The 54985-nt window shown below is 66.8% G+C and carries 56 protein-coding genes, 2 tRNA genes and 1 pseudogene (1 of these 59 cut by a window edge); 21 read left to right on the forward strand and 38 right to left on the reverse strand.

Features of this window, described 5'->3' with window-relative positions; genetic code table 11:
• Positions 1–99: 99 nt before the first annotated feature.
• The 4 genes and pseudogenes from BMZ69_RS24485 to BMZ69_RS24500 form a co-directional block, all read right to left on the reverse strand.
• Positions 100–483, reverse strand: a pseudogene (locus BMZ69_RS24485) (Arm DNA-binding domain-containing protein); the annotation flags it as partial.
• 292 nt (positions 484–775) lie between these two features.
• Entirely contained in the window at positions 776–2353 is a 1578-nt protein-coding gene (guaA, locus tag BMZ69_RS24490; RefSeq protein ID WP_092161788.1) for a glutamine-hydrolyzing GMP synthase, read from the reverse strand.
• A 74-nt stretch (positions 2354–2427) separates the two neighbouring features.
• Positions 2428–2739, reverse strand: a complete 312-nt coding sequence (locus BMZ69_RS24495) for a putative quinol monooxygenase (protein WP_092161790.1) — start codon at positions 2737–2739, stop codon at positions 2428–2430.
• Between the two features lie 116 nt (positions 2740–2855).
• Entirely contained in the window at positions 2856–4154 is a 1299-nt protein-coding gene (locus BMZ69_RS24500; RefSeq protein WP_092161792.1) for an RsmB/NOP family class I SAM-dependent RNA methyltransferase, read from the reverse strand.
• A gap of 153 nt (positions 4155–4307) precedes the next feature.
• Here BMZ69_RS24500 and BMZ69_RS31735 point away from each other — a divergent pair, with 153 nt between their 5' ends.
• Complete coding sequence (locus tag BMZ69_RS31735; RefSeq protein WP_175506956.1) at positions 4308–4445, forward strand: hypothetical protein; 138 nt, start codon at positions 4308–4310, stop codon at positions 4443–4445.
• A 181-nt stretch (positions 4446–4626) separates the two neighbouring features.
• Complete coding sequence (locus tag BMZ69_RS24505; RefSeq protein WP_092161794.1) at positions 4627–5790, forward strand: glycerophosphodiester phosphodiesterase; 1164 nt, start codon at positions 4627–4629, stop codon at positions 5788–5790.
• A gap of 79 nt (positions 5791–5869) precedes the next feature.
• On the opposite strand, the gene BMZ69_RS24510 is transcribed toward BMZ69_RS24505, so the two are convergent.
• The 7 genes from BMZ69_RS24510 to BMZ69_RS24540 form a co-directional block, all read right to left on the reverse strand.
• Positions 5870–6151: a hypothetical protein gene (locus BMZ69_RS24510; protein ID WP_175506957.1), complete on the reverse strand. Its 282-nt coding sequence runs from the start codon at positions 6149–6151 to the stop codon at positions 5870–5872.
• A 138-nt stretch (positions 6152–6289) separates the two neighbouring features.
• Positions 6290–7006 (reverse strand): amino acid ABC transporter ATP-binding protein, encoded by a 717-nt coding sequence (locus BMZ69_RS24515; protein WP_092161952.1) that lies wholly within the window; start codon positions 7004–7006, stop codon positions 6290–6292.
• 90 nt (positions 7007–7096) lie between these two features.
• Positions 7097–8476 (reverse strand): amino acid ABC transporter permease, encoded by a 1380-nt coding sequence (locus BMZ69_RS24520; RefSeq protein WP_092161796.1) that lies wholly within the window; start codon positions 8474–8476, stop codon positions 7097–7099.
• A gap of 10 nt (positions 8477–8486) precedes the next feature.
• Entirely contained in the window at positions 8487–9677 is a 1191-nt protein-coding gene (locus tag BMZ69_RS24525) for an amino acid ABC transporter permease (RefSeq protein WP_244543521.1), read from the reverse strand.
• A gap of 145 nt (positions 9678–9822) precedes the next feature.
• The gene (locus tag BMZ69_RS24530) at positions 9823–10848 is read right to left on the reverse strand and encodes an amino acid ABC transporter substrate-binding protein (RefSeq protein WP_092161798.1); all 1026 of its coding nucleotides are present in this window, start codon (positions 10846–10848) and stop codon (positions 9823–9825) included.
• A gap of 141 nt (positions 10849–10989) precedes the next feature.
• The gene (locus tag BMZ69_RS24535; RefSeq protein ID WP_092161800.1) at positions 10990–12009 is read right to left on the reverse strand and encodes an amino acid ABC transporter substrate-binding protein; all 1020 of its coding nucleotides are present in this window, start codon (positions 12007–12009) and stop codon (positions 10990–10992) included.
• Between the two features lie 145 nt (positions 12010–12154).
• Positions 12155–13180, reverse strand: a complete 1026-nt coding sequence (locus BMZ69_RS24540) for an amino acid ABC transporter substrate-binding protein (protein WP_092161802.1) — start codon at positions 13178–13180, stop codon at positions 12155–12157.
• Positions 13181–13444: 264 nt separating this feature from the next.
• On the opposite strand from BMZ69_RS24540, the gene metC reads away from it, so the two are divergent.
• Positions 13445–14635 carry a cystathionine beta-lyase gene (gene metC, locus BMZ69_RS24545; RefSeq protein WP_092161804.1) on the forward strand — a complete coding sequence of 397 codons (1191 nt, stop codon included), beginning with the start codon at positions 13445–13447 and terminating at the stop codon, positions 14633–14635.
• A gap of 11 nt (positions 14636–14646) precedes the next feature.
• On the forward strand, positions 14647–15354 hold the full coding sequence (locus BMZ69_RS24550) for a transporter substrate-binding domain-containing protein (protein WP_092161806.1): 708 nt from the start codon (positions 14647–14649) through the stop codon (positions 15352–15354).
• Positions 15355–15359: 5 nt separating this feature from the next.
• Here BMZ69_RS24550 and BMZ69_RS24555 read toward each other — a convergent pair whose 3' ends face one another.
• The 3 genes from BMZ69_RS24555 to BMZ69_RS24565 form a co-directional block, all read right to left on the reverse strand.
• Positions 15360–15704, reverse strand: coding sequence for a lipid-A-disaccharide synthase N-terminal domain-containing protein (locus tag BMZ69_RS24555; protein WP_092161808.1), 345 nt, complete (start codon positions 15702–15704; stop codon positions 15360–15362).
• Entirely contained in the window at positions 15704–16456 is a 753-nt protein-coding gene (locus BMZ69_RS24560) for a glycosyltransferase family 2 protein (protein WP_092161965.1), read from the reverse strand. Before BMZ69_RS24560 ends, BMZ69_RS24555 begins: the two co-directional genes overlap by 1 nt.
• A gap of 67 nt (positions 16457–16523) precedes the next feature.
• Positions 16524–18212, reverse strand: coding sequence for an ArnT family glycosyltransferase (locus BMZ69_RS24565; protein WP_092161811.1), 1689 nt, complete (start codon positions 18210–18212; stop codon positions 16524–16526).
• A gap of 302 nt (positions 18213–18514) precedes the next feature.
• Here BMZ69_RS24565 and BMZ69_RS31740 point away from each other — a divergent pair, with 302 nt between their 5' ends.
• Positions 18515–18682: a hypothetical protein gene (locus BMZ69_RS31740; RefSeq protein ID WP_175506959.1), complete on the forward strand. Its 168-nt coding sequence runs from the start codon at positions 18515–18517 to the stop codon at positions 18680–18682.
• A gap of 284 nt (positions 18683–18966) precedes the next feature.
• Positions 18967–20748 carry a caspase family protein gene (locus BMZ69_RS24570; protein ID WP_244543522.1) on the forward strand — a complete coding sequence of 594 codons (1782 nt, stop codon included), beginning with the start codon at positions 18967–18969 and terminating at the stop codon, positions 20746–20748.
• 99 nt (positions 20749–20847) lie between these two features.
• On the opposite strand, the gene BMZ69_RS24575 is transcribed toward BMZ69_RS24570, so the two are convergent.
• The 5 genes from BMZ69_RS24575 to BMZ69_RS24595 form a co-directional block, all read right to left on the reverse strand.
• Positions 20848–20924, reverse strand: a tRNA-Arg gene (locus BMZ69_RS24575).
• A 42-nt stretch (positions 20925–20966) separates the two neighbouring features.
• Complete coding sequence (locus BMZ69_RS24580; RefSeq protein WP_092161815.1) at positions 20967–21272, reverse strand: ETC complex I subunit; 306 nt, start codon at positions 21270–21272, stop codon at positions 20967–20969.
• Between the two features lie 31 nt (positions 21273–21303).
• Positions 21304–21380, reverse strand: a tRNA-Pro gene (locus BMZ69_RS24585).
• Positions 21381–21502: 122 nt separating this feature from the next.
• Entirely contained in the window at positions 21503–22654 is a 1152-nt protein-coding gene (locus BMZ69_RS24590; RefSeq protein ID WP_092161817.1) for a M24 family metallopeptidase, read from the reverse strand.
• Between the two features lie 13 nt (positions 22655–22667).
• Positions 22668–23462, reverse strand: coding sequence for a transporter substrate-binding domain-containing protein (locus BMZ69_RS24595; protein ID WP_092161820.1), 795 nt, complete (start codon positions 23460–23462; stop codon positions 22668–22670).
• Positions 23463–23620: 158 nt separating this feature from the next.
• Here BMZ69_RS24595 and BMZ69_RS24600 point away from each other — a divergent pair, with 158 nt between their 5' ends.
• Complete coding sequence (locus BMZ69_RS24600; RefSeq protein ID WP_175506960.1) at positions 23621–24337, forward strand: IclR family transcriptional regulator; 717 nt, start codon at positions 23621–23623, stop codon at positions 24335–24337.
• 212 nt (positions 24338–24549) lie between these two features.
• Here the strand turns inward: BMZ69_RS24600 and BMZ69_RS24605 are convergent, their stop codons facing one another.
• Positions 24550–24972, reverse strand: a complete 423-nt coding sequence (locus BMZ69_RS24605) for a DUF192 domain-containing protein (protein WP_244543530.1) — start codon at positions 24970–24972, stop codon at positions 24550–24552.
• Positions 24973–25319: 347 nt separating this feature from the next.
• Between BMZ69_RS24605 and BMZ69_RS24610 the strand changes: the two genes are divergently transcribed.
• Complete coding sequence (locus tag BMZ69_RS24610; protein ID WP_139219182.1) at positions 25320–27224, forward strand: hypothetical protein; 1905 nt, start codon at positions 25320–25322, stop codon at positions 27222–27224.
• Positions 27224–27928 carry a CatB-related O-acetyltransferase gene (locus tag BMZ69_RS24615; RefSeq protein ID WP_092161834.1) on the forward strand — a complete coding sequence of 235 codons (705 nt, stop codon included), beginning with the start codon at positions 27224–27226 and terminating at the stop codon, positions 27926–27928. Before BMZ69_RS24610 ends, BMZ69_RS24615 begins: the two co-directional genes overlap by 1 nt.
• On the opposite strand, the gene BMZ69_RS24620 is transcribed toward BMZ69_RS24615, so the two are convergent.
• From BMZ69_RS24620 to aspS, 7 genes are all read right to left on the reverse strand, one after another.
• On the reverse strand, positions 27900–28958 hold the full coding sequence (locus BMZ69_RS24620; protein ID WP_092161835.1) for an acyltransferase family protein: 1059 nt from the start codon (positions 28956–28958) through the stop codon (positions 27900–27902). The two genes, BMZ69_RS24615 and BMZ69_RS24620, sit on opposite strands and share 29 nt — an antisense overlap.
• Entirely contained in the window at positions 28955–29839 is an 885-nt protein-coding gene (locus BMZ69_RS24625; RefSeq protein WP_092161972.1) for a glycosyltransferase, read from the reverse strand. Before BMZ69_RS24625 ends, BMZ69_RS24620 begins: the two co-directional genes overlap by 4 nt.
• Complete coding sequence (locus BMZ69_RS24630) at positions 29839–30690, reverse strand: Fic family protein (protein WP_092161836.1); 852 nt, start codon at positions 30688–30690, stop codon at positions 29839–29841. The genes BMZ69_RS24625 and BMZ69_RS24630 overlap by 1 nt, the downstream gene beginning before the upstream one ends.
• The gene (locus BMZ69_RS31310) at positions 30683–30871 is read right to left on the reverse strand and encodes a hypothetical protein (protein ID WP_139219184.1); all 189 of its coding nucleotides are present in this window, start codon (positions 30869–30871) and stop codon (positions 30683–30685) included. Before BMZ69_RS31310 ends, BMZ69_RS24630 begins: the two co-directional genes overlap by 8 nt.
• Before the next feature lie 107 nt (positions 30872–30978).
• The gene (locus BMZ69_RS24640) at positions 30979–31284 is read right to left on the reverse strand and encodes a hypothetical protein (protein WP_092161838.1); all 306 of its coding nucleotides are present in this window, start codon (positions 31282–31284) and stop codon (positions 30979–30981) included.
• Between the two features lie 6 nt (positions 31285–31290).
• The gene (locus BMZ69_RS24645; RefSeq protein ID WP_092161839.1) at positions 31291–31662 is read right to left on the reverse strand and encodes a hypothetical protein; all 372 of its coding nucleotides are present in this window, start codon (positions 31660–31662) and stop codon (positions 31291–31293) included.
• A gap of 7 nt (positions 31663–31669) precedes the next feature.
• Complete coding sequence (gene aspS / locus BMZ69_RS24650; protein WP_092161973.1) at positions 31670–33448, reverse strand: aspartate--tRNA ligase; 1779 nt, start codon at positions 33446–33448, stop codon at positions 31670–31672.
• A 141-nt stretch (positions 33449–33589) separates the two neighbouring features.
• Between aspS and rnd the strand changes: the two genes are divergently transcribed.
• Positions 33590–34729 carry a ribonuclease D gene (gene rnd / locus BMZ69_RS24655; RefSeq protein ID WP_092161841.1) on the forward strand — a complete coding sequence of 380 codons (1140 nt, stop codon included), beginning with the start codon at positions 33590–33592 and terminating at the stop codon, positions 34727–34729.
• 47 nt (positions 34730–34776) lie between these two features.
• Here the strand turns inward: rnd and BMZ69_RS24660 are convergent, their stop codons facing one another.
• Both BMZ69_RS24660 and BMZ69_RS24665 read right to left on the reverse strand, forming a co-directional pair.
• Positions 34777–35490, reverse strand: a complete 714-nt coding sequence (locus BMZ69_RS24660; RefSeq protein ID WP_092161842.1) for a DNA helicase — start codon at positions 35488–35490, stop codon at positions 34777–34779.
• Positions 35491–35628: 138 nt separating this feature from the next.
• Positions 35629–36561, reverse strand: a complete 933-nt coding sequence (locus BMZ69_RS24665) for a LysR family transcriptional regulator (RefSeq protein ID WP_092161843.1) — start codon at positions 36559–36561, stop codon at positions 35629–35631.
• A 119-nt stretch (positions 36562–36680) separates the two neighbouring features.
• Between BMZ69_RS24665 and BMZ69_RS24670 the strand changes: the two genes are divergently transcribed.
• The 4 genes from BMZ69_RS24670 to BMZ69_RS24685 all read left to right on the forward strand — a co-directional run bounded on the left by BMZ69_RS24670 (position 36681) and on the right by BMZ69_RS24685 (position 39909).
• Positions 36681–37406, forward strand: coding sequence for an SDR family oxidoreductase (locus tag BMZ69_RS24670; RefSeq protein WP_092161844.1), 726 nt, complete (start codon positions 36681–36683; stop codon positions 37404–37406).
• 10 nt (positions 37407–37416) lie between these two features.
• Positions 37417–37875: a carboxymuconolactone decarboxylase family protein gene (locus tag BMZ69_RS24675; protein ID WP_092161845.1), complete on the forward strand. Its 459-nt coding sequence runs from the start codon at positions 37417–37419 to the stop codon at positions 37873–37875.
• Between the two features lie 11 nt (positions 37876–37886).
• On the forward strand, positions 37887–38255 hold the full coding sequence (locus tag BMZ69_RS24680) for an Atu4866 domain-containing protein (RefSeq protein ID WP_092161848.1): 369 nt from the start codon (positions 37887–37889) through the stop codon (positions 38253–38255).
• Between the two features lie 145 nt (positions 38256–38400).
• Positions 38401–39909, forward strand: a complete 1509-nt coding sequence (locus tag BMZ69_RS24685; RefSeq protein WP_092161850.1) for a helicase HerA domain-containing protein — start codon at positions 38401–38403, stop codon at positions 39907–39909.
• Between the two features lie 177 nt (positions 39910–40086).
• Here the strand turns inward: BMZ69_RS24685 and dctP are convergent, their stop codons facing one another.
• The 3 genes from dctP to argS form a co-directional block, all read right to left on the reverse strand.
• Positions 40087–41178, reverse strand: coding sequence for a TRAP transporter substrate-binding protein (gene dctP, locus BMZ69_RS24690; protein ID WP_092161853.1), 1092 nt, complete (start codon positions 41176–41178; stop codon positions 40087–40089).
• A gap of 182 nt (positions 41179–41360) precedes the next feature.
• A complete protein-coding gene (locus BMZ69_RS24695; RefSeq protein ID WP_139219186.1) occupies positions 41361–42989 on the reverse strand; it encodes an SPOR domain-containing protein in 1629 nt (542 codons plus the stop codon).
• A gap of 187 nt (positions 42990–43176) precedes the next feature.
• A complete protein-coding gene (argS, locus tag BMZ69_RS24700) occupies positions 43177–44943 on the reverse strand; it encodes an arginine--tRNA ligase (protein ID WP_092161857.1) in 1767 nt (588 codons plus the stop codon).
• 217 nt (positions 44944–45160) lie between these two features.
• Between argS and BMZ69_RS24705 the strand changes: the two genes are divergently transcribed.
• Positions 45161–45451, forward strand: a complete 291-nt coding sequence (locus BMZ69_RS24705; protein ID WP_092161859.1) for a type II toxin-antitoxin system RelE/ParE family toxin — start codon at positions 45161–45163, stop codon at positions 45449–45451.
• Between the two features lies 1 nt (position 45452).
• Positions 45453–45737 carry an addiction module antidote protein gene (locus tag BMZ69_RS24710; protein WP_092161861.1) on the forward strand — a complete coding sequence of 95 codons (285 nt, stop codon included), beginning with the start codon at positions 45453–45455 and terminating at the stop codon, positions 45735–45737.
• 15 nt (positions 45738–45752) lie between these two features.
• Here the strand turns inward: BMZ69_RS24710 and BMZ69_RS24715 are convergent, their stop codons facing one another.
• Positions 45753–46994, reverse strand: coding sequence for a deoxyguanosinetriphosphate triphosphohydrolase (locus BMZ69_RS24715; protein ID WP_092161865.1), 1242 nt, complete (start codon positions 46992–46994; stop codon positions 45753–45755).
• A 209-nt stretch (positions 46995–47203) separates the two neighbouring features.
• Here BMZ69_RS24715 and erpA point away from each other — a divergent pair, with 209 nt between their 5' ends.
• Positions 47204–47554, forward strand: coding sequence for an iron-sulfur cluster insertion protein ErpA (gene erpA / locus BMZ69_RS24720; RefSeq protein ID WP_244543523.1), 351 nt, complete (start codon positions 47204–47206; stop codon positions 47552–47554).
• Between the two features lie 9 nt (positions 47555–47563).
• Here the strand turns inward: erpA and BMZ69_RS24725 are convergent, their stop codons facing one another.
• The 3 genes from BMZ69_RS24725 to BMZ69_RS24735 form a co-directional block, all read right to left on the reverse strand.
• Positions 47564–48598 carry an HD-GYP domain-containing protein gene (locus BMZ69_RS24725; RefSeq protein WP_175506961.1) on the reverse strand — a complete coding sequence of 345 codons (1035 nt, stop codon included), beginning with the start codon at positions 48596–48598 and terminating at the stop codon, positions 47564–47566.
• A gap of 107 nt (positions 48599–48705) precedes the next feature.
• Positions 48706–49302: an HPP family protein gene (locus BMZ69_RS24730; protein WP_244543524.1), complete on the reverse strand. Its 597-nt coding sequence runs from the start codon at positions 49300–49302 to the stop codon at positions 48706–48708.
• Between the two features lie 218 nt (positions 49303–49520).
• Positions 49521–50132 carry a cold-shock protein gene (locus BMZ69_RS24735; protein WP_092161875.1) on the reverse strand — a complete coding sequence of 204 codons (612 nt, stop codon included), beginning with the start codon at positions 50130–50132 and terminating at the stop codon, positions 49521–49523.
• 208 nt (positions 50133–50340) lie between these two features.
• Here BMZ69_RS24735 and BMZ69_RS24740 point away from each other — a divergent pair, with 208 nt between their 5' ends.
• On the forward strand, positions 50341–51459 hold the full coding sequence (locus tag BMZ69_RS24740; RefSeq protein ID WP_092161877.1) for a mandelate racemase/muconate lactonizing enzyme family protein: 1119 nt from the start codon (positions 50341–50343) through the stop codon (positions 51457–51459).
• Positions 51460–51470: 11 nt separating this feature from the next.
• A complete protein-coding gene (locus BMZ69_RS24745) occupies positions 51471–52103 on the forward strand; it encodes a LysE family translocator (RefSeq protein ID WP_092161879.1) in 633 nt (210 codons plus the stop codon).
• 208 nt (positions 52104–52311) lie between these two features.
• Here BMZ69_RS24745 and BMZ69_RS24750 read toward each other — a convergent pair whose 3' ends face one another.
• Positions 52312–53067, reverse strand: coding sequence for an SIR2 family NAD-dependent protein deacylase (locus BMZ69_RS24750; protein ID WP_244543525.1), 756 nt, complete (start codon positions 53065–53067; stop codon positions 52312–52314).
• Positions 53068–53177: 110 nt separating this feature from the next.
• Between BMZ69_RS24750 and BMZ69_RS24755 the strand changes: the two genes are divergently transcribed.
• A complete protein-coding gene (locus BMZ69_RS24755; RefSeq protein ID WP_092161881.1) occupies positions 53178–54362 on the forward strand; it encodes an aminotransferase in 1185 nt (394 codons plus the stop codon).
• A gap of 7 nt (positions 54363–54369) precedes the next feature.
• Here the strand turns inward: BMZ69_RS24755 and BMZ69_RS24760 are convergent, their stop codons facing one another.
• The gene (locus BMZ69_RS24760) at positions 54370–54762 is read right to left on the reverse strand and encodes a hypothetical protein (protein WP_092161882.1); all 393 of its coding nucleotides are present in this window, start codon (positions 54760–54762) and stop codon (positions 54370–54372) included.
• Positions 54763–54924: 162 nt separating this feature from the next.
• Between BMZ69_RS24760 and BMZ69_RS24765 the strand changes: the two genes are divergently transcribed.
• Positions 54925–54985, forward strand: the beginning of a protein-coding gene (locus tag BMZ69_RS24765) for a VOC family protein (RefSeq protein WP_092161977.1). Its footprint extends 917 nt past the window's final position; 61 of the gene's 978 nt are visible here — the first part of the coding sequence; its start codon is at positions 54925–54927; its stop codon lies beyond the right edge, outside the window.

The raw sequence follows: 54985 nt of genomic DNA on the forward strand, positions 1-54985 counted from the left end.
TGCGACCATTGCTCGTCATTCAACCAAAACAAGCGGCTCATGGAACTTACCTCTCCCATGACCTGCTTGAATCACAAACTGGCCGTTGAGTTTAGACCCTAGCTCGCGCTCGAAGATCGAGCGGCGCATGGCCCTAGTGCTGTCCGCCATCGGTGCCCCGGTCAGCCACTTCTCGCCGAACTCGCCGAAGCTCTTCGCCTCTTTGAGCCGACGCTTTTCTCGCTGCTTCTCGATAGCGGGAGAACGCCCCTCTCGGATCTCGCGCTTGGCGTCCAGGCACATCTCGCGTGCTCTCGCGAGCGATATGCCATTTCGCCCGTACCTGCCGAAATAGACCGTCTCGCGGCGGCCATTGAGCCGGTAATCCAGACGAAATGAGATCGCGCCGCTCGGCATAATGCGCACATACATGCCGTCGCGGTCTGTCACCTTGTACACTTTATTCTTTGGTTTCAACGCCTTAAGGGCAGCATCCGTCAACATTCCAGTACACCTCCAGAAAAGTACCGTCAGGGTATTTTCCGAGGATCGCAGCGATAAAATCGGCTTTATATCAATGTGTTACATCAAAAAAAGTACCGCCACGAGCCTCATTTCTCACGACGGTACTTTCAAAAATTGAGCGGGACAACACGGGGCGGCCCGTCAGAGCGCACGAAAGACCCGATCGCTGCGCTGCGATAGGCCTCGAAAGCTTCTGATAAGTTTTATTTTTTATTTCAGCCACTTACAGCGAAGCGTGGCGCATTTTTGGATGCCCACGGATGGGCCTGAATCATTCCCACTCGATTGTGCCGGGCGGCTTGCTCGTCACGTCGTAGACCACCCGGTTGATGCCCTTGACCTCATTGATGATGCGGGTCGCCGTGCGGCCGAGGAAGGCCATGTCGTAGGGGTAGAAGTCGGCCGTCATGCCGTCGACCGAGGTCACGGCGCGCAAGGCGCAGACATGGTCGTAGGTGCGATAATCGCCCATCACGCCGACGGTGCGCACCGGCAGCAGCACGGCGAAGGCCTGCCAGATCACGTCGTACAGCCCGGCCTTGCGGATCTCCTCGAGATAGATCGCATCGGCCTTGCGCAGGATGTCGAGCTTCTCCCTGGTTATCTCGCCAGGGCAGCGTATGGCGAGGCCCGGCCCCGGGAAGGGGTGGCGGCCGACGAAGGCTTCGGGCAGGCCGAGCTCGCGGCCGAGCACGCGGACCTCGTCCTTGAACAGTTCGCGCAGCGGCTCGACGAGCTTCATCTTCATGCGCTCGGGCAGGCCGCCGACATTGTGATGGCTCTTGATCGTCACCGAGGGGCCGCCCGAGAACGAGACGCTCTCGATCACGTCGGGATAGAGCGTGCCCTGGGCAAGGAAATCGGCGCCGCCCAGCTTGGCCGCCTCGGCGTCGAAGACATCGATGAAGAGCCGGCCAATGGTCTTGCGCTTGGCCTCGGGATCAGAGCCGCATTTGGCGAGCTCGGAGAGGAAAAGCTCTTCCGCGTCAACATGGACCAGCGGAATATTGTAGTGATCGCGGAACAGCGTCACCACCTGCTCGGCCTCGCCGAGGCGCATCAGGCCATGGTCGACGAAGACGCAGGTCAGCTGGTCGCCGATCGCCTCGTGGATCAGCACCGCTGCGACCGCCGAGTCGACGCCGCCGGAGAGCCCGCAGATCACCCGGCCCGTGCCGACCTGCTCGCGGATCTTCTTCTGCATCTCGGCCCGATAGGCCGCCATGCTCCAGTCCGGCTTGCAGCCGCAGATATCGACGACGAAGTTGCGCAGCAGCTTGCCGCCATCCGGAGTGTGCACCACCTCCGGGTGAAACATGGTCGAGTAGAAGCGCCTCTCCTCGTCGCTCGCGACCGCATAGGGCGCGTTCTCCGAGGTCGCCTTGACCGTGAAGCCGGCGGGGAGCTGCGTGACCCGGTCGCCATGGCTCATCCAGACCGGATAGCGCCCGCCCTGCTCCCAGACGCCGGCGAACAGTGCCGATGGGGTGACGATCTCGACATCGGCGCGGCCGAACTCGGCGGCATGGCCGCCCTCGACCTTGCCGCCGAGCTGATGCGCCATGGTCTGCTGGCCATAGCAGATGCCGAGCAGCGGCAGGCCGGAGGAGAACACCTCCTGCGGCGCGCGCGGCGAGTTCGCGTCCGGCACCGAGGCCGGGCCGCCGGAGAAGATCACGCCCTTGGGCTTCAGGCGCTGGAAAGCGTCGGAGGCCAACTGGAACGGGGCGATCTCGCAATAGACCCCGATCTCGCGCACGCGGCGCGCAATCAGCTGCGTCACCTGACTGCCGAAGTCGATGATCAGGATGGAGTCGTGATGGGCGGGGTGCTGGGGCTGGGCGCTCATCGCGCCCGGTTACGCCATCGCGCGCGAGCGCGCAACGGCGCTGAGAGCGGATCAGGCCGGCATTAAGAGAAGCCTCAGGATGAGACGCGGTCGAGGAAGACCAGCCGCAGCGGCTCAGCCAGCAGGTTACCGGCCTTGGCGGCGAAGGCCTGGAAGTGCGGCGTCGCCTTGTGGAGGTCGAGGGCGGCAGAACTCGTGAATGCCTCGCGCATGTAGAAGGTGCCGGGCTCGTCACGCAGTTCGAACAGCACATAGTCGAGGCAGCCCGGCTCGGCCCGCGTCGGCTCGATCAGTGCGAGCAGGCTGTCGCGCAACGCCTCTCGCTGGCCGGGCTTTGCCTTCAGGACTGCGATGGACACCAGAGTCTGGTCGATGGTCGGCGTCATGGTCGGCACCTTGGCTGGGAAATATCCGGAGATGCAGCCCCAGTCTGCCCGGCGCAAGACGCACAAATCGCTCCCTTAGGAACAGGGCTGATACCGTCGCCGCGTTGGGGCAAGGCTCAGCCCGATGCCGAAAGGCAGCTCAGATAGAATCCGTCCGTCCCGGTCCGGCGCGGCGAGAGCTGCAGGCCGAAGCGGGTGGCGAAGCGGGCGAGCAGGCCGAAATCGACCTCGCCGGTATCGAGCAGCGAGCGCGTCGCGACCGGGGCGAAGCCGGGATGGCGCGCCAGGAAGGCCTCGATCGCGCCGTCGTTCTCCTCCGGCAGCATCGAGCAGGTGATGTAGGCGATGCGCCCGCCCGGCTTCACCAGCCCGGCGGCGCGCGCGAGCACCTGAGCCTGCTCCTTCACGCGCTCGGCCAAGGCCCCCGGCCTCACCCGCAATTTGGCATCCGGATTGCGCCGCCAGGTGCCGGAGCCGGTGCAGGGCGCATCGACGAGCACCAGGTCGATCGTGCCGGCGAGATCGGCGAGCGCATCATGCCCTCGGCTCTTGGGCACGCGGACCTCGACATTGGCGGCGCCCGAGCGGGTGAGCCGGTCATGCAGCGGCGCCAGCCGGCGGCTGTCGAGATCGGTGGCGAAGAGGCGTCCTTTGCCCCCAAGCACCGCGGCGAGCGCCAGCGTCTTGCCGCCGGCGCCGGCGCAGAGGTCGACGACGCTCATGCCCGGCTGCGCCCCGGCGAGCAGGGTCACAAGCTGCGAGCCCTCGTCCTGGATCTCGAACTCGCCGTTGAAGAAGCTCGGTTCGCTCTGCAGCGATGGGCCGCGGCCGTCGGGTCCGGGCAGGAAGCGCAGGGCGTCGGGCGACCAGGCGCCCGGCTCGGGCTGAAGATGAGCCAGCGCGGCACGCAACCTGTCGCGATCGGTCTTCAGCCGATTGGCGCGGATATCGGCCGGCGCCCTGCCCGCCAGGGCCTGGCCTTCGGCGACCGCGTCATCGCCGAAGCCGGCCATGAAGGAAGGCCAGAGCCAGTCAGGCACATCCGCCCGCGCCCAACCCGGTGAGGCGTTGAGGTCGAAGGCGGCGAGCCCCGCGACCTCGAACTCGGTCAGCGGCGCCGGCGCGTGAGTCTGTCCGCTGAAGAGGTCGGAGATCTCCTCGACGCCCATCCCGCGCTGGCTGACCAGCATGCCGAGCACGAGCGCCCGCGGCGTCTCCTCGCCAAGCGCATGGGCCGAAGAGGCACGCCGGCGCAAAGCGTCGTAGACCAGCGAGGCGACGGCGGCGCGGTCCTTCGAACCGGCGAAACGGCGCGACAGCCCCCAATCCTTCAGCGCATCGGCCGCCGGGCGCCGACGCTCGATCAGGTCCGTCAGGACCTCGATGGCGGCGCTGATGCGGGCGGCTGGCGTCATATCCTGTGATTCCTGTCACTGCGCTGCAATACTGCCGGTGCGGGCGCGATCTGGAACGATTCCGAAGCGCGAGAGCACCCTTGACGCCCTCGTCCCACAGGGCGCAAGACGATACAACTCCTTCCGCAACGCCAACCGCCTGGGATCCCTGTAATGACCGCCCTCTCCCGCCTCTCCCTCGCCGGCCTGTTCTGCCTGTCGCTCGCCGCCTGCGCCACCCAGCCGGTCGACACCACGCCGCCGCCGGCCAAGCGTCTCGACGCCAAGACCACGCTGGAAGGCCGCCGCTGAGATTTCCGGAAGGCGCTCGCAGCCATAAGGCATCGAGCGCCTCGCCAATTCCCGATACTCTCCTTCGCGGCGTTCATAACCGCGCCGTCGCGGCGCCGCGCAGGAGCAAGACGCCTTCACCGGCCTGTCATATCCGCCGAGCAGTTTCGCCGCCTTCCGCAGGAAACGAGGATCGGACGAGATGAAGCCCCTGTTGCAGCCGGCGACGATGCTGGCGACCCTTGCCCTCGCACTGGCCGCGCCGGCTCTGGCGCAAAGCCCGGCCCCGACCCTCGACGGCAAGCCGGCCTTGATCGTCGGCCATCGCGGCGCCAGTGGCTACCTGCCCGAGCACACGCTCGAAGCCTACAAGCTCGCGATCGAGCACGGCGTCGACTTCATCGAGCCGGATCTAGTCTCGACCAAGGATGGTCATCTCGTGGTTCGCCACGAGCCGATGCTGTCGGGCACCACCGATGTCTCGACCCGGCCGGAATTCGCCGCGCGCAAGACCACACGCAAGGTCGACGGCGTCGACACCAGCGACTGGTTCGCCTCCGACTTCACGCTCGCAGAGATCAAGACGCTGCGGGCCAAGCAGGCCTTCGCCGACCGCGACCAGTCGCATAACGGCAAATACGAGATCCCGACGCTCCAGCAGGTCATCGACCTCGCCAAGGCCGAAAGCAGCCGCACCGGCCGTACGATCGGCATCTATCCCGAGATCAAGCACTCGACCTTCCACTCGGCCCTGGGCCTGGCGATCGAGGATAAGCTGCTCGATCAGCTCAAGGCCGCCGGCTGGAGCGAGAAGGCCTCGCCTGTCTTCATCCAGAGCTTCGAGACGGCCAACCTCAAATATCTGCGCGGCAAGACGCAGCTGCGCCTGATCCAGCTCGTCGACGCCGACGATGTCGACAAGGATGGCGGCATCGTGCTCGCCGCCCCGTTCGACAAGCCCTACGACTTCGTCGTCACCGGCGACAAGCGCAGCTTCAAGGATCTCGTCACCGCCGAGGGGCTGAAGGAGATCAAGACCTATGCCGACGGCGTCGGCCCCTGGAAGCCATATCTGATGCCGGCCAAGCAGGTGCTCGGCGACGACGGCAAGCCGCGCGACCTCAATGGCGACGGCGCCATCGACGAGCGCGACCGCGTGCTGCTACCGCCGACCGACGTCGTCAAGAACGCCCACGCCGCCGGCCTCTTGGTCCACAGCTGGGCCTTCCGCAGCGAGCCCAAGCGCCTCGCCTCCGACTTCAAGGGCGATCCGGCTGCCGAGTACAAGGCGTTCCTGGCGCTCGGCATCGACGGGCTGTTCTCCGACTTCCCGGATCACGCCGTAAAGGCGCGCGACGCGAAGTAACCACCAGACAAAACAAGACCGCCGCACCGACTGGGTGCGGCGGTCTCATCGACACAACTAGACTGAACTCAACTCACGCTTAGTCGCAGACGCGTGTGGTGCGACGCACCTCCCCGCGCGGGGTCTCGCGGACCTGGGTCACGGTGCGGCAATCACGCTCGGCGCGATACGCCCTGCGACGCTCCCAGCGGTCACGCTCGCGCCAGCGCTCCTCGCGCCGGATTTCCCGATCGACAGCGCGCTCGCGCGGCGAGCGCGGGTCGACCGAAACGCCGCCGGGACCGATATTGATCGACTGGGCATAGGCACCGGCACTGCCGAGCAGCAGACCGGCCACAAGAGTCGAAGCAAGCAGTTTCATCGGCTTTCCTCCATTGTCGGGAAAAGCAACGATAAGGGCCGGCAAAGGTTCCCTATCGAGACCGCCTCGAAAATCGTCCCGCCAACGAAAACGGCGCCCGCAAGGGGCGCCGTCGCAGCAGGAAGCTGGCTGGCCGGATCAGTGCAGGATCTGGCTGAGGAAGAGCTTGGTGCGCTCGTGCTGCGGGTTCTTGAAGAACTCATTGGGCTCGTTCATCTCGACGATCTGGCCGGCATCCATGAAGATCACCCGGTCGGCGACCTGGCGGGCGAAGCCCATCTCGTGGGTGACGCAGAGCATGGTCATGCCCTCGTCGGCCAGCGAGACCATGGTGTCGAGCACCTCCTTGACCATTTCCGGGTCGAGCGCCGAGGTCGGCTCGTCGAACAGCATGATTTTCGGGCTCATGCACAGCGAACGGGCGATGGCCACGCGCTGCTGCTGGCCGCCCGAGAGCTGGCCGGGGTACTTCGCCGCCTGCTCGGGAATCTTGACGCGCTTGAGATAGTGCATGCCGATCTCCTCGGCATCCTTCTTCGGCATCTTGCGAACCCAGATCGGCGCCAGCGTCAGGTTCTCGAGGATCGTCAGATGCGGGAACAGGTTGAAGTGCTGGAAGACCATGCCGACGTCGCGGCGGATCTCGTCGATCTTCTTGAGGTCGTTGGTCAGCTCGGTGCCGTCGACGATGATCTGGCCCTTCTGGTGTTCCTCGAGCCGGTTGATGCAGCGGATCATCGTCGACTTGCCCGAGCCGGACGGGCCGCAGATGACCAGCTTCTCGCCGCGCGACACCTTCAGGTTGATGTCGCGCAGCACGTGGAACTCGCCGTACCACTTGTTGACGCCGATCATCTCGACCGCCGTCGCGGTGTTGAGCGCGGTCTGCTTCAGAGCCGCCGGACGCGAGCTGGTGTTTTGTGCCATGGACATCGTTTTATCCCCTCAACGCTTCTGGCCGGCGGCGAGCCGCTTCTCGACCGCGATCGAGTAGCGAGACATGCCCCAGCAACACAGGAAATAGAAAATCGCGGCGAATGCATAGCCCGTCGCGCGGGTCGTCGGCGTCGCCCAGGTCGGGTCGACCAGGGTCGCCTCGATGGTGCGCAGGAAGTCGAAGATGCCGACGATGGTGACCAGCGTCGTATCCTTGAACAGCCCGATGAAGGTGTTGACGATGCCCGGGATCACGATCCGCAGCGCCTGCGGCAGGATGATCAGCCGCATCATGCTCCAATAGCCGAGGCCGAGCGACATCGCGCCCTCGTACTGGCCCTTGGGCATCGCCTGCAGGCCGCCGCGCACCACCTCCGCCATATAGGCGGCGGCGAAGAGCGCAACGCCGACCAGCGGGCGCAGCAGCCGGTCCGGCGAATATTCCTGCGGCACGAACAGCGGCAGCATGGTGTTGGCCATGAACAGCACGGTGATCAGCGGCACGCCGCGGACGAACTCGATGAAGATCACCGAGAGCAGCTGGACGATCGGCAACCTGGAGCGCCGCCCCAATGCCAGGACCACGCCGAGCGGCAGCGAGAAGACGATGCCAACCGCCGCGATCAGGAAGGTGACGGTCATGCCGCCCCAGAGGCCGGTATCGACCCTTGGCAGTCCGGGGCCGCTCGCCAGCAGGCTGAGGAAGGCGAAGACGACGAGCGCGAACAGCACGAGCTGCTTCGGCCCGAAGAAGCGCTTCCAGACCGGCAGCTGCTCGACCACCGCCAGAGCGGCGTCGCCGATGTAGAAGCGGACGATCTGCGGCACGAAGGACAGGATGACGTAGAGCGCGGCGAGCGCCAGCGTGACAATCATGCAGGTGCGCAGGAAATTTTCCGCGCCGGCGCCGCCGAGCAGCAGCACATAGGCGGAGATCGGCAGCAGCACGAAGAAGAAGAAGATGCCGAGCTTCTTCTTGGGCGCACTCGTCCAGAGCAGCCAGGCCACGCCGAGCGCGAACATCACGAAGACGATGTTCACGCGCCAGCGCTGGTTGATCGGGTAGGAGCCGTAGATGAAGTACTGGAAGCGGTCGGCGATATAGGCCCAGCAGGCACCGACCGGCCGGCCGACCTTGTCGGCAAGGCAGGCGTCGCGATTGGTGCCGGACCAGACCGCATCGAGGAAGTAGAAGCGGATCAGCCCCGGAACCGAGTCGATGACGAGATAAAGGCAAAGCAGCGTCAGCGCGATGTTGAGCGGGCTGGAGAGCAAATGCTGCCTGATCCAGGCGAGCGGGCCGGCGACGGAGAGCGGCGCCGGTTGCTGCTCCAGCGTCTCTTTGCGGACGAAGGCGTAGGGAGCCATTTCGGTGGTTGCGTCGGTCATCGGGGCGCCCTCACCGTTCCACCAGCGCCATGCGCTTGTTGTAGATGTTCATGAACAGAGACGTCACCAGCGAGATGGTCAGATAGACCGCCATGGTGATGGCGACGACCTCGACCGCCTGCCCTGTCTGGTTCAGCACCGTGCCGGTGAAGACCTGGACGAGATCGGGATAGCCGATCGCGACCGCGAGCGAGGAGTTCTTGGTCAGGTTGAGGTAGTTCGAGGTCAGCGGCGGGATGATCACCCGCATCGCCTGCGGAATGACCACGAGCTTCAGCGTTGGTCCGGACCTCAGGCCGAGTGCATTGGCGGCCTCGGTCTGCCCCTTCGAGACGGCGAGGATGCCGGCGCGGACCACTTCGGCGATGAAGCCGGCGGTATAGGTGGTCAGGCCGATCAGCAGCGCGACGAACTCCGGGAAGATCTGGATGCCGCCGCGCAGGTTGAAGCCGGCGAGTTCGGGATAGATGAAGGTGATCGGCCGGCCGGTGATGAAATAGACCAGCGTCGGCAGCACCACGATCAGGCCGAAGCCGATCCAGCCGGTCGGATACTGCTTGCCGGTCGCGGCCTGCTGCTTGCGGGCCCAGGAGCGGAAGACGAAGGTCGCGACGATGCCGATGAGGAAAGCCCAGACGATCAGGCTGCCGCCGGGGCCGAGTTGCGGATCGGGGATGTAGAGCCCGCGATTGTTGAGCAGCGCGCCGGCCGGCAGTTCGATCGACTGGCGCGGATTGGGCAGCGGCTTCAGCACCGCATTGTACCAGAAGAACAATTGCAGCAGCAGCGGCAGGTTGCGGATGACCTCGACATAGATCATCGCGAGCTTGGAGACGATCCAGTTGCTCGACAACCTGGCGACGCCGACGAAGAAGCCGAGGAAGGTCGAGAGCACGATGCCGATCGAGGCGACGAGCAGCGTGTTGAGCAGGCCGACCCAGAAGGCCTGGCCATAGGTGCTGCCCGATGCGCTGAAGGGGATCAGCTTCTGGTTGACGTCGAAGCCGGCCGCGTTGTGCCAGAAGCCGAAGCCGGAGGCGATCTTCTGGGCCCGCAGGTTCTCGATCGCGTTCGAGGCAGCAGACCAGATCAGGAAGCCGACTACGGCGAGCAGGGCGAACTGATAGACATAACCCCTGATCTTGGGGTCGTAGAACAACGAGGCTTTGCCCGGTTTGATCTCGGCGGAAGTAGTCGACACGTCTGACGCCCTTCTCAAATGTTGGCGACCGAGGGTCCGGCAGCGACCCTGAGCGGATCACTGCCGGCCGGTATTGTTATCCGGTTCGCCGGAACAAGACAGCTTCAATGAGCGATGCGCGGCGAGAGCCGCGCATCGGTGGTTCTCAGCGGATCGGCGGCGCGTATTGCAGCCCGCCCTTGGTCCAGAGCGCGTTCTGGCCGCGAGAGATCTTGAGCATCGAGCCGGCGCCGACATTGCGCTCGAAGGATTCGCCGTAATTGCCCATGTGCTTGACGATCCGGTAGGCCCAGTCATTGCTCAGGCCGACCGCCTCGCCGAACTTGCCCTCGGTGCCGAGCAGGCGCTTGATCTCGGGATTCTCCGATTTCAGCATCTCTGCGGCATTGGCCTTGGTGACGCCGAGCTCCTCGGCGTTCAGCATGGCGAAATGCGTCCATTTGACGATGTCGAGCCAGGCATCGTCGCCATGGCGCACGACCGGGCCGAGCGGCTCCTTCGAGATGATCTCCGGCAGGACGATGTGCTCGGACTGGTCGGAGAGCTTCAGGCGCTCGGCATAGAGGCCCGAGGCGTCGGTGGTGAAGGCATCGCAGCGGCCGGATTCGTAGGCCTTGACCGTCTCGTCATTGCTGGCGAACGCGACGACCTCGTACTTCATCTTGTTATTGCGGAAATAGTCGGCGAGGTTGAGCTCGGTCGTCGTGCCCTGCTGGGTGCAGATCGAGGCGCCGGCGAGCTTGAGCGCCGAATCGATCCCGAGCTTCTTGCGCACCATGAAGCCCTGGCCGTCATAATAGTTGATGCCGGCAAAGTTCAGCCCGAGCGAGGTATCGCGCGACATCGTCCAGGTGGTGTTGCGCGACAGAAGGTCGACCTCCCCCGATTGCAGCGCGGTGAAGCGATCCTTGGCCGAGAGCGGCACGAACTTGACCTTGGCCGGATCGTCGAAGATCGCAGCGGCGATCGCCCGGCACAGATCGACGTCGAGACCGCTCCAGTTGCCCTGGGCATCGGGTATGCCGAAGCCGGCAAGTCCCGGGCCGACGCCGCAAGTGACGGTCCCCTTCCCCTTGACCTGGGCGAGCGTCCCGCCTCCCTGCGCCAAGGCGCTGCCGGCGACACAGGCTCCCATCGCGGCGAGCAACGCCGCGCGCATGACTTTTTTCATATTGTTGTCCCCTGTTTGGTGGAACGGGTTTTCCCGCTCTCGATTTAGCTCAGCAAGTCCCGGGCCAGTCCCCACCGGCCTTCCCTCCTTTTTCCGAAACCACGACCGAACCGATCGCGAGCACGCCAACCCGATCAGAACTCACCGGATCGGCGGCGCGTACTGCAATCCCCCCTTGGTCCAGAGCGCGTTCTGGCCGCGCGACATCCTCAGCACCGAGCGGCTGCCCACGGTGCGCTCGAAGCTCTCGCCGTAATTGCCGACATGCTTGACGATCCGGTAGGCCCAGTCGGCGGTCAGGCCCAGGCCCTCGCCGAACTTGCCGTCGATCCCGAGCAGACGCCTGATCTCGGGATTGGTCGAGCCTCGCATCTGGTCGACATTCGCCTTTGTCACGCCGAGTTCCTCGGCGTTCAGCATGGCGAAATGGACCCAGCGCACGATCTTGAACCATTGCGAGTCGTTGTCCCGGGTCAGCGGGCCGAGCGGCTCCTTCGAGATGATCTCGACGAGAACCATGTGGTCGTCCGGCGTCGTCAGCTTGAGGCGCTCGGAATAGAGCGACGAAGCGTCAGTCGTGAACGCGTCGCAGCGCCCGGCATCATAGGCCTTGAGCGTCTCGGGGCCGGTGTCGAAGGCGACGATGCTGTGCCTGAGATTGTTGATCTTGAAATAGTCGACGACGTTGAGCTCGGTCGTGGTGCCCCGCTGGACGCAGATCGAAGCGCCGGCCAGTTGCATCGCCGACATGACGCCGAGCTTGCGGCGCACCATGAGGCCCTGGCCGTCATAATAGTTGACATTGGTGAAGAGCAGGCCGGGCGGCGTGTCGTTCGAGATCGTCCAGGTCGAGTTGCGCACCAGCACGTCGACCTCGCCGGCCAGGAGCGCCTTGAAGCGATCATTGGCCGAGAGCGGGATGAATTTGACCTTGGCCGGATCGTTGAAGATCGTCGCGGCGATGGCGCGGCAGTATTCGACGTCGAGCCCGCTCCAGTTGCCCTGCGGATCGGGCGCGCCGAAGCCGATCAGGCCGGTATTCGAGCCGCAGTTCAGGACGCCGCGGCTCTTGATCTGAGCCAGGGTCTGCTGCGCCTGCGCACCCGCGGAGCCGAACAGCGCCGCGACGGCGAACAGCGCCGCGCTGATGATCCTGATCATGCCTGTCCCCTGTCCGGCGGAACGGGTTCGTCCCGTTCTCTGTCAGTGGCGCATTCTGGACCGCCGGTCCGGCAAACCCACTGCTTTCCTGTAGCCTGGAAAGAATCGGGGCGGGCACCGGAAGTGCCCGCCCCGCATGGATCGCTCAGCGAACCGGCGGCGCGTATTGCAGGCCGCCCTTGGTCCAGAGCGCGTTCTGGCCACGGGCGATCTTCAGCAGCGAGGCCTGGCCGACGTTCTTCTCGAAGCTCTCGCCATAATTGCCGACATGCTTGATGATCCGGTAAGCCCAATCGGCGGTCAGGCCGACGCTCTCGCCGAACTTGCCCTCGGTGCCGAGCAGGCGCTTGATCTCGGGGTTGCTCGACTTCAGCATCTCGTCGACGTTCGCCTTGGTCACGCCGAGCTCCTCGGCGTTGAGCATGGCGTTGTGGACCCACTTCACCAGGCCGAACCACTGCGCATCGTTGTTGCGGGTCGCCGGTCCGAGCGGCTCCTTCGAGATGATCTCGGGCAGGACCATATGGTCGTCCGGAGCGGTCAGCTTCAGACGCTCGGCATAGAGGCCCGAGGCGTCGGTGGTGAACGCATCACAGCGGCCGGAGTCATAGGCCTTGACGGTCTCGTCCGAGGTCGCGAAGGCGACGACTTCGTACTTCAGATTGTTGGCGCGGAAGAAGTCGGCGAGATTCAGCTCGGTCGTGGTGCCCTGCTGGGTGCAGACCGAGGCGCCGTTGAGCTGCAGCGCCGAGTTCACGCCGAGCTTCTTGCGGATCATGAAGCCCTGGCCGTCATAATAGTTCACGCCGGTGAACTGCAGGCCGAGCGCGGTGTCGCGCGACATCGTCCAGGTCGAGTTGCGGACGAGCACGTCGACCTCGCCCGACTGCAGGGCCGTGAAACGGTCCTTGGCCGAAAGCGGAATGAACTTCACCTTGGTCGGGTCGTTGAAGATCGTCGCCGCGATACCGCGGCAGAAATCGACGTCGAGACCGGTCCAGTTACCTTGCCCATCCGGCACGCCGAAGCCGGCGAGGCCGGTGTTGGAGCCGCAGTTCAGGATGCCGCGGCTCTTGACCTGCGCCAGAGTCTGCGGCGCCTGCGCCTGCGCGCTCGCCGCCGCCAGCGCAAGGCCGAGCCCGGCGACCGCGGCTGCCATGAATTTCTTCATCGTGATGTCTCCCATGAATGGCCCCGCCGGCGCCTGCCGGCCGGAACGTGCCGATCCCCCCGCATCGTCGCGACTTTTCATCCCGTTCGATGCCTAAACCTTAGTCGAAGCGCGGCGCAGGCCGATTGCCAGAGCCGCGTATGAGCGTCAAGCAAGGGCGCCTAGTATATCTGCCCTTTTCACCATCGGCATCACATGCGACTTTCCGGAGGTGGTCAAGTGCGGCCACAACCCATCTCCCAACCAGCGCTCAGCCTCCGGCCCATGAAAAAGCTGTCCAAGCCCGAATTCGCGCGGCTGCGCGAGAAGACCCGCCTCGCCCTCGCCGGCCGCGACCCGACCGACAGCTACGGCTTCGTCAACCCGCCGATCGTGCGCGGCTCGACCGTGATCTACCCGAACACCGAGGATTTCCTGGTCCGCAAGGCGCGCTACAGCTACGGCACCTCGGGCAGCCCGACGATCGACGCGCTGCTCGCCGCGGCCAACACCATGGAGGGCGGCGCCGGCGTGCTCGCCTGCTCGTCCGGCCTGCTCGCCTGCACCTTGCCGGCGCTCGCCTTCCTGACCGCCGGCGACCACTTTCTCGTGACCGACAGCGTCTACCACCCGATGCGCAATTTCTGCGAGCGGATGCTGCCGCGCTACGGCGTCGAGGTCACCTATTACGACCCGCTGATCGGAGAGGGCATCGCCGGGCTGTTCAAACCGAACACACGGGCGGTCTGGACCGAATCCCCGGGCTCGCAGACCCTGGAGGTTCAGGACATTCCGGCGATCGTCGCTGCGGCCCATGCCCGCGACATCATGGTGATGATGGACAACACCTGGGCAACGCCGCTCTTCTTCGACGCGCACACATTCGGCGTCGACGTCTCGATCCAGGCCGGTACGAAATATTATGCCGGGCATTCAGATGTGCTGATCGGCACGGTCTCGGCCCGCACGCCGGAGCTTTATGCCCAGCTCAAGCTGACCTGGGACGCGCTCGGCGTGATCATCGCCGCAGAGGACGCCTATCTGACCTTGCGCGGTATCCGGACCCTGGCCGTCCGGCTGAAGGAGCAGCAACCGGCGGGGCTGGAGATGGCGAACTGGCTGGCGGAACGGCCGGAGGTCGCGCGCGTGATCCATCCGGCGCTGCCCACAGATCCCGGCCATGCCCTCTGGAAGCGCGACTTCACCGGTGCCTGCTCGCTGTTCTCGATCGAGCTCGAACCGGTCTCGATGAAGGCGGTCGCTGCGATGCTCGACGGGCTGACCCTCTTCGGCATGGGCGCGTCCTGGGGCGGCTATGAGAGCCTGGTGCTGCCCTTCGACTGCAAGCGTTATCGCACCGCGACCGAGCCCGGCTTCAAGGGCCCGACGATCCGCTTCCATATCGGGCTCGAGGATCTCGAAGACCTGAAGGAGGACCTCGATGCGGGGTTTGCGCGGCTGAGGGCAGCGAGCTGAGTCTCGCCGCGATGCCGGACACACCGGTCGTCTTTGCCTATCTCGACGAGCCGCCCTTCTGCTGGCCGGGAGCCGACGGCGCCGCGCAGGGCTGCGATGTCGAGCTGGTCACCGCGGCCTTACAGGCGCTCGGCATCACGCAGTTCGAGCAGCAGCTGACGAGTTTCGCCGAATTGCTGCCCGGCCTCGCCCATGGGCGCTGGACGATCACGACCCCGCTCTTCGTCACGGCCGAACGACAAAGGCTGGTCGATTTCAGCCGGCCGGTCTGGGCGCTGACGGACGGGCTGCTGGTGCGAACCGCCGATCGCGGGCGACTGACCGGCTATCGCGCCATCGCCGAGATCGGCGCGCGACTCGTGATCGTCGGCGGCCAGGTGCAGGAACAGGCCGGAATCGCAGCCGGCATCGCTCTGGATTGTATCCTCAGCGTTGCGACGCAGGAGGACGCCGTCACTGCGGTCGCCGATGGCCGTGCCGACGCCTATGCCAGCGTCGCCATGGCGCATCGCGGCTATCTCGCCCGCGAGCCTGATCCGGCACTGGCGATCGTGAATGTGCCTGCGAGCGAGAGCTTGCCGGCTGCCGGGGCCTTCGCCTTCGGCAAGCAGCACACTGCTCTGCGGGAGCGCTTCAACACGGCGCTCGACGGCCTGATTGGCACGGACTGGCACCGCGCCATGATGACGCGCCACGGCTTCCCCTCCGGGGAATACTGACGGCCTCAGCCCGGCCCGGAATTCGTGTCCTCGCCGCGGGCCTTGGCTCGCAGGACGAATTGCAGGTTGCGCAGGTAGACGAACAGGCCAAAGCCCTGGCCGAGGATGAAGACCGGGTCGCGGCGGTAGAGCGCATAGACGAAGAGCAGCGCGCCGCCGCCGATCGAGAACCACCAGAAGGTCATCGGCACGACGGAGCGCTGCGCCTTCTCGCTGGCGAGCCACTGCACCACGAAGCGCATGGTGAAGAGGCCCTGCGCGACCACGCCGAGCAGGACCCACCAATCGACATTGTTGACGAAGACGTCGTGGAAATAGTCCCCGATCATGTTCTGCAGGTCGACGAGCATCAGCGCGCCTCCGTCACGATCTGCGGCACGCGCTTGCGGCGCCGGATCAGCCACCAGACGCCGGCGAGGTCGAGAATCCCGACCCAGAGCCGATCGAAGAAGCCGTAATTGGAGACGCCGGTCAGGCGCTGGCGGTCGCGAACGTCGTGATGCAGCACGTCGTACCCCTCGCGCACGACGAGCGCCGGCATGAAGCGGTGCAGCGCATCGAAATAGGGCAGCGCCAGATAGGTCTCGCGCCGGAAGCATTTCAAGCCGCAGCCGGTGTCGCGCGTGGCGTCCCGGAGGATCGCGCCGCGGACCTTGTTGGCGATGCGCGACTGCATGCGCTTGAAGCCGGTATCCTTGCGGCCGACGCGCTGGCCCTGGACCAGGCCGGCGGACGGCCCGGCGGCTTCTAGCTGCGCCAGCATCGCCGGGATGAAGGCGGGATCGTTCTGGCCATCGCCGTCGAGGGTCGCGACGATCGGGGCTGTCGCTGCCCTGACCCCGCTGCGCACCGCCGCCGACTGGCCGCAGGACTGGGCATGGCGGACGACCCGCAGCCAGGGCCGCGTCGCGGCAAGGCCGGCGAGCGCGGCGGCGGTGCCGTCGCTGGAGCCGTCGTCGACATAGATCAGCTCGAAGGCGCCGAGGTCGGTGCAGGCATTCTCGATGTCGCGGACGAGCGGGGCGATGTTGCCCTCTTCATTGCGCACCGGCACGACGATGCTGATGCGGAGCTGGCCGCCGGAAGGCACGGGGTCGGTCACGGATTCCAAGTCTTTCTGCATTGCGGCGCGCAAACTGCGTCAAGCGCCGCGACGGGGCAAGCGCCGATCACTCGCGGACATAGACGCTCATCTCGATGCGCTTGCCACCATTGAGATTGAAGCCGGAGATGGTGGTCAGCAGCCGCGGCGCCACTCCCGAGGCGGCGAGCCCCTGCCGGAAGCCGTCGAGGAAGCGACCTTCGACCAGTGCAACGCGGCAGCCGGGCTCGCGCAGGAAGCTCGCCGCCGCGCCGCCGTCCACCCCCATGCGCAGGTTGGTCCCGACCAGGAAGACCAGGCTCGGCTCGCGATAGCCGACGGTCATGACCTGCGGGCTCGGACAGCTCACCGCCTGCACCGCTTCCGCCAGCCGCGGCGACAGCTTGAGACCGCGCAGGCTGGGCGAAGCGAGGCCGAAGACGCCGGCGCTGAGCAGCAGGCTCGCGACCACGCCGCGCCAGAGCGCCCCCTCGAAGGCGCCCTCGCGGAAAGCCAGGAAGCCGCGGAAGGCCACGATCAGCGCCAGCGCCAGGACCGGCAGAGCCAGCCAGGGCAATGTCCTGTCGAGCGTCCAGGTGCCGAAGAGCAGCACGCCGACCAGCGCCGCCGGCACCAGCACGACGAGAAGGGCCGTCAGTGTCGAGCCGCGGCGGAAGCGGTTGATGCCGCCATTGACCAGGGCGAGCAGGAGTAGCGCCGTGATCGCCGGATAGAGCGGCAGCACATAATGCGGCAGCTTGGTCGGCACCGCCTCGAAGACGAGCCAGGACGGCACGATCCAGGCGAGCAGGAACAGGATCTGCGGCTCGCGCCGCTTCACCCAGGCGAAGGGGATTGCCATCGAGGCGAGCGCAGCCGAGGGCCAATAGGTGCCGAAGAACAGGAGGAGATAGAGGCCGGGCGGGCCCCAATGCTTCTCCTGGCCCTCTCCGACCTTGGCGAGCATGTCCTTGCCGACGCTTTCGGCGAAGAAGTCGCCGCCGGTCTTGACCGCGATGGCGACGAACCAGGGCAGCACGACGATCAGGCAGAGCAACAGGCCGGGCCCGGGACGCAGCGAAGCGAACCAGCGCAGCGAACGCTCGCGAAGGCTGAGGACGAGCACCGCCAAGCCCCAGACCATCGGCACGATCGGACCCTTGAGCAGCAGGCCGAGCGCGGTCGCCGACCAGAACACCAGCCAATTGTGGCGGCTCGGCACGAAGGCGAGCGAGCGCGTCCAGTCGAGCCAGGCCCGGGCGAGCGCGCCCATGGTCGCGACCGCGCATGCGGCGAGCATGGCGTCGGTCTTGGCGAAGCGCGCCTCGACGCCGAGCAGCACGGCGGCAGCCATCAGGGCTCCGCCGAGCAAGGCCAGGCGCGCACCGACGAAGGCGAGCAGCGCCCAATAGGTCAGCAGCACGGTCGCGATCGCGCCGATCAGCGAGGGCAGCCGGTAAAGCCACATCGTGGTGCGGGCCTGCGGCACGCCCAGCGCCTCGCCGATGGCGACGCTTCCCGCCTGCAGCCAGTAGATGCCGACCGGCTTCTTGTGCCTGGCCTCGTCCTGGAAGCGGATGTCGACGAAATCGCGCGTCTCCAGCATCTGCTTGCTGGCCTGGGCGAAGCGCGGCTCGTCGCGGTCGAAGGGCTGCAGGCTGGCGAAGCCCGGCAGGAAGGCGGCGAGCGACAGCAGGACGAGCAGCAGGCAGGCGCGCCGGTGGCTCGCGGACGCGAAGCTTGCGAGCCGGTCGAGACCGGAGCCGAGCGAGAACATCGACACTCCTTGTGGCCGAGCCTTGCCGAGCCCGCGCTTTGCGGGCTCGGCTGGCGGGCAGGCGATCGGGTGGGCCGCCGCGGCGTTTACGGCGTCGGACCGCTCGCGGCAAGCGTGCAGATGCGATCCGCGACGACACCGGCATGGCTCAAAAGCGGGCCTGTCCGGGCAGTTGAGACCTGTTTGCGTCCCAATGATGGCAGGGGGAAGCTTGGAACCCTATATCCTCGACAAAGGTTGCCTATGTGGGTCGCATGTCGGGGTAGGACAGCGACGGACCAGTACTTGGAAAGGCAGGACACATGAAGATGCCGATCGCCGTTCATACCGACGAGGATTACGAACGGGCCCAGCAGCGCTTGGCCGAGCTCAATTCCGCGCCCGACAGCAAGGAAAAGGACCGCGAGCTGGAGGCCCTGGCTGAAGCCATGCTGGCCTTCGAGTTGCGCCGCGACGAGGCGCAGGACTGAACCGGCTGGACGGGCAGCGCCTGACTTCGAGGCATCGACACGCCCTTTGGCCCGAGGCGGACACGGGCCTCTCTCGCGCCATCATCGTGCTGTGACAAGCTCGCCAAAACACAATTTGCCACCTAGAATTGACGGCCTTCGTCTTCACAACAGCCCACCCTGCCCCCAGCCTATGTGGCAGCCGAGCCGAGGTGATTCAGGACGCTATGAGCAGGCGCCACCGTCATTCGAGGTCGATCGCGACTCGAATCTTCATCCTTCTCGCGTCGATGCTGTGCTTTGTCGTGCCGGCTGCCGCATCAGACCCGTCGCGCATCCTCGACGACAACGCCGAGTCGGTCGCCGTCGTCATCGGCAACAAGAGCTACAAGCAGACCAGCACGGTCGACTTCGCCCATAACGACGCCGAAGCGATGCGCGATTACCTCGTCCGCGGGCTGCGCTTTCGCGAGCAGAACGTCTTCGTCCTGAAGGATGCGACGCTCGGCGAACTCACGCAGATGTTCGGCAGCGAGGCCAATCCGCAGGGCGGGCGGCTCTGGCGCAGCGCGGTCGAGGGCCGCTCCAACGTCTTCGTCTATTACTCGGGGCATGGCGTGCCTGATCTCGCCACGCGCCAGCCCTTCCTCTTGCCGCAGGACGGCAATCCCAATGCCAGCGAGAGCGGCTATGCTCTGCAGACGCTCTATCGAAACCTCGAACTGGTCCGGCAGAAGATCGGGGCGCAGCGACAGTTGATCGTGATGATCGATGCCTGCTTCACCGGCGAGACCGGCCGCAAGGGCGAGAGCCTGCTCGCCGTCTCGGCGCCGGGCTTCACGCCGGCCAAGCCGCGCATCGGCGGCGGCATCGTCAAGCTGGTCGCGACTTCCGGCGCGACCCCGGCGAACTGGGACGAGAACCAGAAGCTCGGCCTGTTCACCAGCCGCTTCCTGATGGGCGCCGCCGGGCTGGCGCAGGCCGATGCCGACAGGCGGATCGCCTGGCCGGAGCTGCAATCCTATGTCGTCCGCGAGGTCGAAGCGGCGGCGCGGCGTGACAGCGGACGCGAGCAGAAGCCCGAATTCGACACCGCCAGCCTGTCTCTTCCGACCGTCGAGCCCTCGGTCACGATCCGTCGCAGCTTCGAGAGCGCGCAGGACGAAGCGCGCTGGCGCAGTGCGACGGCGGACGGCTCGCGCGAAGCGCTGGAGCGCTATGTCGCGCAATGCACCGGACCTTGCGCCTATCGGCAGCAGGCGATGGACCGGCTGCTGCAGCGGCAGCGCAATGCCGAGGCGGTCAAGGACGACGAGAGCTGGCGGCAGTTCGGCGCCGAGGGCAGATACCAAGCCTATCTCGATGCCTGTAACCAGATCTGTGCCTACCGACAATTGGCGCTCGGCTATCTCGGCAAAGATCCGATCACAGCGATCAGGCCGGAGGGCACGCAAGCGAAGCAGCAGCTACTCGCAGCAGCACAGCCGATCGTGGCCAGCGATCCGGCCCGCGCCCTCGCCGAAGCGAAGGCGGCGGGAACGGTCGAAGCGCTGGACCGCTTTCTCAAGGTCTACCCCGAAGGCAAGCTGGCGACGGAAGCTTTTGCCGCACGGTTGGCGCTGGTCCAGTCTGCCAGGCAAACTGGCGCCAGCCATGCGCCGACCGCGGCCGCCGATGCGCGCTACGCCCCTGGTCGGACACAAATCGACGCCATGGCTCCGGCAGGCCCCAAGCGAACGCCCGTAATGATCGAGGCAGATATGCACCTCAAGGCCTGCCCGTCCCAAGGCATCGTCGCGAAGCTCGGGCCCCGTCGTCCAGAAGACCCGAAGAGCGGGTTCCTATCCGTTCGATCCGGGCCGGGCGGCAGCGCCTATGTCGAGACCGACCGAATCTACAACGGCGACATACTGATCATCTGCGACACCATCGGCCCGTGGCACGCCGTGATCTACCCGAATCGTGGCCAGTCGTTCCAAGAGTGCCGAGCGCATCTGAATGTGAAGTCAGCAGGCCGCGCGACTTACTCGGGCTCGTGCCGCTCGGGGTGGGTTCACAAAAACTATGTCGAAGTAACCACACGATAAGCGCCCATCGGCGCGGCAGCGCTCCCGACCACCGTGTCGGACCCGGTGGCGTGCGTGGTCGCCCTGCCCCCATCCGGGCAAATAATGACATGAAAACAATGGCGAGCCCGGCAGGATTCGAACCTGCGACCAGCAGCTTAGAAGGCTGCTGCTCTATCCAGCTGAGCTACGGGCCCTGAAGGAAACGGCGGGCTTGGTATCCGCCGTTCACCTGAACTTCAATGCGTCCACTGGCCGACGCGGTTGAACTTGAAATTGTCGGCATAGGCCATGCCGCGGCGCTTGGGCGCGTGCGGCTGCTCCAGGCGGTAGGCGATGCCGTTGCGCGTCGCATAGGCGACAGCTTCCTCGGCCGTGTCGAACCAGAGCCGCAGCTGGCTCTTCATGTCGCCCGACGAGGTCCAGCCCATCAGCGGCTCGATCTCGCGCGGCCGCTCCGGCTCGTATTCGAGCAGCCAGCGGCCAGTCTTGGCGGTGCCGGACTGCATCGCGTTGCGGGCCGGCGAATAGATCCGTGCCGTCATGCTCCCCCTCGCCTTCCGGCAAAGCCCAAAATGGTCGGGGCACCAGGATTCGAACCTGGGACCCTCTGCTCCCAAAGCAGATGCGCTACCGGGCTGCGCTATACCCCGAATATTCTGCAAGTGCATGGAATCACTCGCCGAACCGCCACCGCGCCTCAATGAGGCGAAGCGACGCGCTACGCCATAGCATCGAACTGGCGGGATGGGAACAGCTCGCGCAGCCGCAGTGCCTAGACGACGATGAGATCACGTGAGCTTCGCGACAGCAATTCGCAGCCGTCGCGGGTGACGAGCACATTGTCGATGATGCGTGCGCCGAGCCGCTCCTCGTGCAGGAAGACCGGCGGCTCGACGCTGACGACCATGCCGGCCCGCAGCGTGTAGCGACTGCCGCCAATCATGTGCATCGGCTCGCCCCAGCTCGGTGGGAAGCCCGGCGCCAGCCCATAGCCGGAGGTGTGGACGCGGCCGTGTTCGAGGCCGGCCTCGCCGATCACGCGCCTGGCCGCCTCGTGCGGCGCGGTCGCAGGCGCGCCCTCGCGAATCTGCGCGATACAGGCGTCGCAGGCGTGGCGGGCGATCTCGTAGAGCTCGCGCATCCGGGCGCTCGGCTGGCCGAGGCAGAATTGCCGGCCGAGCGTCGCGGTGTAGCGCCGGAAAGTCGCGCCATATTCGACGCTGCCGTAATCGCCGGCCCGCAGCCTTCGTTCGGTCGGCGCGCCATGGCTGTAGCAGGAGCGTTCGCCGGAGACGAGGTTGATCGGGCTCGCCGCAAGGCCGCTGCCGCGCGCCAGCAACGCGCCATAGACCTCACCCGCGATCTCCAACTCGCTGCGTTCGGCGCGCAACGCCGCCCCGAAGACCGGAAGCACCTCGTCCGCGATCGCCGCCGCCCGCCTGATGTAGCCAAGCTCGGCCGGCGATTTCACCAGGCTGAGATCGTGGACGAGATTGGTCGCCTCGACGAAGGCCGAGCCGAACAGGTCGCGGATCGCTGTGTGGTGATGCGGGTGGAGGTAGTAGGCCGGCACCTCGACGCCGACGCGCCCCGCCAGCACGCCGAGCTCGTCGGCCAAACGGGCGAATCGCGGAATCGGGTCCTCGTTCTCGCCGCCGCCGAAGGTCTCGAGCCGGTCGACGAGGGCATCGTCCAGAATCTCGGCGCGCTCGCCCTCGCGCGCCATCATCGCGATCCGCCCGTCCGCCGCCGGCACCAGCAGGCACTGGAACTCCTGATAGCTCTTGGCGTCCGAGCCGGTCAGCCAGCGGATCGAGACGGGATGGAAGAGCACGAGCCAGTCCAGCCCCTGCTCCGCCATCACTCGCCGGGCACGGGCGCGCCGGCCGGCGAACTCTTCCGCCGCGAAGTCGTGCCGCGACATCGGCGCGCCGCCTTCAGAGCGCCGGCAGGGGCTGCATCGGCCCGCCCAGCCACTTCTTGTGGAGCTCGTCGAGATCGCCGTTCAGCGTGCTCTGGAAGATCAGCGTGTCGAGCCAGCGCAGCAAATCGTGCTCGCCGCGCCGGATGGTGATGTGGGCCGGAGCCCGCCGCAGCGCGAACTTGAAGTCGAATTCCTTGCTCGGGTTCTGCTTGGCAAGCTCGACCACGACGACGCTGTTGGCCGCCAGCAGCTGCGCATGACCGGAGAGATAGGCCTGCACCGCCGTGGCATTGTCCTCGGTCCGCATGATGTCGGCCGAAGGCGCCAGCGCCGAGAGGACGAGGTCCTCGGTCGTGCCCTTGGCGACGGCGATACGGTTCTTGCCGAGATCGGCGCCCGATTTCACCGCCAGCGCCTTGCCGCCGTAGACGGCGAGTGAGGTGTCGGCATAGGGCGCGCTGAACATCACCTGGCGGGCGCGCTCGGCGGTGATCGACATCGCCGCGATGTTCATGTCGGATTTGTCGGTGAGCAGGAACGGAATGCGGCTCGCCGCCGGCACCGGCACGAGCTCCAGCTTCACGCCGAGCGACTTGGCGACGAGCTTGGCCATGTCGACGTCGAACCCTTCGAGCTCGCGCTTGGCGTTCATCATGCCGAAGGGCGGCACGTCGGCGAAGACGGTGATGCGCACCACGCCCTTGGACAGGATGTCGTCGAGCTTGTCCGCCTGGGCTTCCAGGCTGGCGACCAGCCCCGCGAACAGGCCAAGGGCGGCAAACAACGTCGATCTGAAACCGCGCGCCATGATGCTCCCCCGATGTGTCGTTGGCGCCGATCGCTTCTGCGACCGGGCGGCACTGCCGCGCCTGCCCTCCCCGGGACCCGCAGCGATGACCTAGCGGAATGCTATCGGTTTCGTATATGCAGTCAAGCTTCGCTAATAAATCACGTCGGAGACATCAGATGACGGCCGAGACCGCTGCGGATGGCCGCTCCCGCCCCTATCCGGCGCCCGCCCTGGAAAAAGGCCTGGAGATCATCGAGTTGCTGGCGATGGCGCAGACGCCGCTTTCGGCGCGGGCGATCGCCGATCGGCTCGGGCGCTCGAAGAACGAGATCTTCCGCATGCTGTTCGTGCTGATCGAGCGCGGCTATCTCGACCGCGATCCGGCGACCGACGAGATCGCGCTCAGCAACCGCCTGTTCGAGCTCGGCATGCGGGTGCCGCGCGCCCGCGACCTGGTCGAGGTCGCGACGCCGGCGCTGGAGGCCCTGAGCGAGACGATCGGCCAGTCCTCGCATCTGGTCGTGCTGAGCAAGGCTGAGACCGTGGTGATCGTCGCCGTCGCCGGCCCGGGCGACATCAATTTCACGCTTAGGCTGGGCTATCGCCGGCCCGCCTCCGCCTCGACCTCCGGCCAGGTCATCCTCGCCTTCCGGGATGGTGCCGGTTCGGACCCTGGTCTGAAGGCCATCGCGGCGGAGGGCTTCCTGATCGCCGACAGCCACGACGTCGTCGGCGTGACCGACATCAGCGCGCCGATCCTCGACCGCAAGGGCCAGGCGATCGCCAGCATCGTCGTGCCCTATCTGAACCGGCGCGAAGCGCGCCCGCAGCATCGCGAGGCGCTGGCGGCGCTGCTCGCCACCTGCCGGGCTATCGCCGGCGAGCTCGGCTGAATCAAAGGCCGCTTCAAACATGCTGGAGGCTGCCGGGCATGCTCCGTCGTTCCGGGCAAGCTGCGAAGCAGTGCAGCTCCGGAATCCATCGAAGGGCGTTGCGCTCTACGATGGATTCCGGCGCTCCGCTTCGCTGCGGCCGGAAGGACGAGGCTTGCTTGAATTCACCTCGCCGAGGATGAACGATCCTCGGCAGGAACACCAAACGGCATCTAACGTTTGAACAGCGGATGCTCGACCTTGTCGCCCGGCTTGATGCCGAGCTTCTCGGCGATGCCGGCATTGACCTCGAGAACCGAGAGCACCGGCTCGCCGGAGGGGATGGTGCGGGTCGAGAGCGGCTCGGCCCGCTCGGCGATGCGCGCGACCGTGCCGTCGGCGCGGATGAACAGCATGTCGAGCGAGATGTAGGTGTTCTGCATCCACATCGCGACCGGCTCGACCTGCTTGAAGTCGAACAGCATGCCGCGATCGGCCGGCATGAACTGACGGTGCATCAGCCCCCGCGCGCGCTGATCGGGCGTACGCATGACCTCGACCTGGAAGGCGTGGCGGCCGGAGGCCGTGACGATGGTGAGCGGCTCCAGCCCGGCAGCGGCGGGGGGGCTCTGCGCGCCGGCGGACCTGGGCAGCATGGCGAAGGCGCCGACGACCAGCACGGCGGCGAAGACGCCTCGCAGCAAACGTTCCACAAAAGACATCATCGCGCCTCGCGCCCGACAGGCCATCCCGCCGCAGCCTTGCCGCGACCTCGTGGCGGTTCTGGGGCCAATGGCACGAAGCAGCGCCCCGTCGTCAAGCTTTTCGCCGATCCGGCCCGCTCGCATCTTCCTTTCGTCATCGCCTTGCGGCAGGGTCTGCGCCGACTTCCCATCGGAAGCGAATTCGCCGCGCCGCCGGCGAATCCGCCTCTGACGCCGCCAATCGGAGCTTGGCCCGGGTTATGCGCCCGCGGGCCTAGACGATGCTTCAGGAGACCATCATGACGATTTTGCCCGGCCGACGCCTCGCCAGCTCCCGGCCGCTGACCACGGCGGGGCTCCTGCTGCTCCTCCTGGCCAATCCCGCCGCCGCGGCCGACTTCCAGCTCGACAATCTGAAGCTCGACTTCGGCAAGTTCGTCGTGTCGATCCCGAAGCTCGACGTGAAGGGCACGCCGCTCGACCGCGACAGCTTCCGCGCGCTGCTTCTGTCGAGCACGAGCGGTGCTCCGGCGGGTGGCGTCGCCGGCGCGATCGCCGGAGCGAGCCAGGCGGTGCAGCCCGCCGATAGCGCGATCACACGCCTCGGCAAGCTCAACGCCAGCGAGATCAGCGCGCCGACCCTGGTGATGGAGCAGACTTTCGGCCCGCAGAAGCAGGTCACCACCTACCGCAACATCAAGTTTTCCGACATCCGCGAAGGCCGGATCGGGCGCGGTGAATCCAGTGACGGCACGATCAAGGTCGAGGGCGCGGCCACCGGGCCGATGAACGGCGAGATCAAGCGCACCAGCTTCGAAGTGCTCGACCTGATGCAGATCGCCCGCATCTTCGGCGAGAAGGCCAAGCCCGGCGAGACCGCGCCGCTGCAGCCGATCATCGGCAAGATCGACCAGGACGGCTATGTCCTCGACCTCGGCGAGCAGGGCAAGATCACCGCCGGCAAGGCTTCGATGCGCGGCTTCAAGGCACGCGTCGCCTCCGAGCCGATGGGCGAGCTCCTGACCCGCATCGCGGAGCTCAGCGATGAATCGGAGAAGGCCGCGCGCAACCTCAACAGCAAGGAAGACCCGGCGGTCAGCGACGCGCGCGACCGCAAGCTCCTCGTCGCCATGGCCGAGATCTTCGACGCCGTCGACTATGGCAGCGGCGAGATCCGCGACATCGTGATGTCGCTGAAGACGCCGCCCAAGCCCGGCGCCAAGGCGGAGCCGGTCGACATGCGCTTCTCGCGCATCGCCTTCGGCGAGGACGCGCCCGAAAAGTCGGGCGTTTCCATCGAGGGCCTGCAGTTCGAGGGAGGCGGCGCCAAGGGCGTCGTCGGCCTCATCGGCTATTCCGGCTTCTCGCTGGAAGGCGTCATCCGCGAGGTCAAGGCCGTCGCGGCCTCTGCGGTCGACATCAAGACGCTCGACTTCCGCCGCTTCATCCCGAAGCTGGGCACGGTCAAGATGAGCGGCGTGCAGATGACGGTGCCGCAGGAGGGCAAGCGCGGCCGCCCGGCCGGCCCGCCGATGCAGGTCGGCCTCGGGAATTTCGAGCTCAAGACTGGCGAGCAGCTCAACGGCATCCCGACCGACATGACGCTGAGCCTCGACAAGATCACCTTCCCGATCGTCGAAAGCGCCGACAATCCCGCCGCCAAGGACCTTTTGGCGATGGGCTATCGCACTCTCGACCTCTCGGCGAAGCTCTCCCTCGCCTGGCAGGAGGCGAGCAAGGAATTCGCCATCCGCACGCTCTCGCTCGGCGGCGTCGGCATGGCCAGGCTCGACGCCACCGGCACGCTCGGCAATATCGGCAAGGAGGTCTTCACCGGCGATATCGCTCTGGCGCAGGTCGCCCTGCTCGGCGCCACCGCCAAGAATGTCGAGCTCAAGCTGCAGAATCTCGGCCTCGCCGAGAAGCTGATCGAGAACGAGGCGAAGAAGTCGAAGCGCAAGGTCGAGGACGTCCGGCGCGAATACGGGATGATGGCGAGCCTCGGCCTCGCCGCCATCCTCGGCCCGTCGGACGGCGCCAAGGCGCTGGCGAACGCGGTCGCCCGCTTCGTCGCCAAGCCGGGCACGCTGACGGTGAAAGCCACCGCGAAAACGCCGACTGGCCTCGGCCTCGCCGATGTGATCGCGCTCGGCGAGCCGACCGAGATCTTCGAGAAGATCGACGTCGACGCCACGGCGGAGTGATGACCCAGTACCCGACCAACAGCCCGGACGCCGATTGGCGTCCGGGTCCCCTCGCCGTCTGGTGGGCTGGTCTCCCGACCGGCCCGCGCGGTTTTTTCAAACGTTGGGTCAATCCCTACAACCAGACGCGCATCCATCTGGCGAAGCTGCTGGCCCGACGCCCGGGACAGGTCGTGGTCGGCGCCTTCACCTATGGCCGCCCGAAGGTTCGCTTCCCGGAAAGCGGAGCGCGGCTGTCGATCGGCCGCTACGGCTCGATCGCCGACGGCGTCGAGATCCTGCTCGGCGGCAACCATCGCACCGACTGGGGAACGACCTATCCCTTCCCTGCCCTGGCCGATCTCTGGCCGTCGGCCCGCGGCATGAGCGGCTACGACGCGACGCGCGGCGACGTCACCATCGGCCATGATGTCTGGCTCGGTTCGCAGGCGATGATCATGTCGGGGGTCACGATCGGCCACGGCGCCGTCGTCGCGGCGCGCGCCGTGGTGACGCGCGATGTGCCGCCCTATGCGATCGTCGCCGGCAATCCGGCCAGGATCGTGCGCCTGCGCCTGCCGGAGGCGCAGGTCGAGGCGCTGCTGGCGAGCCGCTGGTGGGAGCTACCGCCGGAGCGCGTTTCGCAGCTATTGCCGCTGTTGCTGTCGGATCGCGTCGACGAGCTCGTCGCGGCGATCAGGCCGGCTTCAGCAACCGGCGCTTGAGCCCGAGCGCCGGCTTCTCGACCAGATACCAGGACGCCGCGGCGACCAGCAGCGTCACGATCAGAGAGGGCGCGAACAGCGTCAGCGCCCCGACCGTGGGAAACAACGCGACGAAGGCCTGCTGCACCGGCCAACCATAGAGGTAGACGCCGTAGGACAGGTCCGCCCGCGGCTCGCTGCGCCAGCGGGTGAGCGGCGGCGCCAGCGCCAGCACCAGCACGCCCCAGGCAGTGACGAGATAGAGCAGCGCCTTGTAGGCCGGCGTCGCCTGCGACAGGGCAACGACGACAAGCGCGACGGCGAGTCCAGGAAGCGACAACGGCACCTTCTCGCGCCAGAGATAGATCAGCCCGCCGGTCAGGAAGATCAGCGGCAGGCGCAGCGCGGTCTCGATGCCCTTCGGCCCGTCCGGTGTGAGGATTTCACGCAGGACCGTCGCGACGACCAACGCCGCCCAGAGGCCGAGCACGAGCCGGCGATGCACCAGCAGGCCAACCAGCCCGGCGACGAGCACGCCGAGATAGCAGAGCGTCTCGTATTTCAGTGTCCAGACCGTCCCCATCGGGAAGCGCAGCGGGTTGTCGGAGAAGACGCCGGGCAGCGGCGCCGAGCTCTTGAAGCTGGTCAATGTGCCGTTGATGAAGCGCCAGAGCTGCGGGTCGGTAAGATAGGCGGACAGGCTGAGCTTGGTCAGCGCGCCGCCCATCAGCAGCGCGACCACCAGCGTCGCCGCGATCAGCCCCGGTGCGATGCGCAAGGTCCGGGCGACGACATAGTCGCGCCAGCCGCGCTGCTCATAGCTCATCGTCACCAGAAAGCCGGAGATGGCGAAGAAGCCGTTGACCGCGTGCTCGCCGAGCGTGAAGCCGGTCGAATGCGCCAGTAGCTCGTCCTCGACCTTGCCGGTGGTGACGCTGAGCGCATGCGAGACGACGACGGCGAGCGCCAGCAACAGCCGCAGCAAGCCGAAATGGTTGTGCGGCAGGCCCAGCCCGTCGGCAGCGCTGGCGGCGCGAAGGAAGCCTGTCACGCGATGATCTCCGCCTCGTTCAGTCCCTGCCGGGACAGCGCGCTACGGCCGGCGCGCGCAGCGAGCGCACCGGCGACCGAGCCGGCATGGGCATACATCTTGTCCTGACGCAGGATCAGGCCGTAACCGATTGCCTTGGCGGCGTTTTCGATGGTCTTGACCCGCCCCGGCACGGGCAATCCCCATTTGCGCGCCACGTGATGCTCCGACCAGGCGAGATGCCAGCGCGCCGTGAAGCGGCGCTGCGGCGACGGCGCGCTCGACTTTCCGCGGCCGTGCCTGGCGGCGGCACCCTCGACATGAACCAGCGCATGTCCCGCCTCGCGCAGGCGGCGGCAGAGGTCGTCATCCTCGTAGAACAGGAAGATCGCCGGGTCGAAGCCGCCAAGGCCGAGAAAGACCTCGCGCCGCAGCAACAGGCAGGCGCCCGACAGGAACGGCAGGCAGGCATCGCCCTCCGGCAGCGTGATCCTGGCCGCCTGGTTGAGATGGTCGGGCGAGAGCAGTGAGCGCGGCTGCAGGAAGACACGGCCCGAGGGCTCGACGAGACGTGGCGCAAAGGCGGCCGCATCCGGATAGGCCTCGGCGGCCGCCAGCAGGGCCGCTACCGCGCCCGGCTGCACTTCGAGATCGGGATTGACGATCAGGATAAAGGGCGTCGCCGCCGCCCGCGCGCCACGGTTGTTGGCGCGGCCATAGCCTTCGTTGCGCGCATTGCGCAGCACCTGCGCCCCGTGCCGCTCCGCGATCTCGACCGAGGCATCGCCGCTGGCATTGTCGACGACGATGGCTTCGATCCCCTCGCCCGCCAGCGCGGACAGGCAAGCGGGCAGCACCTGCGCGCTGTCGAAGCTGACGACGATGGCGGTGACGACGTCGATCAACGACCGAACAACCACCCGAGCGCTGCGATAACCAGAGTCCCAATCAGCCCGACGATGACGGGATGGCGTTCAATCCAGTTGACCAAACCTCTGCGTTCAAGCGACGGCAAAATTGGCTTGGCATCGCGGTCCAGGACACCTTCCCGCTGGGCTGCTTGAATGGCTTCATCGATCTCGGATCTGATATCATCGCTGATATCGTCGGTTCGACCACCAGCGGTTTTGAAAAACCCGACAAGCTGCCGAGCAAGGCAGGTTTCAAGGAGATTTTCGATAGCCGATACATTAATTATGCCACGACGGAATGCTTGGTCAGCCGCTTCTAGCGCGTGATAATAAGGCTGCTTACCCGCCGCGATCTGTTCGGGAATAGTCGGCGTTCCCGGCAGTTCGGTCCGCGTATGAGCGCACAGGATAAGATAACTCACAATCCTGGCTGTTCTGCCATTTCCATCCGCGAAAGGATGAACCCAATTGGTGCGCCAAAGGATATATGACGCGAGGTGAAGCGCGGACTTGCTTTGCCAATGTGAATTCACGTAATCGCAAAGTTCTTCGATGAGAGCCGGCACATCCGCCGCTGGCGGCGGCGTATGCTCGCTCTTCGAAATCGACATTGGTCCCGGCCGGAAGACGCCGGGATACGGACTGATCCGGTCCATCAATATGCGATGCAACCGCAAAAAAAGGGACGGCTTCAAGCTTGGCGGCTTGGCGCCGAGCCAATCCTGTAACTCATCCATCGCGGCTTTCGTTTGCCGCAAGGCGTTGAGCGCTTCGAGCTTCGCCTTTTCGTCTGGATCTGTGACCAGCTCAAGCTCGCCGGATTGACTATCTCGGTCAGCCATGGCTCGACTTTTCAGCTGCCTTAAGTTTGCGGGCAGCTTCGCGAACCATCTCTTCCGTGACGCGCTCATTTTCGATTTTGGCAGACCCATACGAGAAACTGATACGTTGCTCCTCGCGTTCGGCGTCCGTCATTCTGACCTTCGCAGCAACGCCCAGCAGTTTTTTCAGGGCTTGGTTCACGGCCAGCTCCACTTCGAATTTTAGGAATCGTTTGAACGATCCTACGCAAAAATAATAGCACGGGAATGACGGCGATGTTGGGTCGTTAGGTTCTCAACAGCGGGCCGTTATCGGATAGCGGAACCCAAATCCAACATTGAGTTCCGAATAGTGTTTCGTTCCCGATCATCGCAGCGGCGCGGCGCGTTGTAGGACTTCACCGCGTAGCTCGCATTGGCGCTGACGAAGCGGCCGCGCTGCTCGGCCGGCAGGCGCGCTATGATGCGGCCGCGATCGACCCTCAGCCCGCAATCATAGGCGCGCGAGACCTGCGAAGCCGTGAACTCGGGCGTGCCCGGCATCGGCCCGGTGACGACGCAGCCGGCGAGGCCGACAGCCGCGAGCACGACGAGGCAGGGCTTCAGCGAAGTCATCGACGATCAGAGCGCCTCGAAGCGACCGGCGCGGACATCCTGCATCTTCCCGCGTAGCGTCGCCCGCTCCTCGCTGGTGCAGGGTTGCGGGCGGACGTCCTGGTTGATCGTTTCGGCCTCGGAGACCGAGACATAGGCCGAGCGCGCGGCAGCGAGCTGCTCGTCGCTCGCCCCGCGCGCCTTCTCGGCGGCGAGGAAGCGATCCAGCGTCGTGCGCTGCGGCGAGCCGGCTTTGCAGGCGACGGCGCGCGAGACGGTCGTCGCCAGGGTCGAGGCGCGCCCGGAGGCGGTGTCGGCAGAACCGGCGACGCAGGCGCCGAGCGGCAGCGCGACGAAACAGGCGAGCAGCAAGGCTCGCCCGGCAGGCAGGAAGGCCATGGCTCGCTCAGCCTTCCTTTTCAGGCAGGTTGACGCGCAGATGCGCCTCGCGCAGCTGCTTCGGTGTCGCCGGCGACGGCGCGCCCATCAGGAGGTCGACGGCCTGCTGGTTCATCGGGAACAGCGCGACCTCGCGCAGATTCGTCGCGCCAGCGAGCAGCATGATGATGCGGTCGACGCCGGCGGCCATGCCGCCATGCGGCGGCGCGCCGTACTGGAAGGCCCGGTACATGCCGCCGAAGCGCTCGATCACCGTCTCCTCGCCATAGCCGGCGATCTCGAAGGCCTTGACCATCGCCTCGGGGCGATGGTTGCGGATGCCGCCCGACGCCAGCTCGTAGCCGTTGCAGGCGATGTCGTACTGGAAGGCCTTGATCGTTAGCGGATCGTCCTCGACCAGCGACTTGAGGCCGCCCTGCGGCATCGAGAACGGGTTGTGCGAGAAGTCGACCTTCTTCTCGTCCTCGTTGTACTCGAACATCGGAAAGTCGACGATCCAGGCGAAGGCGAAGGCGTTCTCGTCGATCAGCCCGAGCTCGGAGCCGACCTTGTTGCGGGCGCTGCCGGCGAATTTGTAGAACTTGTCGGGATCGCCGGCGGCGAAGAAGCAGGCGTCGCCGGCCTTCAGGCCCATCTGGGCGACGATTCCTGCGACGCGCTCGGGGCCGATGTTGTTGGCGATCGGGCCCTGGCCTTCGCCGCCCTCCTTGACCATCAGATAGCCGAGGCCGGGCTGGCCCTCGCCCTGGGCCCAGGAGTTCATCCGGTCGCAGAAGGCGCGGCTGCCGCCGCCCGGCGCGGGGATCGCCCAGACGCGGTTCTTCTCGCCCTCGAGAATGCGGGCAAAGACCTTGAAGCCCGAGCCGCGGAAATGATCCGAGACGTCCTGCATCTCGATCGGGTTGCGCAGGTCGGGCTTGTCGGAGCCGTATTTGCGCAGCGCTTCGGCATAGGGGATGCGCGGCCAGTTGCGGGTGACGGACTTGCCCTCGCCGAACTCCTCGAAGACGCCGGCGATCACCGGCTCCATCGTGGCGAAGACATCCTCCTGCTCGACGAAGCTCATCTCGACGTCGAGCTGGTAGAACTCGCCCGGCAGGCGGTCGGCCCGCGGGTCCTCGTCGCGGAAGCAGGGCGCGATCTGGAAATAGCGGTCGAAGCCCGCCATCATCAGCAGCTGCTTGTACTGCTGCGGCGCCTGCGGCAACGCATAGAACTTGCCCGGATGCAGGCGGCTCGGCACTAGGAAGTCGCGCGCGCCTTCCGGCGAGGACGCTGTCAGGATCGGCGTCTGGAACTCGGAGAAGCCGGAGGCCTGCATGCGCCGGCGCAGCGAATCGATGACCTTGGTGCGCAGCATGATGTTGCTGTGCAGCTTGTCGCGGCGCAGATCGAGGAAGCGGTACTTCAGGCGGGTGTCCTCGGGGTATTCGAGGTCGCCGAAGACCGGCAGCGGCAGTTCGGCCGAGGGCCCGAGCACTTCGAGCGCCGTGGCGAAGACCTCGACCGCGCCGGTGGCGAGGTTGGCGTTCTCGGTGCCGGCGAGGCGCGGCTTGACCTTGCCGTCGATGCGGATGACCCATTCCGAGCGCGCCTTCTCGGCATCGGCGAAGGCCGGCGAATCCGGATCGACTACGACTTGGGTCAGGCCGTAATGGTCGCGCAGGTCGATGAAGAGCACGCCGCCATGGTCGCGGATGCGATGGCACCAGCCGGAGAGACGCACGGTGGCGCCGATGTCGCTCTCGCGGAGCGCGCCGCAGGTGTGGGAACGGTAGCGATGCAGGGTCACGGGTTCAGCTTTCCGGGCGTCCATGCGGCCGTGGTCGGGCGCGCAAGCGGTTTGGCGCCGTAACCACACGCGCGCGGCGCGGTTGTCAAGAACGCCCGCGACATGGCGCGCTTTCATCTGCTAAGAGCGCCGTCCATGAACCTGATCTCCACGACCGAAGAGCTGGCCGCCGCCTGCTCCCGCATCGCCGCGCACCCGTTCGTCACCGTCGACACCGAATTCCTGCGCGAGACGACCTATTATCCGAAGCTCTGCCTGATCCAGATGGCTTCGCCGGACGAGGCCGTGATGGTCGATCCGCTGGCCGAGGGGCTCGACCTTGCGCCCTTCATGGCGCTGATGACCGACCAGAACGTGGTCAAGGTCTTCCATGCCGCCCGGCAGGACCTCGAAATCGTCTGGATGCTCGGCCGCGTCCTGCCGACGCCGCTGTTCGACACGCAGGTCGCCGCGATGGTCTGCGGCTATGGCGACTCGGTCGGCTACGAGCAGCTCGTCAACGACCTGGCCAAGGCGCGCATCGACAAGTCCTCGCGCTTCACCGACTGGTCGCGCCGCCCGCTCAGCGAGGCGCAACTGGTTTATGCTGAATCGGACGTCACCCATCTGCGCGACATCTATCTGGCGCTGCAGGCCGACCTCGCAGCGAGCGGTCGCGAAAGCTGGGTCGCCGAGGAGATGGCGGTGCTCAACTCGCCGGGAACCTATGAGGTCAAGCCGGAGAACGCATGGCAGCGCCTCAAAGGCCGCCTGCGCAAGCCGAAGGAACTGGCGGTGCTGATGGAGCTCGCCGCCTGGCGCGAGCGCGAGGCGCAGCAGCGCGACGTGCCGCGCCAGCGCGTGCTCAAGGACGATGCGCTGATGGACATCGTCCAGCGCGCGCCGCGCTCGGCCGAGGCGCTCGGCGAGTTGCGCTCGGTGCCGAACGGCTTCGAACGCTCGCGCGCCGGCGGCGAGGTGCTGGCGGCGGTCGGGCGCGCTCTGGCGCTGGACCCGCACAGCCTGCCCCGGCTTGAGCGCGAGCGCGGCCGGCCGAGCAACGGCGCCGTGCTCGACCTGCTCAAGGTGCTGCTCAAGGCGACCGCCGACGCCGAGCGCGTCGCGCCGAAGATCATCGCCTCCAGCGACGACCTGGAGGAGATCGCCGGTGACGATGAGGCCGACGTGCCGGCCCTGCATGGCTGGCGCCGCGAGATCTTCGGCGAAAAGGCGCTGGCGCTTAAGAACGGCTCGCTGGCGCTGCGAATCGTGCGCGGGCGGGTCACGGTCGGATAGACCAGCCATCGCACAGATCGGATAGCCGTCCGGACGAGCGCCCGCCGCTAATCCGCCGCCTGGAAGCGGACTGCGCCCTGATTCAGGAAGCAGGCCTTGCTGAACAGCGACAGATCCAGCGGATTCGGCAAACGGATATCGTCGAGGTCCGGGCAGGGCTTTGCCGCCGGATCATAGGAGCGATCAATCTGAGAGATGAAGGCCAGGATCAGGCCCCTCTCCTGCGCGAAGGCCTTGAGCGCGCGGATTTGCACCATCAACGCGGGATTGCCGCGCTTCTGGTCGAGCAGCTGCAGATAATCGACGATCGCCAATGTGCCCCGTGGCGCATCAGCCAGCGCCGATATGATGTGATCGGCGCTGATCGCATCCGAATCGTCGAAGGTGAACAGCGCCTCGAATTGGGCGGGATCGACGCCGAGCGCCCGGAAGCGGCCGAGCACGTCTTTCGCCGTGTACTCGAGCGTGAAGAAGACCGCGCGGCGGCCGGGCTTCATCGCGGCTACGGCGAGCTGGAGACTGAGCAGCGTCTTGCCCTGCCCGGGCCTTGCGCCGATCAGCAACAGATCGCCCGGCACGAGGCGCTCCAGCAGCCCCTCGGCGGATAGGGCGTCGGCTGATTTGGCGGCGAGCAGGCTCCAGGCGCCGAACCCCTCGCCACTGGCGACGTGATCGAGCGCGAGATGGAGCGGGATGGCGTCCTTGCGCGCCAAGTCTCTGGCTTTGCGCTTCAAACGATAGACGGGTGCGGAAAGCTTCATCGATGGACCTCCTGATGCGAGCGATGTCTGCAACCCCTCCTTATGCGCAGCGCTCGAACAGTCGGTTCGGTGATGGAGATACCCTGCACGGCAGCGTGCTTCCCGGTCGGAGGGAGGAGGCGCGGGCCGCGCCTGGAATCAGATCATAGCCGATTCCGCCCGCGCCGTCGCGTTGCCCTCCCATTCGAACCGCCGCAGATAGTCGACGAGCGCGCGCAGCTTCGGCGCCATGGCGCGGCGGCTGGGATAATAGAGATGGAAGCCCGCGAAATACGGGCAGAACTCCTCAAGCAGCGGCTCCAGCTCACCGCGCGCGATCGCCGGGCGAAAGCTCTCCTCCATGCCGAAGGTGATGCCGGCGCCGGCCACGGCGAGCTTGATCATCAATGCCATGTCGCTGGTCGTGATCTCGGGCGCGACATTGACGCTGAACTCCTTGCCATCCTCCGCGAACTCCCAGCGATAGGGCGGGAGCTTGGGCCCTGGCCGCCAGCCGATGCAGCGATGCGCCGCCAGCTCGCGCGGATGCGAGGGCACCCCGAAGCGCTCGCGATAGGCCGGCGCGCAAACGGCGAGCTGGCGCTCCTCGTCGCCGATCGCAACCGCGATCATGTCCTGCTCGATCACCTCGCCCAGCCTGACGCCGGCATCGTAGCCGGCGGCGACGATATCGAACTCCTCGTCGGTGACGGTGATATCGAGCTCCACGTCCGGATGGGCGGCGGTAAAGCCGGCGAGGAAAGGCCCCGACAGGAAGCGCTCGGCGATCGACGAGACAGCCAGGCGCAGGCGCCCGCGCGGCCCGGCGCGCAGATCGCGCGTCGCCTCGACGGCGGCGCGCACCTCGGACAGTGCGGGCGAGAGATCGGCGAGCAGGCGCTCGCCTGCCTCGGTCAGGCTGACGCTGCGTGTCGTGCGCTGGACCAATGCGATACCCAGCCGCTCCTCCAGTTTGCGGATCGTCTGGCTCACCGCCGAGCGTGTCACGCCGACCCGGTCGGCAGCGCCGCGAAAACTCTTCTCCTCGGCGACCAGCGCGAACACCGCGAGAGCGTTGAGGTCCATCTCCATTGGTTAGAAAAACTCTCCATACTGGGAAACAATAGGCGGCTTATCGCGACAATGCCCTGCCCCTAGCTTTCGGGCAACCGCAACGTCGCGGTGCCCCGAAACAACCAGACGGAGCAGACATGGCCATGGACAAGGTCGTTCTCATCACCGGCGCCTCCAGCGGGATCGGCGTCGGCATCGCCCGCGAGCTCGCGGCGGCCGGAGCAAAACTGATGCTCGGCGCGAGGCGCACCGACCGCCTCGATGGACTCGCTGAAGAGCTCAACGCGAGAGGTGGCAAAGTCCGCACCCGTCGGCTCGACGTCACCGACCGCACCGATGTCGCGGCCTTCGCCGAGGCGGCGCGCGAGGCCTTCGGCCGTGTCGATGTCATCGTCAACAATGCCGGCGTCATGCCGCTCTCGCTGATGGCCTCGCTCAAGGTCGACGAGTGGGACCGGATGATCGACGTCAACATCAAGGGCGTGCTCTACGGCATCGCCGCCGTGTTGCCTGACATGCTGGCACGCGGCTCCGGCCAGATCGTCAACATCGCCTCGATCGGCGCCCTCGCGGTGTCGCCGACGGCCGCCGTCTACTGCGCGACGAAATACGCGGTGCGCGCCATCTCGGACGGTCTGCGCCAGGAGCATTCCGACCTGCGCGTCACCTGCATCCATCCCGGCGTGGTCGAGAGCGAGCTTGCGAGCACCATCACCGATCCCGCGGCAGCCGAGCTGATGAAGAGCTATCGCGCCGTCGCGCTCCAGCCCGATGCGATCGGCCGCGCCGTGCGCTTCGCGATCGAGCAGCCCGACGATGTCGACGTCAACGAGATCGTCGTCCGCCCCACCGCAACCCGCTGAGGAGAAAGTCATGACCATGTCACGACAGTCCCGGCTGCGCGCCGCGGCCGCCTTCGCCATCGCGGCGCTGCCCGTGCCCGCCAGCGCCGAATCGAGCGAGGAGCGACGCAAGCGCGGCGAGGCCGTCATCCGCAGCTTGAACAAGGGCGCGCCGCAGCCGGCGCTGGAGCGCCTGCGGCAGGAGTTCCCCTTCCTCGCCGAGGCGACCGAGGCCTATGCGCTGGGCGATGTCTGGTCCCGGACCGGCCTCGACAGCCGCACGCGTCAGCTCGCTGCCGTGGCCGCCTTCGCGGCGACCGGCCAGACCGCCTTCATGAAGGTCCATGCCGGCTACGCCCTGAACATCGGCGTGCCCGAGGAAGAGCTGAAGGAGATCATCTATCTGATCACCGTGCCGGCCGGCATCTCGCGGGCGATCGCGGCCTCCCAGGCGCTGTCGGAGCTCTTCGCCGAGCGCCGCAAGCAGTAAGGGGAACCGCGATGAACACCCTGCTCGTGAACGCCTCGCTGGTGCTGGCGGCAGGCCTCGGCCTCGCCACGACGATCATCCCGAACGGACCAGAAGGCACCGCCCGCATGACGATTAGCCAAGCACTTGCCGAGACCCCGCAGAGCCATCCCTATGTCGGCATGTGGGTCACGGCCGACAATCATGTCCGCCACGAGCTCTTGCCGAATGGCCGCTACGACGAAGCGCGCGGCAACCGCGAGAGCGCCTATCGCGGCCGCTACAAGGTCAGCGGCAACTATATCGAATACTGGGACGACACCGGCTTCACCGCCGACGGCACCTTCGTCGACGCGGACACACTGCATCACGGCGGCATGATCCTGCGCCGTCGCCCCTGACGCGAGCTGTCGGAGCCGCCCTGCATTTGCTGTGGATGCGGCAACCGGCAGCACCTGCGCGCCCGCGCCCGCGTGCTAGACCACCCCGCTCGCTCGTCCCGCTCCGGGGCGGGCGGCGGAGACCGAAGGCGACACGCTGGCAGGCATGAAGACGGGCATCGATATGGGGGCGACGCGCAGCGGCGAGCCCGCCGAGCTCGACCTCGCCGAACTGCTGGCGACGCGGCTCCTGGTCCAGGGCAATTCCGGCTCGGGCAAGTCGCATCTGCTGCGTCGGCTGCTCGAGCAGAGCGCGCCGTTGGTCCAGCAGGCCATCATCGATCCCGAGGGTGACTTCGTCTCGCTTTCCGAGCAGTTCGGCCATGTCGTGGTCGACGGCACCGCGAGCCCGGTCGAACTGCAGAAGATCGCGCTGCGCGTGCGCCAGCATCGCGTCTCGGTCGTGCTCAATCTCGAGGAGCTCGACGCCGACGAGCAATTGCGCGCCACCGCCGCCTTCCTCGGCGGGCTCTTCGATATCGACCGGGCCCATTGGTACCCGATGCTGGTCGTGGTCGACGAGGCCCAGCTCTTCGCGCCGGTGATGGCGGGCGAAGCCTCCGACGAGGCGCGCCGGCTCTCGCTGGGCGCGATGACCAATCTGATGTGCCGCGGCCGCAAGCGCGGCCTCGCCGGCGTGATCGCGACGCAGCGCCTCGCCAAGCTCGCCAAGAACGTCGCGGCCGAGGCCTCCAACTTCCTGATGGGCCGTACCTTCCTCGACATCGACATGCAGCGCGCCGCCGATCTGCTCGGCATGGATCGGCGCCAGGCCGAGATGTTCCGCGATCTCGAGCGCGGCCAATTCGTCGCGCTCGGCCCGGCTTTGTCGAAGAAGCCGCTGCCGGTCCGGATCGGGCCCGTCGCCTCGGTCGATCGCGGCAGCGCGCCCAGCCTGATGCCTTTGCCCGAGCAGGCGCCGGAAGACGCCAGCAAGCTGATCTTCACCGCCGGCGAGGACGAGGTCGCGCCAGCGCCCTGGCCGAAGCAGCCGCGCCCGCGGCCGGTCATGGCGCCCGAGATCATCCGCCGCATCGAGACGCATCAGCCGGTGCCCGCGCCGCCCGAGCCCGAGATCGAGATGGACCCGGCCGAGCGCGCCGCGGCGCTGGTCGAGATCCTGAACGAACTGCTCGACGACCCCGAAGCGCGCGACCGGCCGGTCGCCGTGCTCTACCAGGACTTCACCGTGCGCTGCCGGATGCGCCGCGTCAGCGGGCCGGAGACGAGTCTCGACGCCTTCCGCAAGCGCCTCGCCGTCGCCCGCGCCGGGGCGAGCGAGGAGGTGCTGTCCTCAGATGCCTGGGAGAAGGCGCTGACCGCCGCCGAGACCCTGCCAGAGGACCTGCACGGGCTCTTCCTGTTCATCGCCCGCAGTGCGATCGAGGGTGCGCCCTGCCCGTCCGATGCCGAGCTGGCCGAGGCCTATGGCAGCCATTCGCCGAGCCGGGCCCGCCGGCTGATCGGCTATATCGAGGAGCGCGGGCTGCTCGTCTGCCATGTCGACTTCCGCGGCCAGCGCACGCTCGCCTTGCCTTCGCTCGGCGTCGAGACTGCGCCGGGCCTGGCCTCGCCGCTGGTCAAGGGCCTGCCGCCGCGGCGGGCGCGGGGATAAGCCGCGGCTGTCTTTCCGGTACGGGTCGGGTGCGAACCTAGAACCGCGCCGCCCCTCCCCGTCATGGTCGGGCTTGTCCAGACCATCCACGTCTTCCTCGGTCGAATGCACCGTTCAAGACGTAATGCGCGCCACAAGGGCGAGCATGACGCGTTGGATCAGTCGACGACGCTGAGATTACCGCAGCGATTGCGACGCCTGCGCGTTGAACGCGTCGAAGGGCAATTCTGCGACGCGGAACCAGAGCTGTTCCTTCTTCCAGTACGGCAGGAAGGAATCCCACAGCGTCTTGAAGTTCGGATTCTTCGCCGCCTGGTCGGCGTAGAGCGCAAAAGCCTCCTTGAAGGCGGCCTGCATCACGTCCTGCGGGAAGGCGCGCAGCTCGGCGCCGGCCGCGATCAGGCGCAGCAGCGCATCGGGGTTGCCGTGGTCGTATTTCGCCATGCAGAGCGCGTTCGCCTCGGCGCAGGCCGCCTCGACGATGGCGCGGTAATGCGCCGGCAGCCCGTTCCACTTCTCCTGGTTGGCGATGAAGCTGACATTGGCGCAGCCTTCCCAGAAGCCGGGATAGTAATAGTATTTCGCCACCTTCACGAAACCGAGCTTCTCGTCGTCATAGGGGCCGGAGAACTCGGCCGCATCGATCGTGCCGCGCTCCAGCGCCGGGTAGATGTCGCCGCCGCCGAGCGTCTGCGGCACGACGCCGAGCTTGGCCATGATCTGGCCGCCGAGACCGGCGATGCGGAACTTCAAGCCTTGCAGATCCGCCGCGCTCTTGATCTCCTTGCGGAACCAGCCGCCCATCTGGGCGCCGGTGTTGCCCGAGGGGATGGTGTGCACGCCGAACTTCTTCATCAGCTCGCGGCAGAGTTCGAGCCCGCCGCCCTGGTAGAGCCAGGCGTTCTGCTGGCGGGTGTTGAGGCCGAAGGGCAGCGAGGTCTCGAAGGCGAAGGCGGTGTCCTTGCCGATATAGAAGCTCGCCAGCGTATGGCTGCATTCGACCGTGCCGTTCTGCACCGCATCGAGCGCCTGCAGCGCCGGCACGATCTCGCCGGCGGCGAAGGTCTGGATCTGGAAGTTGCCGTCGGTCGCCTCGGCGACGCGCTTGGCGACCTGGGTCGAAATGCCGAACAGTGTGTCGAGGCTCTTCGGATAGCTCGAGGTCAGGCGCCAGTTGATCTTCGGATTGGTCTGCGCGATCGCGGGCGCTGCGATGGTCGCGGCGGCGGCCCCGGCGGCCGAGGTCTTGAGAAGCTTGCGGCGGTCCATGGTGGTTCCTCACACGCTATCGCGCCGGATCGGTCCGGCGACATCTTGCGGTCAGGCTAGCGACAGCAAGGCACCGGCGGAACTGCGTTCATTGCGCTCCGGCATGCGCAAACGGCGGGGCCCCAAAAAAAAGCCCGCCGCTCCAAGGAGCGGCGGGCTGTATCGACGAGTTTGGCGTTCGATCAGTTCTTGGCGATGAAGCACTGCCCGCCGGCCGCTTGCAGCGCCGAGCACATCGAGCTCGCATCCTCGCGGGCATAGGGACCGACGCGCAGGCGATAGACGGTCTTGCCGCCGGCCAGCTCGGTCTTGCGGATGATCGGGCTTTGGCCGGAGAGCTGATCGGGATACTTGCGCTGGAGCGCCGCGAAAGTGGCGCGCGCCTCGGCTTCGCTGCCCGGCGCGCCGAGCTGCACGGCGAAGCCGCCGTTCGGATCGGTACGCGGACCGGCGGCGGCCGGCTGCGTCTGCTGCTGCGGCGCGAGCGCGGCGGTGCGGGTCGCGGCGGCAGGCGGGGTTTGCGAAGCCGGCGGGGTCGCCGGCGCCGCGGCGCGCTCCTGCGTCTTGGGCGCGGCAGCCGGGGTCGCGCTCGGCTGCTGCGGCCGGGAAGCGGCCTGCGCCTGCGTGGCCGGCGCCGGGGTGGTCGGGCGGCTCGCCGGAGCCGAGCCGGTCACGATACCCTGCCCCGCCCCGTTCGCGGTGGTGTCGCTGACCGCAGGGGTACCATCGGGGCGGATCGCGACGGTGCGGACCTTGCGCGGCTCGCCGAGACCGGGCACGGCCGGGATCGGCACCAGGCCCGGCTCGGTCGGAGCGAGAGCCGCTGCCGCGGTATCGGTCGGCGTGATGCTGCCATTGGACGGCTGGGTCGGGCGCGGCGCCATCGAGCGCGCCGCCTGCTCCACGTCGACCGGCTGCTCCTCGCGGCTGACCACCTTGGTCCTGTCGGCCGAGGCATCGCCGCTGCGCTCGTAGATCTGCTTGTTTTGGTTCGGGATCTCGGCGCCGCCCGGATTGACAGGAGCGACCTTGGACGGGCCGGTATCGGCAGCGATCACCGGCGGCTGGCCGTTGACCCCAGCCGGCTTGCCATTGCGGAAGACCATGGCGGCACCGACGCCGCCGACCGCGACGATGACCAGCGCCGCCGCGGTCAGCATGCCTTTGCGCGAGCGCGAGCGCCTGAAATCGCGTGGCTCGTCATCGAGACCCTGCTGCTGCGCATCATAATCGGGTTCGGCCTGCTGGTAGCTCGGCGCAGGCTGGGGCTGATAGGCGTGCACCTGTCCGGCCGCCTCGTCGAGATCGCGCGGCTGCTCCGGGACGTAGGCGTGCGCCCCTTCCGCCTGCATCGCATAAGGCTGCGCATGCGCTGGTGCCGGCAGCGGCTCGTCGTACTCATGCGCAGGCGGCATGGGCGCCTTTGCGGCGGGCTGCGGCGGCGCGGTCCGCACCGGCTCGGTGCGGCGCAGCAGCGCCTCGAACTCGTCGAGCGCGCCGCGGACATCGGCGGGCGGTGGAGCCGACTGCACCGGCTGCGTCGTGACCAAAGTCGGCTGGAAGCTCGGCTCGGTCCGGTTGCCGGCGGCCCAGGACACGGGCTGCGGCGCTGCCGGGGCCGCGGGACGCGCCTGCTCGGCCGAGCGACCGGCGAAGAGCTCCTTCAACGGATCGTCCTGACCGACGAGACGGGTCAACTCCATCAGCGGATCGGAGGCCGCGCCGGGCTTCTGCGGCTGGGCCGCCCCGCGCAGCTGACGCTCCAGATCGTCGAGATCGAGGGCGAAACGGTTCCTAGCTGGCTCGCTCATGACATGATCCATTCCAGCGCATGCCAGCCCCCATCAAAGGACGCCGCCACAGCGCGGTCAATCTGACGAAAGCTCTAGCCGACCCGCCTTCCGGCATATCGGCCAACGCCGCCTTCGTATCGGACCCGGCGGGCGCTGGCCGGATCATCCTGATCCGCAACGCGCCCGATGCGCCGGGATGGACCCGTCAGCGCATCTCCTCCGGCGCCGTCACCCCAACGACCGCCAGACCGGAAGCAAGGACGCTGCGCACGGCATGCACGAGCGCCAATCTTGCTGAGGTCGAGTTTCGATCAGTTTGATTAACGAACCGTAATTGCGGCGAGTCTTTGCCCTTGTTCCATAGCGAATGGAAGGCGCTCGCCAGATCGTGCACGAAAAAGGCGACACGATGGGGCTCGTGTGACGAAGCCGCGGCGTCGATCATCCTGGGATAAGCGGCGATCATCTTGACGATGCCGATCTCCGACTCGTCGGTCAGCAACCCGAGGTCGGCTTCAGCCAGCGCCTGCGGCGTGAGGTCGAGGTCCGGGAAGGCCTCGGCCGCCTGCCGGAAGATCGAGGCGCACCGAGCATGGGCGTACTGCACGTAGAAGACCGGGTTGTCTTTCGACTGCTCCACCACCTTGGCGAGGTCGAAGTCGAGCGTCGCATCGTTCTTGCGGAAGATCATCATGAAGCGCACCGCATCGCGGCCGACCTCGTCGATGACCTCGCGCAGGGTGACGAAATCGCCGGAGCGCTTCGACATCCGGACCTGCTCGCCATTGCGCAGCAGGCGGACCAGCTGGCAGAGCTTGACGTCGAGCGCCCCCTCGCCGTTCGTCACCGCCTTCACCGCCGCCTGCATGCGCTTGACATAGCCGCCATGGTCGGCGCCCCAGACGTCGATCATCTCGGCGAAGCCGCGGGTGAACTTCGAGCGGTGATAGGCGATGTCGTTGGCGAAATAGGTATAGCTGCCATCCGACTTCAGCAGAGGCCGGTCGACGTCGTCGCCGAACTTGGTGGCACGGAACAGGGTCTGCTCGCGGTCCTCCCAATCCTCGTCCTTCTGGCCCTTGGGCGGCGGCAGCCGGCCCTCATAGACCAGATCGCGGGAGCGCAGATCCTCGATGGTCTGGTGCACGGCGTTGGAATTGCCGTCCCGGCCCTGCAGCGAGCGCTCGGAGAAGAACAGGTCGTGGACGACGCCGAGCGCGGCGAGATCGTCGCGGATCATCGCCATCATCCCGTCGATCGCCGCCTGGCGTAACAGCGGCAGCCAGTCCCATTCAGGCTTGTCGCGCAGCGACGGGCCGTGGTCCTTCGCCAGCGTCTGCCCGACCGAGATCAGGTAGTCGCCAGGATAGAGCCCTTCCGGAATCGCGCCGATATCCTCGCCCAGCGCCTCGCGATAGCGCAGGAAGGCGGAGCGGGCGAGCACGTCGACCTGCGCCCCGGCATCGTTGATATAGTATTCGCGGGTGACGTCGTGCCCGGCGAAGGCGAGCAGGCTCGCCAGCGCATCGCCAAACACCGCGCCGCGGCCATGGCCGACATGCATCGGCCCGGTCGGATTGGCCGAGACATATTCGACATTGATCTTCGGGGAGGCCTTGGTCGTGCCACGGCCATGCTCCGTCCCGGCCAGCACCGCCGACTTCAGAACCTCAGTGAAAACAGCAGGTTGCAGCGTCAGATTGATGAAGCCGGGACCGGCGATCTCGGCCTTGAGCACATCGCCGTCCTTGGCCAGCTCGGCGACGATCAGCTCGGCCAGAGCGCGCGGCGCCATGCCGGCTTCCTTGGCCAGCACCATGGCGGCGTTGATGGCGAGATCGCCATGGGCCGGATCCTTGGTCGGCTCGACCACGACGCGCGCCAGCGACAGGCCGGCCGGAATACGGCCGGCTTCCGCCAGCCCGGTCAGGACGGTGGCGAGGCGTGCGGAGAAAGTCTCAAAAATGTTCATAACAGCCAAGCGGGGAAATTGAGCGACAACGCCGGGGCCTACCACGGGGAAACCGATTGGGAAACCAGGGCCTCGCTGCCTCGCCAGCTATACCGACGTCGACGCGGCCAACGGCAAGGCTCAAGGCGCGACTCAGGCCGCGCTTGGCTGGTAGCGAAGCCCGCAGTAATTGTGTATCCTAGTTGACACTGGATCGTGCCCACCCGGCATCGCCGCAATGGTCGAAATCCGCAAAACGCAGACATTCGCCAATTGGTTGGCTGATTTGCGGGACCGCCAGGCCAAGGCGCGGATCATCGTGCGGATCGAGCGTATGCAAGCCGGGAACTTCGGCGATCACAAATCGGTCGGTGACGGCGTGAGCGAAATGCGGATCGACTACGGTCCTGGCTATCGCGTGTATTTCGCGGTCCGGGGCACGACGATCGTCATCCTCCTCTGCGGTGGCGACAAGGGCACGCAGCGCATGGATGTCGCGAAGGCGAAGCAATTGGCGAAGGAGGTCTGAAATGGCCCTGGAAACCACCAGGTTCGACGTGCTCGACTATCTTGGCACAGCCGAAGATCGCGCCGCCTATATCGAGGCTGTGATCGAAGAGGGTGATTCCGCCTATCTCATCGAGGCGATTGGCAATGTGGCGCGCGCCCAAGGCGCCTCGGCCTTCGCCGCGGAAACCGGCCTGAGCCGCGAGACCGTCTACAAGGCCTTCATCCGGGGCGGAAATCCGACGGTCGATACGCTGTTCAAGGCGCTCGCCGCGCTAGGCCTGAAGCTGACGGTCAAAGCAGCCTAAGCCCAGGCGCCGCCCCTATCGCAGCGACGGGGTGGCGTCAAACAGGCGCCGATGCTCGCCCAGCGCATAGGAATCGGTCATCCCCGCGATGTAGTCGGAAACCCGGCGCGCCAGGCGGGCCTCGTCGAGCTCCCCGCACCCCGCCGCCCATTCGGCCGGCATGGCCTGCGGCTGCGCCTGGAAGCGCACGAACAGGTCGCGGACGATGTCCGCCGCTTCCTTGCGGATCACGCCGACGCGGGGATGGCGATACATGTTCGGGTAGAGGAAGCCCTTGATCGCCTGATCCGCGGCGACGATCGCCGGCGAGAAGGCGACGACCGGCGCCCCGGCCCGCCTGATCGCATCGGCATCACCCGGGGTCAAAGCTGCGATTCGCGCTTGGGATTCGGCGATCACATCCTCGACGAAACGGGTGATCACCCGGCGCACCAGTTCGTTCGTGGCGCGCGGCTTCTCGAGCCCCGGATGCAGACCCTCGATCTCGTCCAGCAGCTCGCCCAGGAACGGCACCGCCCTGAGCTCGGAGAGCTCGAACAGCCCGGCGCGCAGGCCGTCGTCGATGTCATGGGCGTTGTAGGCGATGTCGTCGGCGAGCGCGGCGGCCTGCGCCTCGGCCGAGGCGTGGCTGTCCAGCCAGAGGTCCTGCTTCTGCTGGTATTCGAGGATCGCGACCGGGATGCCGGCCTTGGCATAGCGCTCGGTCGGCCTGCCGTCGGCGCTCAGCAGCGGGCCGTTGTGCTTGACCAGCCCCTCCAGCGTCTCCCAGGTCAGGTTGAGCCCGTCGAAGCCGGCATAGCGCCGCTCCAGCCGCGTGACGATCCGCAGCGTCTGGGCGTTGTGGTCGAAGCCGCCGAAGCCGGCCATGCAGTCGTCGAGCACATCCTCGCCGATATGGCCGAAGGGCGTGTGGCCGAGATCATGCGCCAGCGCCAGCGCCTCGGCCAGGTCCTCGTCGAGCCCGAGCGCCCGGGCGAGCGCGCGGGCGATCTGCGCCACCTCGATCGTATGGGTCAGGCGGGTGCGGAAATGGTCGCCCTCATGCGAGACGAAGACCTGGGTCTTGTGCTTCAGCCGGCGAAAGGCGGTCGAATGGATGATGCGGTCGCGGTCGCGCTGGAACGGATTGCGCGTCGCCGAGCCGGGCTCCGCGACCAGCCGGCCGCGGCTCGTCGCGGTCCGGCAGGCATAGGGAGCGCGCCAGCGGTCGCCGGGCTCGCGGCCCGCGGCAAGGGCGGTAACGTGTGCATGCGGCATGGCAGACCCGTGGGCGGAGCAGGATGCGAAACGTGGAAACCGGTTTTCGCCTAGATCCTGCTCCAACATTTAGAATGAGAGACGGATTCAGCTTTCAAATGGAAACGCAAGGCGCTTCCATTTGAAAGCATCCGGCTCTCGCGCGGCTTGAAGGCCCGCCATGTGGGCATTACCTTTGCAACCGAGGCAGGAGCAAGGACGTTCTGCGCATGACCATGGCGATCGAGGCCAATCCGCATACGATCTCGCTGACCGACAAGGCCGCGAGCCGCATCGTCGCGGTGATGGCGAACGAGGCTCCCGGCGCGATGCTGCGTGTCAGCGTCGCCGGCGGCGGCTGCTCGGGCTTCCAGTACGTCTTCGATATCGATCGGCAGAAGGCCCCCGACGACATCGTGATCGAGCGCGACGGCGCAACCGTCCTGATCGACGAGACCTCGCTCGAACTGCTCGACGGCTCGACCATCGATTTCGTCGACGATCTCGTCGGCCAGTCCTTCAAGATCATCAATCCGAACGCAACCAGCTCCTGCGGCTGCGGCACGTCCTTCGCGCTCTGAGAACCGGCGTCAGCCCGGCAGCACCACGGCCCTGAACGCGCGCAGCAGGTCGGCGTCGAGCTTGGCGCCCATGCCGGCCAGCATGGCATAAGCCTGTTCCGGCTCCATCGGCGTCTTGTAGGAACGCCGCTCGATCAGCGCCGCATAGATGTCGCAGATCGTGATCATCCGGACGACATCCGATATCTCACTGGCTTTCAGCCCCTGCGGATAGCCCGAACCATCGAGATATTCATGGTGGCTGCGCGCCGCCTCGACGATTTCACCGGCGAAACTGCCCTGCCGCAGCAGCATCTCATAGCCGATCTGCGGATGCTCGCGCACGATCGCCAGCTCCTCATCGGTCAGCCTGCCGGGCTTGTGCAGGATCGAAAGGGGCACGCGTGCCTTGCCGATGTCGTGCAGGACGGCGGCACTGGTGACCAGCTTGCGGGCGGCTTCGGGAAAGCCGAGCGCATGGGCGAAGGCCGCCGCGAGACCGGCGACCAGAAGACAATGCTGATAGGTCGCGTCGTCATGGCTCCAGACCAGGTCGAGCCAGGCGTCGAGATCGCGGTCGTTGACAGCGCGGTTGATCGCCTCGACGCTGCTCTCGATCGCAGCCACCGGCAGCGCCCGGCCTTCGCTGGCGGCGAAGAGCATGTCGGCCATCGCTGCGGAGGCGGCAAAGAAATGCCGTTGCACCGGCGTCGCGTCCTGCGGGGCGAGGATGCGGCCGATCTCGTCGAGCAGCGCCTTGGTCGGCAGATCGGCAGACAGGACAGCGCTCGCGCCGATCGCGTTCGCCTGCGTCGTGAGCCGCGGTGACTGGTCGCGCAACAGGCAGAGATAGGGCGTGCCTTTGCGCCTGAAACTGGCCAGCCGATCGCGGACAGCTTCGACCGCGACGCGGCTGGACAGATCGACGTCGCTGATGAGCAGCCGGTTCGGCGCCGCACCGGCCTTCGTCGGGCAGTTCAGGTCGACGACGTCGCAAGGCCCCCAGAGCGACAGCAGTCGCTCGAGCTTCTGGCTCTCTTCCGGACGATCGGTGATCAGCAGCACGGCAATCGGCATCTCCTCATAACGAAGACACCCTAGCCTGAGGTTCCTTGAGGTCAGGTGAAGCCGATTCGCTCAAATTCGCCGTTTCGGTTCAGAAATGGCCGAGGTCACGAGCTCCGGGCTTGCCGGCGCATCGCGCTCGCCTCGGCATATTGCAGCAGCCGGTCGAGGTCCTCGCGGGCGATGTCGAAGGACTCGCCCATTTGCGCCAGCGCCTCGTCGATATCGGGCGCGCTGAACATCGCCGGCAACGCCGCTTGCGGGGCGACAGTACCGATCTGCGGCGGACGATGGGGATAGCTGCGGCGCACCAGGGCGTGGAAGGCGACGCCGAGCACGGCCGTGAGCGCCACCGCGCCGCCCGGCGGGTGCAGCGAGCGCGTCAGCGACATGATCGCGATGGCGAGCACGACGGCGAGCGCCGCCGCGATGGTCAGGTCCGGCACGGCCCAGCCGACCGCCAGGCCGACCAGGGCCGAGATCACATTGCCGCCGATGACCGGCCAAGGCTGCGCCAATGGGCTGGCCGGCACGACGAAGACCAGCACAGCCGACGCGCCGATCGGCGCCACCACCAGTGGCGAAGGCGTCGGAAACACATATCCGGCCGCCGCGGTGAGCGCGATCGCGGCGAAAACGCCGGCACAGGCGACAATCCGTTCGGTTGGCGTCGCGCCGGCGAGGATCGGTTGGAACAGCTTCACGGCAGGCTCTCCGGAGCATGCCCTGCCGACCATCCGATCGTACGGGACGCGCCCCGATATCAGTCCTGGGTCGCCTCTATAATAGGCATCACGCACAACTCAACGGCAAAATCCGCAATTCACGATCTATACCGTAAATTACCTCAGCTGCCTCACGCAAATATCAGCGGCACAATGCAAAAAGGCGCCCGAAGGCGCCTTTCCCGAGAATGTTCTCCTCAATGCGAGCTGAGAGGTCCACCCTGCTCGAAGCGGACTTCGGCCGCCATCAGTCCCTTCGGTCCCGGCCCATAGCGCACCAGCACGGTCTGCCCCGGGATCAGCTCGACGATGCCGTAGCGGCGCAGCGTCTCCATATGGACGAAGATGTCGGGCGCGCCCTCGCCCGCCGAGACGAAGCCGAAGCCGCGCAGGCGGTTGAACCACTTCACCACCATGCGCTCCAGCCCGCTGGTCGGCGTCACCGTCGCATTGGTGCGCGGCATCGGCATCTCGGCCGGGTGGCGCGCGGCGGAGGTGTCGATCGAGAGCACGCGGGTGGCCTGGCGACCCCGCGCCTTGGCAACCGCCTCGAGCACGATGCGCGCGCCCTCGGCGATGGCATGGAAGCCGTCGCGCTTGAGAGTGGTGACATGGACCAGGACATCGCTGCCGCCATCCTGTGGCACCACGAAGCCGTAGCCTTTGCTCACATCGAACCATTTGACGTGGCCGATGATCTCGACCACCTGCTCGGCAACCGTCTCAGGCCCGTCCAGACGCACGATCCGGTTGAGCGATTGCAGCGGGCCGACCGGTGGCCTGCCTCCGTCGCCGTATTCGTCGGACATGTCCCGCTCATCTCCGCCGCGAAACGTGATTCGTGACGTGACGATAGCACCCTGGCGGAGTCGGGAAACAGCCGCTTCCGGCTCATCCACATCATCGAGCATGCGCAAGGCGCGTTAAGGCCGATGAAAGCTGCGCCTTGTCGCTCTTGCGCATCAGGTCGATGATCCCCGGCAAGAGTGTTTCGGCACAGCGCTTCGGAGAGCTGCCATGCGCATCACCCGCGTCGAGCCCTTCATCCTGCACATCCCGGTCACCGGCGGCTCGATCGCCGACTCGACCCATCGGATCAGCCATTGGGGCGTGGTCGGCACGAAGATCGTCAGCGAGGACGGGCTCACCGGCTATGGCTTCACCGGCACCCATGCCGACCTTGCATCCGACCGGCTGATCACCGCCTGCATCCGCGACTGCTACGCGCCGCTGCTCGTCGGCGAGGACGCGTCCGAGCATTCGCGGCTCTGGCTCAAGCTCGCCCGCCACCCGGCGCTGCAATGGGTCGGCCGCGCCGGCATCACCCAGCTTGCGCTCGCCGCCGTCGACGTCGCGCTCTGGGATCTCAAGGCCAAGAAGGCGGGCCTGCCGCTCTGGCATCTGCTCGGTGGCGCCAGCAAATCGAAACTGGAAGCCTACAACACCGATATCGGCTGGCTCTCGATCCCGAAGGACGAGCTCGTCGAGGGCGCCCGCATGGCGGTCGAGCGCGACGGCTTCCACCGGATCAAGATCAAGGTCGGCCATGCCGACCCGATGACCGATATCGGCCGCCTCGAAGCGGTGCGCCGCGCCGTGGGCGACCATGTCACCATGGCGATCGACGGCAACGGCAAATGGGACCTGCCGACCTGCAAGCGCTTCTGCGCCCGCGCCGAGGGTCTCGACATCTTCTGGTTCGAGGAACCGCTCTGGTACGACGATATAGGCTCGCATGCCGAGCTCGCCCGCTCGACCGCGATCCCGGTCGCGCTCGGCGAGCAGCTCTATACGCTCGATGCCTTCCGCGCCTTCGTCCAGGCCGGCGCGATCCACTATGTCCAGCCTGACGTCACCCGCCTCGGCGGCATCACCGAGTACATCCAGGTGGCGGAGCTGGCGCTGGCCCATCGCCTGCCGGTGGCGCCCCATGCCGGCGAGATGAGCCAGGTCCATGTCCATCTCGCCTACTGGCATCCAGCGACGCCGGTGCTCGAATACATTCCCTGGATCAAGGACGCCTTCGTGGAACCGGCCAATGTCGCCGACGGCTGCTTTCTGCGCCCGCAGCAGCCCGGCGCCGGCACCACGCCGACCGGGGACGCCTTTGCCCGCTTCGCCAAGCCGCTGGCCTGAAGGACCCCGCCATGCTCGATGTCACCACGCTCGCCCTGTTCACTGCCGCCTGCGCCGTGCTGACCGCGACGCCGGGACCGGACATGCTGTTGATCGCCTCGCGCAGCATGAGCCAGGGCCGCGCCGCCGGCTTCACGACCTATGCCGGCATCGCCACCGGCAGCTATCTCCAGGCGCTTGCTGCAGCCTATGGCCTGTCGCAGCTCTTCCTGCTCGTGCCGGCCGCCTATGACGCGCTGCGCTGGGCCGGCGCCGCCTATCTCGCCTGGCTCGCCTGGAAAACCCTACGCTCGCCCGCGACACTGTTCGCGCCGACGGCCGATGCGGCGCGTTTCCCGCTGAGCCAGATCTTCCTGCAGGGCCTGCTGACCAATCTGCTCAACCCGAAGATGGCGCTGTTCATGCTGGCGCTGCTGCCGCAGTTCCTGAAGCCTGAGGCCGGCTCGCTGCTGCTGCAGGTCGTGGTGCTGGCCTCGATCCTCAACTTTGTGGGGTTGATCGCCAACGGCATCGTCATCGTGACGGCGAGCCGTCTCGGCCGCGCCATCGCCAGCCGCCCGCATCTGGCGCTCTGGCCGCAGCGCATCCTCGGCGTCGTCTTCGGCGGACTTGCGCTGCGCCTCGCCTTCGCCTCGCGCGATTAGTGAGACCTTTCGTGCCAAGGCCCGCGAGGCGCCATCTTCCCTGACGCGGCCGGATGAGCCGCCTCTCTCTATCCCGGAACGAGGGAGAGAGGGAGAGGGGCCGGCGCCACATCTGACCAGCATCGGCTCTGCCCCCTCCCAACCCTCCCCCGCGCCGGGAGAGGGCTCCCGCGCTTATCCCGTCTTGCTCAAGGAACGGCGGCCGTCATCAGTTCGCCAGCCGCGCCAAGGCCGGGCCGATCTCGCTGCGCACGACGAGATCGGCGATCGGATCGAGATCGGTCGCCTCGCGGTTGAGGATGACGAGCTTGGCGCCGTTGCGCTTGGCGATCACCGGGAAGGTCGCGGCCGGGAAGACGACGAGCGAGGAACCGGCGACGAGATACAGATCGGCAGACATCGTCAGCTCATGCGCCCGCAGCATCGGTTGCTGCGGCATCTGCTGGCCGAAGGAGATCGTCGCCGTCTTCACGATCCCGGCGCACATCATGCAGGACGCCGGCTCGCCGCTCGCCTCGAATTCGGCCCGGATCGCCGAAAGCTCGTGCCGCCAGCCGCAGCTCAGGCAGGTCGCATAGGTGCCGTTGCCGTGCAGCTCGATCACGCCGTCCTCGGCGATGCCGGAGGCCTGGTGCAACCCGTCAATGTTCTGCGTGATCACGCCGGGCGAGCGCCCTTCCGCCACCAAGGTCGCCAGCGCCCGGTGGCCGCGATTGGGCCGCGCGTCGCGATAATGGTCGTCCATCACGAATTTGCGCCGCCAGGCCTCGATCCGCGCCTCGCGGCTGGCGAGGAAGGCTTCGAACGGGATCGGCTTGTTGGTCATCCAGGGCGAGCCGGGCGAACGGAAATCCGGCACGCCCGATTCGGTCGAAATCCCCGCCCCGGTGAACGGCACGATCACCCGGGCGCGGTCGAGCATGGCGTGCAGTTCCTCGATCGCGTCCTGTGTCGTCTCGTCCATGCCGTCAGCCTCGCATTGTTTAGGTTCGAATATGGGGGCTGCCGGCGCCGCGCTCCAGCCCTGCCGGCACAGGCGTTGACGTAGCGAGAAACGCGCCGCAAAGCTCAGCCATGCCTGCGCCCTCTCCCGCCCCGCTCAATCCCGATCTCATCGACACCGCGACCCCGCCGATCCCAGAGGCCAAGGCCTGGGCCCGCGGCTATGCCGGTGGCAGCGGGCCGCTGATCGACCTGTCGCAGGCCGTACCCGGCTCGCCGCCGCCCGCGGCCCTTCTCGAGCGCCTCGCCGAGGCCGCAGCCGCGCCCGAGAGCACGCGCTACGGCCCGATCGCCGGCGACGACATCCTGCGCGAGGCCTATGCCGCCGAGAGCAGCACGTTTTATGGCGGTACGATCCGGCCGCAGGAGATCGCGATCACCGCCGGCTGCAACCAGGCCTATGTCACGGTAATGATGGCGCTGGCGCGGGCCGGCGACAATGTGCTGCTGCCAACGCCCTGGTACTTCAACCATGAGATGACGCTGAACATGCTCGGCGTCGAGCCGCGCCCGCTGCCCTGCGATCCGCAAGCCGGCTTCGTGCCGGATGCCGAGGTCGCAGAGGCGCTGATCGACGAACGAACCCGCGCCATTGTCCTGGTGACGCCGAACAATCCGACCGGTGCCGTCTATCCGCCCGCGACCATCGCCGCCTTCGCCGCGCTCTGCCGCAGGCGGAAAATCTGGCTGGTCCTCGACGAGACCTATCGCGACTTCCTGCCCGAAGGCTCGGATCGCCCACATGAGCTCTTCGCCGCAAGCGACTGGCAGGATTCGCTGATCGGCCTCTACAGCTTCTCCAAGGCCTATGCCGTGCCCGGCTGGCGGCTCGGCGCGATCACCGCCGGCGAGACCGCGCTCGCCCAGATCGGCAAGGTGCTCGACTGCGTCCAGATCAGCCCGGTCCGCGCCGGCCAGAGCGCCGTCGCCTGGGGCATCGACGGCATCCGCGCCTGGCGGCAGGCCAACCGCGCCGAGATGAATTCCCGCGCCGCGCTCTTCCGCCAGGCGATCGCGCCGCTGAATGGCTGGACCGTGCTCGCCGCCGGCGCCTATTTCGCCTATGTCGCGCATCCCTTCGAGGGCGTGCCGGCGGCGGAGGTCGTCCGCCGGCTGGTGCAGGAACGCGGCGTGCTCGCTTTGCCCGGCCCCTATTTCGGCCCTGGGCAGGAGCAGCATTTGCGCATCGCCATCGCCAATGTCGCGGCCGAGCGCATCGCAGCGCTCGGCGAGCGGCTGAAGGGCTTTGCGCTCTGAGACGACCTCAGCGCAGCAGCGCCGCGTAGCGCTCGCGATAGGCGAAGGCGAGAAGCGCGCCGCAGACCGCGACGATCGCCGCCACCGGAATGCCCTGCGGGTTGAGCTCGGCATGGAACAGCACGATCACCGTCATCACCGGTGCGATCAAGGCGAGGCCCAGCGCCGGCGCCAGATTGAACAGCAACAGCAGGCCGCCGACGAGGTTCACGCTCTTCAGCAGCGGCAGAAAGAATTTCGCCTCCTGGAGCGAGGTTTCCCAGGCGCGGCCCTGCTCCGTCACCGGCGGGTGGATCAGGTGCGTGCCGGTCGCGAGGAACCAGAAACCGTCGACCGCACTGACGATGAAGAGCAGGCCGAGGGCGATACGGGGCAAGGTGACCATCAGAAAGTTGCGCATAGTCCGTCTTCTTGTCGGTTGAAGCGCCGGGCGAAGCCGGCGCGGCTGCATTGCGCCCGCCTGAGCGGGTTTTGCCCCTCGCGCGCTTGTGACATGCGTGCTGACGCGAAGAATGCTCTGCACGGCCGCAGCGGCAATGCGCCGCGACCGGAACAGGTGACGATGACGATCGCATTGACGAGACGGACCCTGCTGCGGCTCGCCGGGACCACTTCTCTCGCCA

Origin of the sequence: Allobosea sp. CRIB-10 (assembly GCF_900112185.1) — a bacterium.
GTDB lineage: Bacteria > Pseudomonadota > Alphaproteobacteria > Rhizobiales > Beijerinckiaceae > Allobosea.

What these genes read in the sequence shown, in the direction of transcription:
- guaA (WP_092161788.1), bottom strand. Translation starts at nt 2,353, where the DNA reads ATGAGCGCCCAGCCCCAGCACCCCGCCCATCACGACTCCATCCTGATC.
- BMZ69_RS24495 (WP_092161790.1), bottom strand. Translation starts at nt 2,739, where the DNA reads ATGACGCCGACCATCGACCAGACTCTGGTGTCCATCGCAGTCCTGAAG.
- BMZ69_RS24500 (WP_092161792.1), bottom strand. Translation starts at nt 4,154, where the DNA reads ATGACGCCAGCCGCCCGCATCAGCGCCGCCATCGAGGTCCTGACGGAC.
- BMZ69_RS31735 (WP_175506956.1), top strand. Translation starts at nt 4,308, where the DNA reads ATGACCGCCCTCTCCCGCCTCTCCCTCGCCGGCCTGTTCTGCCTGTCG.
- BMZ69_RS24505 (WP_092161794.1), top strand. Translation starts at nt 4,627, where the DNA reads ATGAAGCCCCTGTTGCAGCCGGCGACGATGCTGGCGACCCTTGCCCTC.
- BMZ69_RS24510 (WP_175506957.1), bottom strand. Translation starts at nt 6,151, where the DNA reads ATGAAACTGCTTGCTTCGACTCTTGTGGCCGGTCTGCTGCTCGGCAGT.
- BMZ69_RS24515 (WP_092161952.1), bottom strand. Translation starts at nt 7,006, where the DNA reads ATGATCGGCGTCAACAAGTGGTACGGCGAGTTCCACGTGCTGCGCGAC.
- BMZ69_RS24520 (WP_092161796.1), bottom strand. Translation starts at nt 8,476, where the DNA reads ATGACCGACGCAACCACCGAAATGGCTCCCTACGCCTTCGTCCGCAAA.
- BMZ69_RS24530 (WP_092161798.1), bottom strand. Translation starts at nt 10,848, where the DNA reads ATGAAAAAAGTCATGCGCGCGGCGTTGCTCGCCGCGATGGGAGCCTGT.
- BMZ69_RS24535 (WP_092161800.1), bottom strand. Translation starts at nt 12,009, where the DNA reads ATGATCAGGATCATCAGCGCGGCGCTGTTCGCCGTCGCGGCGCTGTTC.
- BMZ69_RS24540 (WP_092161802.1), bottom strand. Translation starts at nt 13,180, where the DNA reads ATGAAGAAATTCATGGCAGCCGCGGTCGCCGGGCTCGGCCTTGCGCTG.
- metC (WP_092161804.1), top strand. Translation starts at nt 13,445, where the DNA reads ATGAAAAAGCTGTCCAAGCCCGAATTCGCGCGGCTGCGCGAGAAGACC.
- BMZ69_RS24550 (WP_092161806.1), top strand. Translation starts at nt 14,647, where the DNA reads ATGCCGGACACACCGGTCGTCTTTGCCTATCTCGACGAGCCGCCCTTC.
- BMZ69_RS24555 (WP_092161808.1), bottom strand. Translation starts at nt 15,704, where the DNA reads ATGCTCGTCGACCTGCAGAACATGATCGGGGACTATTTCCACGACGTC.
- BMZ69_RS24565 (WP_092161811.1), bottom strand. Translation starts at nt 18,212, where the DNA reads ATGTTCTCGCTCGGCTCCGGTCTCGACCGGCTCGCAAGCTTCGCGTCC.
- BMZ69_RS31740 (WP_175506959.1), top strand. Translation starts at nt 18,515, where the DNA reads ATGAAGATGCCGATCGCCGTTCATACCGACGAGGATTACGAACGGGCC.
- BMZ69_RS24580 (WP_092161815.1), bottom strand. Translation starts at nt 21,272, where the DNA reads ATGACGGCACGGATCTATTCGCCGGCCCGCAACGCGATGCAGTCCGGC.
- BMZ69_RS24590 (WP_092161817.1), bottom strand. Translation starts at nt 22,654, where the DNA reads ATGTCGCGGCACGACTTCGCGGCGGAAGAGTTCGCCGGCCGGCGCGCC.
- BMZ69_RS24595 (WP_092161820.1), bottom strand. Translation starts at nt 23,462, where the DNA reads ATGGCGCGCGGTTTCAGATCGACGTTGTTTGCCGCCCTTGGCCTGTTC.
- BMZ69_RS24600 (WP_175506960.1), top strand. Translation starts at nt 23,621, where the DNA reads ATGACGGCCGAGACCGCTGCGGATGGCCGCTCCCGCCCCTATCCGGCG.
- BMZ69_RS24605 (WP_244543530.1), bottom strand. Translation starts at nt 24,972, where the DNA reads ATGCTGCCCAGGTCCGCCGGCGCGCAGAGCCCCCCCGCCGCTGCCGGG.
- BMZ69_RS24610 (WP_139219182.1), top strand. Translation starts at nt 25,320, where the DNA reads ATGACGATTTTGCCCGGCCGACGCCTCGCCAGCTCCCGGCCGCTGACC.
- BMZ69_RS24615 (WP_092161834.1), top strand. Translation starts at nt 27,224, where the DNA reads ATGACCCAGTACCCGACCAACAGCCCGGACGCCGATTGGCGTCCGGGT.
- BMZ69_RS24630 (WP_092161836.1), bottom strand. Translation starts at nt 30,690, where the DNA reads ATGGCTGACCGAGATAGTCAATCCGGCGAGCTTGAGCTGGTCACAGAT.
- BMZ69_RS24640 (WP_092161838.1), bottom strand. Translation starts at nt 31,284, where the DNA reads ATGACTTCGCTGAAGCCCTGCCTCGTCGTGCTCGCGGCTGTCGGCCTC.
- BMZ69_RS24645 (WP_092161839.1), bottom strand. Translation starts at nt 31,662, where the DNA reads ATGGCCTTCCTGCCTGCCGGGCGAGCCTTGCTGCTCGCCTGTTTCGTC.
- rnd (WP_092161841.1), top strand. Translation starts at nt 33,590, where the DNA reads ATGAACCTGATCTCCACGACCGAAGAGCTGGCCGCCGCCTGCTCCCGC.
- BMZ69_RS24660 (WP_092161842.1), bottom strand. Translation starts at nt 35,490, where the DNA reads ATGAAGCTTTCCGCACCCGTCTATCGTTTGAAGCGCAAAGCCAGAGAC.
- BMZ69_RS24665 (WP_092161843.1), bottom strand. Translation starts at nt 36,561, where the DNA reads ATGGAGATGGACCTCAACGCTCTCGCGGTGTTCGCGCTGGTCGCCGAG.
- BMZ69_RS24670 (WP_092161844.1), top strand. Translation starts at nt 36,681, where the DNA reads ATGGCCATGGACAAGGTCGTTCTCATCACCGGCGCCTCCAGCGGGATC.
- BMZ69_RS24675 (WP_092161845.1), top strand. Translation starts at nt 37,417, where the DNA reads ATGACCATGTCACGACAGTCCCGGCTGCGCGCCGCGGCCGCCTTCGCC.
- BMZ69_RS24680 (WP_092161848.1), top strand. Translation starts at nt 37,887, where the DNA reads ATGAACACCCTGCTCGTGAACGCCTCGCTGGTGCTGGCGGCAGGCCTC.
- BMZ69_RS24685 (WP_092161850.1), top strand. Translation starts at nt 38,401, where the DNA reads ATGAAGACGGGCATCGATATGGGGGCGACGCGCAGCGGCGAGCCCGCC.
- dctP (WP_092161853.1), bottom strand. Translation starts at nt 41,178, where the DNA reads ATGGACCGCCGCAAGCTTCTCAAGACCTCGGCCGCCGGGGCCGCCGCC.
- BMZ69_RS24695 (WP_139219186.1), bottom strand. Translation starts at nt 42,989, where the DNA reads ATGAGCGAGCCAGCTAGGAACCGTTTCGCCCTCGATCTCGACGATCTG.
- argS (WP_092161857.1), bottom strand. Translation starts at nt 44,943, where the DNA reads ATGAACATTTTTGAGACTTTCTCCGCACGCCTCGCCACCGTCCTGACC.
- BMZ69_RS24705 (WP_092161859.1), top strand. Translation starts at nt 45,161, where the DNA reads ATGGTCGAAATCCGCAAAACGCAGACATTCGCCAATTGGTTGGCTGAT.
- BMZ69_RS24710 (WP_092161861.1), top strand. Translation starts at nt 45,453, where the DNA reads ATGGCCCTGGAAACCACCAGGTTCGACGTGCTCGACTATCTTGGCACA.
- BMZ69_RS24715 (WP_092161865.1), bottom strand. Translation starts at nt 46,994, where the DNA reads ATGCCGCATGCACACGTTACCGCCCTTGCCGCGGGCCGCGAGCCCGGC.
- erpA (WP_244543523.1), top strand. Translation starts at nt 47,204, where the DNA reads ATGACCATGGCGATCGAGGCCAATCCGCATACGATCTCGCTGACCGAC.
- BMZ69_RS24735 (WP_092161875.1), bottom strand. Translation starts at nt 50,132, where the DNA reads ATGTCCGACGAATACGGCGACGGAGGCAGGCCACCGGTCGGCCCGCTG.
- BMZ69_RS24740 (WP_092161877.1), top strand. Translation starts at nt 50,341, where the DNA reads ATGCGCATCACCCGCGTCGAGCCCTTCATCCTGCACATCCCGGTCACC.
- BMZ69_RS24745 (WP_092161879.1), top strand. Translation starts at nt 51,471, where the DNA reads ATGCTCGATGTCACCACGCTCGCCCTGTTCACTGCCGCCTGCGCCGTG.
- BMZ69_RS24750 (WP_244543525.1), bottom strand. Translation starts at nt 53,067, where the DNA reads ATGGACGAGACGACACAGGACGCGATCGAGGAACTGCACGCCATGCTC.
- BMZ69_RS24755 (WP_092161881.1), top strand. Translation starts at nt 53,178, where the DNA reads ATGCCTGCGCCCTCTCCCGCCCCGCTCAATCCCGATCTCATCGACACC.
- BMZ69_RS24760 (WP_092161882.1), bottom strand. Translation starts at nt 54,762, where the DNA reads ATGCGCAACTTTCTGATGGTCACCTTGCCCCGTATCGCCCTCGGCCTG.